The following is a 57,671-nucleotide window of genomic DNA, read 5'->3' as shown; positions in this document are numbered from 1 at the left end:
TTTAATTCAACTTCATACAAGTTAAAGTCTGTCAGCCCTTTATCCACTGAGAAACCATTCCCTGATGTAAACATCATATCAATATTTACGTGGTCTAAAATATCTAACCCCAATGTCCCCTCGATCGATGAGGAGCGGTTCGTTACAACTCCGCCGATCATAATGACTGTTAGATCCGGATTTTCTTTTAATTCTAATGCCGTTAGGACACCACTCGTTACAATTGTGAGTCGCATCGGTTGGGTTTTTAAGTAACGAGCCAATTCTAACGCAGTTGAACTTGCATCTAACAAAATACATTGCTTTTCTTCAATTAATTCAAAGGCCTTTTCAGCAATGACTGTTTTTTGTTCTTTGTTTTTCTTTTCACGAGCGGTAAAGCTCGTTTCATTATCTGACTCCTCTTTTAGTGTAGCTCCCCCGTGGGTTCTAGTCAGAAGACCATCCGCCTCCATCTTATTGAGATCTGCACGAAGAGTTGCTTCTGATACCCCTATATATGAGGACAGTTCCTTAACAGTAACTCGTTTTTTTTCATTTAAAAGCTGCATAATTTTATTTCTTCTTTCACTTACAAACATTTTCATTACATTTCATCCTCTTGGTCTATTATAGTTTTATATTATGTGATTTCTCATGATTTATCAACAGTTTCACCGACTTCCCTTTTCGATATACGGTTTCGGGACTCAATAAAAGTCAGTAAACGAAAATATTCGAAAAATAATTTGACAAAACAAAAAATAATGATAAACTTGACTCAATTAATGAAACCGATTACAAAAGGTTTGTTTGAGGATCGGTTGCATGATTTTCAATAACTATTTAGGAGAGGGAGAGATAAGATGAACGAGACAGTGACTGGTAAACAGGAAGTAGTTAAAAAGATTCCGGAAACCATGAAGGCAATTGTTGCATACGGTCCGAAAGATTATCGATATGAGGAAGTAGAAACTCCTAAATTAGAAAATGAAGAAGAAATTATTGTAAAAGTAGAAGCTTGCGGTATTTGTGCCGGTGATATTAAGGCGTATGATGGGGCCCCGAGTTTCTGGGGAGATGAACAACAGCCCTCTTATATTAAGGCCCCAATGATTCCTGGGCATGAATTCATCGCTAGAGTCGTTCAAAAAGGAGAAGACGTGAAAGATTTTGAAATTGGAGACCGGGTTATTTCTGAGCAGATCGTTCCATGCTGGGAATGCCGATTCTGCAATAGAGGTCAGTATTGGATGTGTGAAAAGCATGATTTATATGGGTTTCAAAATAACGTAAACGGCGGGATGGCTGAATATATGAAATTTACGAAAGAAGCCATTAACTATAAAGTTCCCGAGGACTTACCAATTGAGGAAGCGATTTTAATAGAGCCTTATGCTTGTAGTCTTCACGCTGTTCAAAGGGCTCAGGTTCAACTGGGGGATGTAGTCGTGTTGTCTGGGGCTGGAACTCTTGGACTCGGAATGGTTGGTGCCCTTAAAAAATCAGGAGCTGAAAAATTAGTTGTGCTGGACTTAAAAGAAGATCGCTTGGAATTAGCCAAGCAGTTTGGCGCGGACGTTGTTTTAAACCCGAGTGAAGTTGACGTCGTTCAAGAAATTAAAGATATGACCGAGGGCTACGGTTGCGATGTGTATATTGAAGCGACCGGCCATCCGAAATCAGTAGAACAAGGGCTTCATATGATCAGGAAGTTAGGTCGATTTGTAGAGTTTAGTGTGTTTGGAGAGCCTGTGACGGTTGACTGGAGTATTATCAGCGACAGAAAAGAACTTGATGTACTCGGTTCTCATTTAGGTCCTTATTGTTACCCGCTCGTAATAGATGGGATATCCAATGGAGACTTCCCTACAGACAATGTCGTCACCCATCAACTTGATTTAAAGGATTTCGAAGAAGGGTTTGAATTAATGAAGAAGGGTGAAAGGTCTCTGAAAATAATTTTACAGCCGTAACATTTGAATAAGTATAAGGGAGGGATTGGATGGAAAATGTAGCTGGGAAAGATACGTTTCTAGATAAAATTGGTCTCCCATCTCATTTAATCTGGGGATATCTTGGAGTTTTAATCTTTATGATGGGAGATGGTTTGGAACTTGCCTGGATTAGTCCTTACTTAGTCGATGAAGGTTTATCTGTACAGCAGGCTGCCTTTCTAACAACAGCCTATGGTGTAACGATTGCTATCGGCGCATGGTTCTCCGGAGTATTGGTGGAAGCGATAGGACCGAGAAGAACAATGCTTTTGGGAGTATTTATGTATGTGCTCGGACATAGTTTGTTTGTCGGGCTTGCCATACCAGCGTTCAATTATACATTAATGATTCCTACTTATGCGATTAGAGGGTTTGGTTATCCCTTATTTGCGTATGCATTTCTAGTTTGGATTACTTATCGAACTCCTCAACATCAACTTGGTAAGGCTGTAGGATGGTTCTGGTTTGTGTTTACTGGAGGATTAAGCGTATTAGGCGCTTATTATTCCAGCTGGTCGATTCAAATGTTTGGGCATATCCCGACACTTTGGAGCGCATTGATTTGGGTATTTATTGGTGCATTTCTGGCTATTGTGGTTAATCGTGATCAATTCGAACTGGAAAAGAAACCTGGTCAATCATCAGGGATGAAGGAATTGATGAATGGGATTACGATTGTGAAAAGGGAACCTAAAGTTGGAATGGCTGGTATTGTAAGGGTTGTTAACCAAGCAGCTCAGTATGCGTTTCCTCTGTTTCTGCCAATTTATTTAGCTAGCCAAGGTGTCAGTACAACTGTATGGTTAAATATATGGGGAACGATTTTCATTTCCAATATTGCTTTCAATTTAATATTTGGTTTCGTAGGGGATAAATTTGGCTGGAGGAATACGATAACTTGGTTTGGCGCAGTTGGTTGTGGAGTTTTTACGATCATGTTGTTTTATTTGCCGCAAGTATTTACAGGCAACGTGTTTGTGGTCGGATTAATCGGAATGCTATGGGGAGCGTGTTTAGCAGGATTCGTCCCTCTATCCGCTTTGACTCCTTCGCTCGTTGGTGATGGAGATAAAGGAGCGGCTATGTCTATTTTAAATCTTGGAGCCGGTTTATGTGTGTTCGTTGGTCCGGCGTTAGTAGCTTTATTCTATGGTTTAGTAGATACACAGGGGATGATGTGGATATTAGGAGGACTTTACTTCGGAGCAGCCATATTAACGAGGTTCTTAAAAGTACCTGCTGCTGAAGAAAAGGAATCGATCGAAGAGGGCAGTCATTCAGTTGTTTAGTAGGGAAGCCCTCCTGTTAAAGGTGGGCTTCATAAAAAACTCTACTTATTTTCTATAGGAATTTTATTAATTTTGAAGAAGTAATAGGAGTGAGTAACGGTGAAAAAACTTGTTAATAATCCAGTTAACGTTGTAGAGGAAATGGTCGAGGGATATGTTCGTGCTCATCCTGACTACATAAGGCAGCTGCCAAGTAACGATCGTGCATTAGTAACGGCCCGTGAAACAAAAGAAGGTAAAGTTGGAATCCTCATCGGAGGAGGATCAGGTCATGAGCCGGCATTTATGGGGTATGTTGGCGAAGGATTGGCAGACGGCGTAGCCGTAGGGAATATTTTCGCGTCCCCATCACCAGATCCTATTTTAGAAGTAACAAAAGCCATTGATAAAGGGGCTGGTGTAGTTTATTTATACGGTAATTATGCCGGAGACGTCATGAATTTTGGGATGGCGGCTGAGATGGCAGATTTAGAAGAAGATATTGAAGTAGGTATGGCTCTAGCAACAGACGATGTTGCTTCGGCACCAAAAGCGGAAAAGGATAAACGCCGCGGCATAGCTGGAGAGCTTTTTATTTATAAAGCCGCGGGAGCAGCTGCTGACTTTGGGTATAATTTAGAAGATGTAGTTCGAGTTGCTAATAAAGCTAATGATCATATACGTTCAATGGGAGTGGGAACTAGTCCTTGCTACCTTCCTCAGACAGGAGAACCTAGCTTTGAAATTGGTGAAGACGAGATGGAGATTGGGTTAGGCCATCACGGAGAACCTGGTCTTGAGAAAGGTCCATTAGAAACGGCGGATAGAATAGCTGACCGACTTGTTCATGATATTTTAGCAGATATTGAAATTGTGAAAGGCGATGAAGTTGCTGTGCTGGTCAATGGACTTGGTTCTACGCCTAAAATGGATTTATACATTGTTTATCGACGGGTCGAGCAAATTTTAAGTGAACGGGGAGTTAAGATTTACCGCTCTTATGTTGGAGATTATATTACTTCTTTAGAAATGGGAGGGTGCTCTGTGACTCTCATGAAGTTAGACGAAGAGTTGACCGACATGATTGATCATCCAGTAGATTGCCCTATGTTTGTTCAAAAATAAGGGAAAGGTAGTGTTCAGCATGGAACTTACATCTAAAGGTTTAAAAGATTTCTTTAGGGAAGTTGTAGAAATGATCGAAAAAGAGAAGGACTATCTTTGTGACCTGGATCGTAAATTAGGAGACGGAGACCATGGAGTAACCATGTCTATCGGATGGCAAGCTGTTGAGGAAAAATTAAACAATGAACTAATCGAGATAGAAGACTGTGGAAAGTTAAGTGTTGCCGTAGGGAAAACGTTTCTAAATGCGGTGGGGTCTTCTGTAGGTCCTCTATATGCCACAGGCTTTATGAGGGGAGCGAAAACTTCAAAAAATAAAGCGGTTTTGAATGATTGTGACTTAACAGAGTATTGGATTGCTTTCGCAAAAGGAGTAAAGGACAGAGGTCAAGCTGAGGTTGGTGATAAAACAATGGTTGATACACTTGAACCATTTGCCCGTAAGCTGGAAACTAGTTTCACTAACTCCCAGGATTTTGAATTGGCATTTTCCGAAGCTGTAAACGCTGCAGAAGAAGGAATGAACTCAACGAAAGACATTATCTCCAAGAAAGGCCGCTCCAGTCGTTTAGGGGAAAGGTCTATTGGTGCTCAAGATCCAGGGGCGACCTCTGCTTATTTCATTCTATCTACGTTTTTGCAATTTATTAAAAACAATTCTGCAAAAACAGTGTGACCTAAGGAGACGGCTTAAGCGTAGTGAAAAACAGAATAAATGATAGAATCAGGGCTGTATCGATAGTTTCTGATTCTTTTTTTACCTTTTTCCCCGTTTAATCGTAAGTGAAAGAGTAAAATGAAACTAAACGAAAATAACGACCGAAAATAATTGAAATAATTTATAAAATGAACTAAAATGAAAGTAAATAAAATAAAACGAAAGAGGGGAAGGGCCATGAAATTAGGCATTGGCAGTGATCACAATGGTTTCGAATTTAAAGAGGTCATTAAAAAGTTTGTAGAAGAAACAACAAACCATGAAGTAGTGGATTATGGATGCCATTCCTGCTCAGCAGTGGATTACCCTGATGTAGCATTTGAGGTATCCAAAGATATCCATGACGGTAAGTTAGATCGTGCAGTCTTAATATGCGGAACAGGTATTGGAGTGTCAATTGCAGCCAATAAATACCCTGGCATTCGTGCAGCGTTAGCACACGATACGTATGCTGCTGAAAGAGCTCAATTAAGTAATAATGCGCAAATTATTACGATGGGCGCGCAAATCATTGGTATAGAGGTCGGAAAAAAAGTAGTAGAAGCTTACCTGAAGTCTGAATGGGCGGACGGTTCGAAAAGAAAAGTAGAAAAAATTAATGAAAAAGAAAAGCAATTAAAAAAAGACCATGCTCCTCAACCTGTTTCTGGAAACCAATGCGGTTAGACATCCCTAGGAGGAAACATTTCATGAAATCACTTATGCTGGATTTTTTAAAAGTCACTGAATCGGCTGCTATGGCTGCGATTCCCTGGATAGGAAGTGGAGACAAAATAAAAGCTGATGGAGCAGCGACACATGCTATGCGAGAGAAATTAAATGAGATGTGTATGGACGGAAGAATTGTTATTGGAGAAGGAGAAATAGATGAAGCACCGATGTTATTTATTGGTGAGAAACTAGGGACGGGTGACTTCCCGGAAATCGATATTGCTGTAGACCCCATAGAGGGAACTACTCCAACAGTAAATGGTCAAAGTAATGCTATTACAGTTATTGCAGCTGCACCAAAAGGGGCACTTCTTCATGCACCTGATATGTATATGATGAAGCTAGCCGTAGGACCGGCAGCGAAAGGTCACATCGATATTGATGCTCCTTTATCCGAGAATATAAAAAAAGTGGCTGGCGCGAAAGGTAAAGAAATGAACGAATTACATGTACTTATCCAAGATAGACCCAGACATCAAAGATATGTTGATGAGATCAGACAAATGGGAGCCAAAGTACATTTGTTTAAAGATGGAGATGTTATTTACGAAACAGCTACTTGTTTAGACCACTTAGAAGTTGATCTGTTTTTAGGAATTGGCGGAGCACCTGAAGGAGTTCTAGGAGCCGTGGCGATCAAAGGATTGGGAGGGGAAATGCAAGGAAAGTTATTGCCAAGAAGTGATGCAGAATATGCGCGCTGTATAGAAATGGGACTTCATCATCCAGAAGCTAAGCTAACTCATCATCAACTTGTCAGTACAGATAAATGCATTTTCGCTGCTACAGGTATTACAGAAAATATGTTTTTAAAAGGCATCCAGTCTTACTCGGACTGTCATGTAACGCATTCTATTTTAATTGACGGGACAGAACGTCAGTTCAGGTTAATAGAAAGCAAACACAGGAAACATGAGCGTGAAGGAAGTCGGGTTTAAGGTTGGGAATGGTGTAAAGAAGCAAGAGAATTATTGAGATAATACTCCATCGTTCTTATAAACCATTTCATACCTCTATAAAATAAGCAGCTACTTCCCTAGAGAAGTACTGCTTATTTTTATTTAAATAGGATTTTCCACAATACCAGCTAATAGAAGTTCCCTGCTTTTTAAAAAAAGTGAGGGCAAAACCGGAAGATCGTTAATAGAATTATCTTTGTTATAAAGTTTTTAAGGAAGGGTTTATAGATTATGTGATGTCTTCCCCTCAGTCTCCCCTGAATGGGGGAGAAAGCCTTGACCACACCTTCTATCCATCTTTATTCTTCAGCTGGCTGCCTCATTTTTCTCATCAATTACTTCTTTCCTTCCTTGTTCCAATTTTCATAGGGATTCTGCCGCTTCTCTGATTTTATTTGCTATCAAGTTCCAAGCCTCCTCGGCTTCTTCTTTCGGGCCAAGATGGGTAAAAGCATGTAAACAGTCTTTGAATAGCTTTTCTTGAACCTTTACCCCTGCTTTCTTTAATTTCTCAGCATAAAATTCGGCTTCTGGTCTAAAAGCGTCATACTCGGCGGTTACAATAAGAGCAGGAGCTAGACGGTCACTTACATCAGCACGTACAGGGGAAGCAAGAGGATGTTCTGCCTGTTCTTTTTCAGGTACATAGCACGTGTTTAAAAAACTTGCGACCTGAGGGTATCTAGAACGCCACTGATCTGGTTCTGGTTTATCTGCATGCGAGGTTACAAAGTCCAGCATAGGGCAAGATAATACTTGGAGGAGTGGCTGGTTTCCCCCTTTCTCTTCTAGGTAAAGACAGAGAGCTGCTGCGATATTTGCACCGGAACTTTGACCGCCTACCATGACTTTTTCCGGATTGATATTCAAACCATCCGCTTTTCTCTTCATCCATTGGATAATTTCATAGCACTGTTCAATTGGTTTAGGAAAAGGGTACTCCGGCGCTTTCGCATAATCGACATTTAGAATGACACACCCAGTCTGGTTGGCCAGAAATCGGCAATAAGGATCATCCATCTCCTTTTCATTCATTATGAATGCTCCGCCATGGAAGTTGATGTAGACAGGGAGCTTCTTCTTTTCGGCTCCTAAAGGATAGTAAAAAGATATATGGGTAAGCTGAACGGATGTTTCAACTATAACTTCTGTTTTCATTTTTACTTGTTGTAAGGGGATCATAGGGTTCTTTTTTGCTTGATTAGGAACAAGTCGCAGTAATTTTGCAATAGGAGTAGTGAACATAGGTGACCTCACTTTTTTTAACCATTGTACCCTCAGGAAGCGGTGGATAATCTACTTTTAAGTATATAGAAACTGGTCTTAATTTGAAAAATGGATAACAGCAGCAAAATACGAGAGGAATTGAAAGATAAATGAATTTCTTTAGGCCACGGTATTAAGGGTTTTATCTCAAAGAGCACTATTTGTCAAACTCTACTGTTATTTAGGCGCAACAAAACCACGGCTTGTATGGATTAAGGTATTCTGTAGATTCTTGTACCCGGACCATACATACCATTATTCAAAAAGGGCCAGCTATTCTCGCCCATACCAAGTACAGCCTTGTCCCTCTCCACGTTTAGGTAGAATAAATGATGGTTATATAGTAATGAATAAATTGAAAGTTATACGAGGAGAGGTAAAGGGAGATGAGCCAATCAATCAAAACACTTGGATTAATTACAGCCCCGGGGTATCCGAATTCATTAGTAAAAAGTTTGAAAAATGAACTCCCCGATTTACTTAAATACTATGTAAATGAAAAATACGAGTGGAATCTGGAGTATATAGAGGACGCTCTTACTGGAGGAACGGGAAATTCATCGGAAGTAATAGGAGCCACCCTAGATAAAAAGAACAATAAGGAATGGGACTTTGCGATCAGCCTAACCGATTTACCGTTATTCAAAGGAAAGAAACCGATTGTCGCTGAAGCGTTTGAAGAGGAGAATGTCGCCTTAATCAGTCTTCCGGGTCTTGGATCTGCTGCCATGTACAAGCGAATACGAGAATCGATCTTACAATTAGTGAATGAGATGTACTATGGAGTTTCAGATGAGGATCGAGAGCAGGCAGAAGAGCGGATCCAGTCTAAAGACGATGACGCACACGAAGAGTTGAAAAATAAAGAATCCACGAGGTTAGTCGGAAAACGCGCATTTGAAATGTTGTCTCCTATTCAACGGGAAACCCCGGAAGAAAATGAATCGAAGATCGATGTGCGATTCACTATAAAGTCACGTATAAGCGGTGCTTTACGAGTCTTGTCGGGAATGGTGCGTGCCAACCGCCCGTGGTCTATGTTTCCAGCTTTTATGAAGGTCATCATTTTTGCCTTTACGACTGGTTCATACGCTCTTGTTTTTCCGACATTATGGAAGCTCAGTAATAATTACAGCACATGGCGCATGTTCATACTTTCGATCATTTGCATATTGGCCATGGTCATTTGGATCATTCTGGCACACCAGTTATGGGAAAAAAAGAGCGATGGAGGAAACGATTATATAAGAAAATTATATAATGCTGCTACTTTTTTCACGCTATTATTCACGGTAATCATGTATTACTTTATATTATTCATTCTGTTTTCTGCTGCCGTCATCATACTGATTCCAATGGGGATGCTGGAGTCTCAGTTATCCGGAAGTATAGGATACATCAACTATTTCTACATTGCTTGGACTGCAACAAGTGTCTCCACCATCATTGGTGCACTGGGGTCTGCTCTTGAAAATGAAGAGGTTGTTCTAGCTTCCACTTATGGCTACCGTCAGCGCCAGCGTTATGAAAAGATTAAGAAATCTGAAGAAGAGAAGAAGGAGGCCAAGGAAGAGAAACAAGAGGCAGCTGAAGAGAAGCTGGAAGCAGAACAAGAGAAACGGAAAGCTGAAGAAAAGCAAACATAAGGTTGTGTTCAACTCTTTTTATAAAAAAATAAGTTTTATTCATGTCAAAATTATTAGGTTAGATGCTGGTAATTAATTTAGGATTTAATCTTTATTTTGCATGAAAAAGCAGGGGATCCTACATGTGAGTCCTGATTAACATGTAGGATCCCTTATTCTATCAACAAAAGTGCATAGTTCGTAACAATCTTTAAATCAAAATACGTTCTTTTTTATAAGCTAAGCCTCATGTGTCCGTTTTATCATAAAAATACGCTGCATGGGGACACTTTTTAAAGAGGAGGTGGTTTCAATGGATATTGTGCTTATTTTTCTGTTATTGGCAACAGTGGCTCCTTTCATGTTTATGAACCTGAAGAGAATGACACTTGCTGTTGCTCAAACCATTCTGCTTGTGGGCATGTGGGTTTACTATTTTCAGGCGTTATTCGTTGAGGCACCTGCAGTACTCTCGATCCCATGGTTAACGTTCTACCTGGGGCTTATCCTTTCAGAAGTGGCCTGGGTTATGATGATCATTCATATAGTCCACTCAACTGCAGAATATCATAAAAATTATCAATGAATACAGAAGCCTCTTCTTTTTAACTTTGAGAGAGGAGGCTTTCTATCATCCCTATAATGAAAAAACTGAAAAAGGTTAGGTGGAATTATGGATATACACGAAACGTTTAACGCTGGAGAAATTGTTTATGTGATTATTCGAAATCCTCATGCCCAAGACGTGGCGAATGTACAAGAGGCAGCAGTTGTTCAGAACCCAGAAAACCCTGGGGAGCTATCCTTATTTGTATACGAAACATATTATCCTTTAACAGATGAAGTGGCCGTTTATAAGACGGAAGATCATGCTGAGCAAGCCTATAGGGAAGCTTTTGGAGCTAATGGGGAGGGCTTTTATGGTTAAGCCTTTTGTACCTCAGCTTGTTTACGTAGAGCCTCGAGCACTAGAGTATGCAAAGGGCAGGGAACTTATCAAGAAGTTTGAAGATATGGGCATCGAAATTAGACGTACTACTTCCCACAATCAGATTAGGAATTTACCTGGGGAGAACGATTTTCAAAAATATCGTGTTGCCAAGTCTACCCTCGTCGTCGGTGTCCGCAAAACGTTAAAATTTGATACCTCGAAGCCTTCTGCAGAATATGCGATCCCTTTTGCAACAGGGTGTATGGGCCACTGTCATTATTGTTATTTACAAACGACGATGGGGAGCAAGCCGTATATACGAACATATGTAAATACGGATGAGATTTTTGCTGCAGCAGAGGAATATATGAAAGAACGGGCGCCGGAGCCCACGCGTTTTGAAGCTTCATGTACATCAGATATTGTAGGAGTAGATCATCTAACCCATACATTGAAAGATGCGATCGAGTATTTCGGAAAGTCTGAATATGGAAAGCTTCGTTTCGTGACCAAATTCGAACATGTCGACCATTTACTTGATGCGAAGCACAATGGTCGAACACGGTTTCGTTTTAGTATTAATGATGATTATGTTATCAAGTATTTTGAACCTGGAACGTCAAAGCTCAAGGACAGAATAAAAGCTGCTGTAAAGATAGCTGAAGCAGGTTATCCTTTGGGATTTATCGTTGCGCCCATTTATCTGCATGAAGGGTGGAAGGATGGATATGAGGAAATGTTTAAACATTTAAAAAAGGCACTCCCTTCTCACGCCGTAAGGGATTTAACTTTTGAGCTCATTCAGCATCGATTTACTAAACCAGCTAAGCGTGTAATTGAAAAAAACTATCCTATGAGTAAGCTCGAACTTGAGGAGTCTAAAAGAAAGTGGAAGTGGGGCCGATATGGGATTGGAAAATACGTGTATCAGAACGAGGAGCAGGAAGATATGAAAGATACACTCGGTGGATATATTGATAAGTATTTTCCTTATGCAAGGTTAGAGTATTTCACGTAAAGACTCCTGGGTGTCTTCAAATGCGCGAGCATCTCTAAAGGTCAGAATAAATGCTTTTTTCCATTATATCTCAGTCTGTACTATAATTGAATTGAATGTGCGTTACAAGAAGTCAACCTGATCAGCAATCCAACATCGCGTATCGCAAACGATGTTGGATTGTTTTTGTTAAAGGTTTACTGTTTTTGTCGTATTTCGATTCAGGTTTATCCCTTTTTCTTTAAGGTTTGAAAGGCATTCGTCCAGGTAGGTTTGGTCATGCTCCGGATAAATAGTAACTTCGGAAACAGGTGCAGATGAATTAACATCATCAAGTTGGTCATTGCTATAGGGGGTACATTGCTTGCCACGGTAAAACATGTCATACCAAAGGGGGTCACAGTTGTACCCTCTGTTACTCATTTCTTCCATGACTTTCATATGATACAAATACAGGTAATAGGGACTGTATTTGAAAACGTAATTCACCGTTGAATGTTCTTTGCCCCATCCTTTTCCTCTGAGCGCACAACATTCGCGGTGTTGCCCGAGAAGCTGTTGTCTAGGTAAGTAGGGGATGAGATTCTCATGCCATAATCGCATACGTTACCCTCCTTTTAATGATTTATAAACTTTTCCTTGAAAGTAAGCCGTGCCAAGCAATGAGCTTATTAGAATTAGTTCAAAGAAGTTTGTAATAGCACCACTATTTACTGGCAGCTGGATAGCACTTCCTACGATCATTAAAAGGGAACCAACGAAAAACCATATCCATTTTTGACGGCGCCAAATGATCAAGGAAGAGGCTAGCAGCACCACTGAAACAACCAGTACCATGATGGGCGGACCACTTGAAGGTTCGGTACTACTGTAACTTAAAACTCCGTATTCCAACCTTGCTTCTATGTTGAGGCCAATTACTACAGTAAATAACTCCACTAATATAAGCACAGCTGTTAAAAGAAAAGCAGAGATCCTTACCCAGTTTTTACTCGCCCACTGAACATTTGCCTGTTCAAGCGTTTTCCAAGCATACAGGACTAGGAGTGGTGTGAAAAAGGCATGTATCCAAAACCTAGCGAGGTTTAGACCTTCTAAGAGAGGACCTTCTCCTATAAAGCGGCCGGCTGAAATAATCCCGTTGTCATAGATAAGACCGACGATAACAGGCAGTAATAGCAATGTACTGAGAACTTTATAATTTCTAACAACTCTTATTGCTAGCACTGAAAGGGTCGTATAAGCAATTGTAAGAAAGGTGAAAAGAAAAGTGTCCATATTGCTTCCCTCCTAACCGAATACCACGTCCTTTTAGACATTTATTTTGCGATCCTTCCATTTTACAGAATGTAGGATGTTTACTCGGAATAAGGAATATAAAAAAATTCCTGTGAAAAATAAAAACAAAACCGGGTGGAAAGGGAAAATAAACCATTTGAAATCACCGCACCTACGAGCAAACCATGCAGTTTGAAAAGTATAAAGAATATACAATATAGCACTGAAAATTATGGCGGCAGGATTCAGGGCAGTAATGGAAGAGAACAGTGCTCCTGTAATGATAAAACTGCCGGAAATCCAAATGATGGTCATCAACATAACGACTGGATTTGTAGACTTTGAACCTACAGCAAAGCTTTTACACCAGCCCTCGATAAGGCTTTTTAATCCTTCCGGGTACATGCGGAAAGATATGACTCCTTTACCGCCTAAGCAATAAACCGGAAGATTTTTGTCCAGAAACGCCTGTCCCAATGCCAGGTCATCCATAATTGCTCCTTGGATCTTTTTATGGCCACCCGACAAAAAGTAATCGTCTCTGTTACATAAAATGCACGGGCCGAATGAGCCAGCGGTTTTAAAACGGTATCTCCAAAATGTAAATATATTCATTCCCACAACAACAATAATATTAAAGATTGCGGAGAAATTTTCATACAGGCGGTGAACTGTATGAAATGGCTGTAATGATACAATGCCCTTGGCTCCTTTTTGCTGGTAGTAAAGCAGTAAATGTTTCATGCTGTCCGCATTGGTGAAATAAGTGTCTGCATCTAAAAACAAGAGCCATTTCCCTTTTGCGTATTTAGCCCCATACCAGCATGCCAATGACTTTCCGGCTCCCGATTCCAAATCATTTGTTTTATTCTGTATAACCTTTGTACCATAAGCTTTCGCGACAGCGGCTGTATTGTCAGAGGAATTGTCATCCACAACCAAAACCTCAAATGATTGGAATTTTTGTTCCTGCAATGATTGCAATAATGGTGCGATCCGGCTGCTTTCGTTTCTGGCAGGAATAATGATGGATAGAAACGGAAGACTGGTATGATCACTGGAGGAGAAACCTGGAACTGGCAAAGACCAGAACATCAGAATGGCAATCAAAACGGCAAGCAAACCGATAACAAGATTAACTACCTCTACAGCTGTCATTTAATATACCTCCTTCATCATAGCCGCGATACGCTGAATAATAATTTCCCTTCCTTGTTGGCATTCCTTTAGCCAAATAAAATACCTTGGTCGTCTTTTATAAGTTCCTGTGTGGTGATCTTGGCGGACAATAGCACAATGGGAACACCAGCACCCGGATGTGTGCTGCTCCCGGTGAAATACAGGTTGTCACAATGCGTCGCCTTACTTTGCGGGCGCATGTGGTTACTTTGAGAAAGAGTTGGCTGTAAACCAAAAGTGGCACCATTATAAGCATTGAATTTTGATTCAAAGTCCAGTGGTGTTATACAAGTTTCAGTTACAATCTCATGATCAATATTTTCAAAACCTTTTAATTTCTTAAGTTCATTTAAAATGTAGCTGCGGTAATATTGAATCGTTTCCTCGTTCCATTCATAATTCGCAGAAGCTACATTGGAGACAGGCATAAGGATATACAACCCGTCTTTTCCCTCGGGTGCGAGGGAGGGATCCATTTTCGATGCTATATACACATAAAAAGAGGCATTCGTCAGTTTCTTTCCATCAAAAATATCTTGCAAATTTTGATCCAGCTTTTCATTGAAGATAAAATTGTGAACATGCTCAACTTCTTCATATTTCCTATCCATGCCCAGATATAATAGAAAACAAGAACAGGAGTATTTCATGCGGTCAATCTTTCGGTCGGTATATTTCCCTTTGGCCGACGGGTCCTTGACGAGATTTTTCATGGCATATGGGAAATCTGCATTGCAGACTACTAAATCTGCAGGAGCTTTCTGATCATCTACCATAATGCCGGTCGCTTTATGATTTTCAACACATATTTCCTGAACATTCTTGTTATAGTAAACCGTTCCCCCAAGTTCTTTAAAAAGTCTTTCCATAGCCAGTGCCATTGTGTACATACCGCCTTTAATAAACCATACCCCATATAAAAATTGAATCATGGGAATCATCGTATAAAAAGATGGGCTTTTTATCGGAGAGATTCCTATGTACAACGTTTGAAAACTAATTAACTGCTTCAGCCGCTCGTTCTTTATATATTTACCGATAAATTGATCCGCAGTGTCGAATGTTTTCAGCTTCATGGCCTTCTTCAACATGGGCAGGTTGTAAAAGTCAGTTTGTTTTCGAAACGGTCTTTGGAGGATATCATGCTTTGCAACGATAAAGCGTTTGTAAATTTCATGAAGATATTTAAAAAATCCCTCGGTATCTTCTTCACTGATGGATTCAATCGTCTTCGTTAATTCGGTAAGGTCTGAAGAGATATCAAAAGGGTTGTCGGGCATATCACTGAAGTAAGCCCGGTAGATCGGGTCCAATTTTTCCATGGGAATATAATCGTCAGGATTGCGGCCGCACAGTTCAAATATTTCCCGATACAATTCTGGCATCATGACGATACTTGGTCCCAAATCAAATTTGTAGCCATCTATTTCAATTTGATTCATTTTTCCTCCAGGCTTTGACTCTTTTTCATATAGTTCTACCTGGTAGCCGGCATGCTGCAGTCTAATTGCACTGGCAAGACCTGCAACACCCGCACCAACAACTATGACCTTCTTTCTCATCTAACTTCCCTCATTTCCAATCCTTATTTGTTCATTTGCGGTGAATTTGGTTACGGACAAAAATACTGCTCTATACCCCAAGATAATGCCGTTGTTCATAAGAATTCATGCTGTGATTGCAGCAATACGTCCGCGATTGTAGCGCTGAACAACAATAATGGGAAGGTTGAATACAAAGGCATACAAAATCATTACCCAGCCCGCCCATAACGGGTTCCATAAGAAAAACAACGGAGCGGGCAGAATGGAGAGCCAATGTGTCAACTCCGCGCGTTTTGTTTCCGCAGCAAAAATTTTTAAGTCACTTAATCTGTTGCTATGCAATCCCTTTTTACTGTACCCTTTTTTAAGAAAAATCGTGCCATCTATAAGAAAACCTTTCCATGTTTTCACCCGAAATAATCGTTGCCACAACTCTCCTGACTTTTCCCAAGAGAAAATTTGAAACAAGAGGCGATCTTTCAGAAAAAATGCTAAAGGCAGTCGCATACAAATCGCAGAAATGAACAGATGAAAAAATGTCCATGCAATAACATTAATGAAAATGACCCACATGACGGGTAATGAAACAATCGGCATGGCAATTCTCCTAAAATAATTCTTTATTTCCTATCCATGTCACAACGAGTGCAGTGTTTACAACAGCCACTTTCTAAACTTCTTTACTATATTCATATTTCTATCCGTGTACGGCGGAAATTTGTCTTGAACATGCAAGTAATGATGTGCTTTATAATTTGTCTTGTCATAGCTGAAGGCTAAAAAACCCGCTTTGCCATGATAGGAGCCGTATCCGCTTCGCCCAACACCGCCAAAAGCGACGTGAGGATTTGCGGCGTGATGAATCACTTGATTGACACTGGTCGTTGGTGATTGCATGTATTGCTTGAATAAACGAATATGATGCTTGTTTTTACTAAAGATATACCCTGTCAGAGCATCACGTTGAATAATCTGCTTCGATAATAATGTAGTAAAGTCTGTATATGGGATGACAGGAAGGACCGGCCCAAAAATCTCTTCTTGCAGGATGGAACTTCCTTGCCTCATGTCTGTAACCACTGTTGGTTCAATGAACAAATCATCTTCATCATATGCACCACCATGCCATACATCGCCTTGTTCGATGAAATGAACCACTTTTTGAAAATGGGCATCGTTACAAATTCTCCCATAATCATTGCTGTCCTCAGTTTGATCTCCATAGAAAGTTGAAAGCGTCGATGAAATTTCAGATAATGTTTGTTCATAAATAGATTCATGGACAAAAAGTGTGTCCGGCGCAATACAGGTCTGTCCCGCGTTAAGAAATTTACCCCAGACAATTTCCTGGATTGCCGCTTTTGAAAAGCCTGTCTCATCTATGACACAGGGATTTTTTCCGCCGAGTTCCAGTATTACCGGTGTGAGCTGGTGGGCGGCCTGCTGTGCTACGGCTTTTCCTGTCTGCTGGCTGCCTGTAAAAAAAATCAGATCAAAAGGTGAGGAAGTCAAGAACTTGGCGGTATGTGCATCCCCAGTAACTACGACCAGCTGTTTGGGAGAAAACACTTGATTGATCGTCTTTTCCAGCAGTTCGCTTGTTGCCGGTGCATGTTCCGATGGTTTGATCACACAGCTGTTTCCGCCCGCTATCGCACTAATAGCAGGCATGAGTGCGAGCTGGAGCGGATAATTCCACGAGCTGATGATCAATACACTGCCGTATGGGTTCCTCATCTTTTGGATCGCTTCCACGTATCCGAATTTTATATGACGGGAGCGGACAGGTCGGGCCCATTTTTCTAAATGCTTGCATACATAATCAATTTCATTCAATAAGACTGCGATTTCAAAAGAAAAAGCTTCGAATGCCGGCCTTCCCATATCTGAATAGAGAGCTTGAATAAATGCTGCTTCATGTTCTATAAGAATGGTTTTTAGTTGCAAAAGCTTTTTCTTTCGAATGTCTACCGAAGGAATGGCGCTGGTGCGTAAGTCCTCTCGCTGCCTTTCTAGTAATCCCTTTAAACTTGAACCGTCATTGTCTGCCATGGTGCGTATCCCTCTGAGCAATTTTATCTCCTACCTGCTGACCGCTTAATGTAACCATTGGCATTCCTCCTCCCGGGTTTACAGTTCCACCGACAAAATACAGATTGTTATAGCGTTCACTCTGCTTCGGATGCTTAAAGCCTTTATTTTTCTTGCGATCTGATAGTGTCCCGTAAATGGAACCGTGGTCAGAACCATAGACACGTTTAATATCTTCTGGTGTCCATATATCCTTTGTCACAATGTTATCCCGTAAATCATCCAGCCCCATTTTTTCCAATTTGATGAGTACGCTCTCTGCGAATTGATCATAGTCTTGCTGGGTTAAAGGTTTATCCTTGATATAGGGAATGTGGGGTAGTACTTTTAAATTTTCGTATCCTGCAGGTGCCTGTGCCGGATCTGTTTTATTGACATTCACCAAATAAATAACAGGGTCATCCGGCAGTTGATGACGATGGAATATTTTATCCATTTGCTTCTTCATATTTTTTGCGAAGAAGAAATTGTGATGATGGAGCTGTGGATAGCTTTTTTTAACTCCCAAATGCATAACAAGGCCGGAACTGGAGGGCTCGAATTTCTTTTTTAATTTTTTTACATAACGCTTATTTTCCTGGAGTAATTGCTCGTAAGCTGGTATGACTTCCATATTAGCAATATAATAATCTGCGGTTCGTATTGTCCCATCTTCCAAAAGAGCGCCGGCTATTTCGCCTTTCTTTTTTTCAAGTCTGACAATTTTCTTTCCTGTATGAAATGTAACACCGATTTCTTCAGCCAGCTGTACCAGGCCTTTGGCGAGTAGATGCATCCCCCCGGGCACATACCATACGCCCTGGGCATGCTGCATGTAAATCATCATATTCAATACGGCTGGTGCATCGTAAGGGGAAGAACCAACGTATTTAATAAAATAGGAGAGCATGTCTCTTAATTGCTTATTACTTATTCGTTTATCTATGGCCTGATGCACTGTGGAAAATAAATCAAAGTTCCTCAAAGCACTTAGCGCGCCTGAATATTGGATGATTCCTTTCGTGTTATCAACGCCATGCTGAAAGTAAGTTTTCTCAGTCATATCATAAAGCTTTTTTGAATATGTAAGTAGCTTTTGATACTGACGCATATCCTTTTTTTTCAGGGTTGAGTTCTTCGCTTGCATCTCTTCTAAATCTTGATATAAATCAATTACATTGCCATTAGGGAAAAAAGAGCGCCATTGATGATCCAGCTTTTCAAGCGGGACATAGTCCTCCATTTTTTTTCCGCTGGCGGTAAAGAATTTTTCAAAGACCTTCGGCATCGTAAGAATGGATGGACCAAGGTCAAAACCAAAACCATCCTGCTCAAGCCGGTTTAATTTCCCCCCTATGTGATCGTTTTTTTCATATAGAGAGACATCATACCCTCTTTGCGCAAGTGAAATGGCAGCGGATAGGCCACCGAGTCCGCCTCCGATGATCAGTACGTTTTTATTTTTCAACATGTAACACACTACCTTTCTGTAAATCTAAGGCAGCAGCTGATAGAAGCTTTAATTCTGCCATTTTTCCTTGGGTAACATAGTTCCGTTTGGATAAACACTGGTATTCATTGTTTCGCACAACGTCTAGTATTCCCCTGTACACTTGGGCAGACAGGTAGACGGGTAAACGGCTGTCATCGTCAAAGTGGTTAATGTTGAATAAGAAATGACTATATAATGATTCAGCACGCGTGGCCATCTTTTCCCATAGGTTAATGAAGTTTACATTGATGGTACCCTTATGTAAATCATTCTGAGTATATTGAAAATGACTTAATTCATCTTTTGGAAGGTAGATGCGGTTTTTCTCATGAAAATCTTCTCCAATATCACGCAGGATATTCGTGATTTGCATGGCGATGCCAAGATCTATTGCTGATGAATGCAGATCAGCAGAAGATTCTGAAGCAATGACAGGCAGAAGCATCAAACCGACAGAACCAGCTACGTAATAACTGTATTTTTCCAGTTCTTGCATTGTTTTCGGGATATTAAAATCCACATCCATGGATTGTCCTGTTAACTGGTCGTAAAAAGGCTCGATATCCATATCATACTTAGTAAATACATATCTGAGCGCACGCCATAGTGGTTTATCCAATTCCGCATGATCCTTGAATAAATCCAACTCTTTTTCTAATTGTTTGAGTGCCTGACGCTTTTCCACGGGTGAATAATTTCCATCTACACAATCGTCTGCGGTCCTGCAAAAAGCATAGATTGCATACACGGCATTTGCTTTTTCAGAGGGGAGTTTTGAAAAAGCGTAATAAAAGCTTTTGGAATGCTTTTTTATTATCTTTTCACAATAATAAAAATCCGCTTGCCGTTGCTTTGTGTCCATAACAATTTCCTCCTGAACTATTCATACATAGTCGAATGGCTTGGCATGCTTTTATTTTTTTCCGATCTATTAAGGTTGTTTAATACCTATTTTATCCCAGGATATTGAGCAATAAACCTTAGAACGTTTGGCTGCTATTGATATAATGAATTCAACCAACATCGTTGTGGTAATATTACCCCTTGTTGGTAATAATTTTGTTATTGAAAAACATTATACAGCATATTTTATACTTGTACAATGTTATACTATAGTTAGAATATATCTTTAGAGGGCGGATATGATGGAGGAATTACAAGGTCGATATTATTATATTAAAGAAGTTGCTGGATTGACGGGTCTTTCTGAGCAGCTTATTCGTAAGTGGGAAAACCGATATCACGTTATACAACCGCAAAGGTTAGACAACGGGTATCGTCTGTATACATTTGATGATCTTTCAACTTTAAAAGAATTAAAAGCGTTGAGGGACCAGGGGAAATCCATGAAGCAAGCTATTCATAGTGTCGTAGCTGAAAAAAGCTCAACCTATACACTGAGATCAGTGGAGAAGAGCCCCAATGTTGAGAAGATGATTGAGAAAGGAACCATATACGATGAAAAAGGGTTAGAGTTTCTGTTGCAGCAATCCCATCATCAATATGGTCTTGATTTATTTTTACAAAACACTGTACAGCCTTTTCTGGAAGAGATTGGTGGTCTGTGGGAAAACGGCGAGTGGGATGAAAGCCAGGAAACAGTATCGAGCCTGGTCGTAAAAGATTTTCTAACGCAGATAGGCCGAAACTTCAATCATAACTTGGAAGCTCCACATGCTGTTGGTTTTTGCCTGCCTGGAGAATTACATGAAATCCCCTTGCAAATATTATTACTTCAATTGCAGGTGAAGGGATGGAGAACTACAAGAGTTGGAGCCTCCCCTAAATTCTCATCAATTGAAAGACTTATTGAACATATGCGGCCGCAGAAGGTCTTGTTTTCTGCATCAACCGGGATTCCTTTTCAACAGGATGAAAATCTGTTGGAAAAGCTTGATCAACTGGCCGAAAGGTATATGTACACTTCTTTTTATATTGGAGGAAGGGGTGTTTATAATTACAAGTCAATAGTGAACCTAAAACACATGGATATTTCCTTTACAATTGAGGATATTATTTCATAGTCTGTTAGCCATTTAAAAAAATGTCCAGGCTGTGGAAATGCTTTTTCTATTAAAAATTCAAAGGGGAAGCTCCTAATTAACAAGATTGCTTAGCGCTTCCCCGAATTATTCCAAAATACGAACGGGCGCAATTCTAAAGTAATGATTGTGCTCGTTATTTATGTATAGGGCCGATACCCTGGAACAATGAGGAAGTTATAAGGTAGTTCTTGAATTTTAAGTTAAGCCATAAAAAGGTGGATAATATAAAAAGATAATATATTTAATGATGAGTTAGTATTATTAAATTGTAAGGGAAGGGAGGAATTTCTATGGACTTGTATTATGAAGTTAATGGTAATGGTCATCCTGTGATTCTTCTGACAGGTGGTGCTGATGTACGGAACTGGACATTTGTTGCATCTCTTTTAGCAAAACACTACAAGGTCGTTGCTTTTGACGGACGTGGGACTGGAAAATCACCGTCCCCTTCAGAAGATATCAACCATGTTGAAGATTTGATTTCGCTGCTAAATCACCTGGGAATCGATCGAGCAACACTCATCGGTCACTCAATGGGTGGCCAAATTGCCACTGAATTTGCTCTAAATTATCCTGAAAGGGTTTCAAAACTTGTTTTGCTTGCGCCCGGATTATCCGGGTTTAGCTATTCAAAGGAATTTGAAGAGAATATGAAGACGATTCATGAGGCGGCTCCTGATATAGATAAGATGGTTGAGCTTTTGCTCAATGATTCATCGTATCGTGTTGTAACGAAGAGCCCTCACCGCAATTTGATGGTTCAAATGCTCCGACACCATATGAATCGAATGTTTGAATGGCCGGCTGTAAAATTGATTTGGCCACAACCACCGGCCATTGAAAGATTAGGAGATTTGAAGGCCAAAACATTATTGATCATTGGTAAGGAGGATTCACACGATAACCTTCGAGTTGCCAATTACTTTCGAAAGAACTCAGACGCCCGAGTCATAGAAATTCCGGGTGCTGACCACATGATTAATCTCACCCATCCGGAGAAGCTGTATCGTCAAATCACTGATTTTATGTGAGATGAGTAAGTTTAATTAATCAATATGGCGATATTCTGGAGTTATAAGTTTGGGGGAAGAAGTTACGATAAACTTTGATAAAACAGAAGGAGATATCGTGACAAAGTATTTTCGTCAGTGGCTGAAGTATTGAATAATTGTTTGTTTTATCTATAAGAGGTGGTGATGGTTTCTGATACAAAGCGGAAAGTAAATGGAAGTGGGCTGGCAATTGGCATTGGTTTAGGTGTGACTTTAGTGTTGTGTTGGATCATCTTGCCATCGGTATTTCGTTGGGGGCTTTGATAGGATTGCTTCTAGAGTATAGCTTTAAGCGGAAGGCAAATAAGGAATGACTAAAAACTTCAACTAAAGGGTGCTGATCCGGGATAAGGGCGGCACTTTTTTGCTGTATGAATGTGGACCAATTATTCGGATAGGAGTTTTAAATCTGTTCCGAAACCAGCATTGAAGTAGTTTTAAAGTGTCTGAGTTGACTTAATTATTCTGGATTGATAATATAAAAACCAATTATAGATAATAAGAGTCTTTAATATCTCCGATAAAAACAGGAGGGAATTATGAAGTATTCCAAAGCTACGAACTATGCATTACACACGATGGTGTACTTACTTACCTTACCCAGAGGAAATACGATAGGTGTTCAAAACTTGGCGGAAACACAAAACCTTTCACCAACCTATCTGTCAAAGATATTAACGAAACTTGCTAAAGGCGGATTGATTGAGTCAACACCTGGGGTTAAGGGAGGGTATAAGGTTTCTAAGCCCAGAAGTGAAATTTCATTTCTAGACGTCATAAAAGCAGTTGAGGGGGATTCCAATTTATTTAATTGCTCTATGGATCATAACGAAGGCTGCATGATTGAAAGTGTGATGACAGAGGCTGAAGAAAACATGAAAGACACCCTTGATCATAAATTTCTCATCGACATTGCCAATGAAATGGGTTAAATTTGAGATTTTAATTACGGTTAATTTCGCTAAAACAATATCTAGCTAAAAATTTTATTCCAATTATAGATATTATATATCTAACATATCGGAATTGAACAAGAAGATAAAGTTCGCGTTACAACATATAAAAAGGAGTATGAATATGGAAGATAACGTTTTTGAACAGTTGGCAAAAAAATATGATACAGAAGAACGAATGGAATTAGCTAAGATTATAGTTGACGAAGTAAAGCCAGAGTTGCGAAATAGTCAATCAAAATCTTTACTAGACTATGGGAGCGGAACAGGTCTAATTAGTTTAGAATTATCGGACTTAGTAGATTCTATTGTGTTGGTAGATTCATCAGAGCAAATGTTGGAGGTAGCAAAGGCTAAAATTTCTCAAAAGGGTATTACCAATTCAAAGGTACTTAAATCAGATTTCACTCAAGAGATTCCTGAACTTAAGGCAGACATCATTTTAATGTCTTTGGTCCTTCTTCATATTCCGGATACTAAGGTAATCTTGCAAATGTTGTTCAACGTTTTAAATCATGGCGGCAAGTTACTTATTGTTGATTTTGACAAAAACGATAAAATCAATCATCCAAAAGTTCATAATGGTTTTTCACATGAAGGCTTGGAAAAAATATTGTCCGAGGTTGGATTTAAATCCAATGAAATCAAAACATTCTATCATGGGAATCGAATTTTTATGAATCAAGATGCTTCCATGTTTATATCTAGTAGTGAAAAGTGATTTCTAAAGGATTTATATTCGAAAATGACATTGAGCCTCTTCATAACTGAACATCCAGAGAAGGAACTGTATTTCATGATACAATTGGAAAATAAGTTATCGAAAATACATGGAAGGGAAGGTATATCATGCCCAAACATAAGATCTATACAATGAGTGTTGCAAAAGTCTATCCCCATTATATTACGAAGGCGGAGAAAAAAGGACGTACGAAAGCAGAAGTCGATGAAATCATCCGTTGGCTGACAGGGTATAGCCAGGAAGAGTTGGAGGCGCAATTGGAAAAACAGACAGATTTTGAAACCTTCTTTGCGGAAGCTCCCCAACTGAATTCTTCACGGACTTTAATTAAAGGCGTGATCTGCGGTGTTCGAGTGGAAGACATCGAAGAACCAACCATGCAGGAAATTCGCTATATGGATAAGCTGATCGATGAGTTAGCAAAGGGAAAAGCGATGGAGAAGATTTTGAGGAAATAAGATGATAAACGTACCAATTAGACTAATCATGAAGTTATCAAAACATATATGAAACAAGTAAGCCTTGTACCAATCTGATTGATACAAGGTTTACTTGTGTGTAACTAATTCACCGAAACGATTGATTATAATGTCTGTAGCAAAATAAAATACACTGGTTATTACGAGGCCGTATTTGAGACAATTTGCTTAGAGGTGATCCCATGTTGAAAACTTTTGAAACAGATAGATTAATTTTACGTGAACGAATACTTGAGGATTTTAATGATTGTATTGAAATGGATCGTGAACCAGAAGTTGTGACTTATATTCCAGAACTTAAAAAAGTTGTGAATGGTACATCATCTAGTGAAAAAAAGCATCAGGAATTTGTTAAAAAAAGATTTGAGGTAGAATATCCAGAAGGAATGGGATACTGGACTATAGAGACAAAAGAGGTGCATAAACCATTTGTGGGGTGGGTGTTGTTAATTCCTCTTGATACATTTGGGCCGGAAGTCGAAATCGGGTGGAGGTTAAGACCAAGATATTGGGGAAAGGGTTATGCTACAGAAGCAGCAAATATGATTCTACAATATGCTGTTGAAAGTCTTAAATTAGAAGAGGTAATTGCTGAAATTCATAAAATGAATAAAGGGTCCATTAGAGTTGCTAAAAAGATCGGGATGGAGTACAAAAGGACAGAAGAGGTTAGTGACTACATTAGGTACACTTTTTTAGAACAAAGAAGATGAGAAACCTGATCAAGTGCCTGCAACTATGCTAATAATCAATATATTACATACTAGTGATTTTGGGTAAATAAAACAAAAGTTAACAAGATAAAGATGGCTTTTTATATGTTCATAATATCTTCATATTCCACATTAGAACGCAATTCTGAGGTAATGAATTGCGTTCTTTCCTTATGTTTAGGGGCATTTGATGGAGAAAAGTGAGTTTTGTGAAAAAACCAAAAAGCAGACATTTTGAAACTTGAATATCTTTAAATCGTATCCTATATAAACAGGTCATTTAATAGAGCAACTTCTGCGACAATAACAAAAATTTAAAATGATTGCTAAGAATCCGGATTGGTAATAAAGGTCATAATAGGGAGCATGTTTATGATAAAAAACCTAGGGGATTGGAAACATCCTGCAATATTGCTGTCTTCAATTGGGATTTCAAATATCGGTGATTTTATTTACTTAGTAGCTGTAAATATCATTGTCTTTCAGATTACTGGTTCAGCAGCTGCTGTTGCCGGACTTTGGATTATCGGACCATTAACGAACATTGTAACGAAGCTTTGGACTGGGAGTTTTATCGATTATCGAAGCAAGCGAAAAGTAATGATGGTAACGTACATAATTAGAGCGGTGTTCATTGGTATGATTCCGTTTGCGCCAAATATGGTGGTGATCTATGGGATTCTTGTTGTCTTAAAGATGGCGGATGCCTTTTTTAATCCATCATCAATGACATACGTTGCAATTCTTGTTCCAAAAGAAAAAAGAAAACGCTTCAACTCAATTCGTTCATTTATGACTTCTGGAGCGTTTATTATTGGGCCTGCAATTGGTGGTTCACTTATATTATTAACATCTATCGAAACGACATTATGGCTTAACGCAATATTCTTTGTGATCTCGGCTATTTTATTATTATTTCTTCCGGAAAAAGAAAATATTGATAAAAAAACTATTCCGAAATTGACAGTTTCGCAAGTACTTTATGACTTTACAATCGTTCGTGAGTTTATATCCAACAATAAATATGTATCTTTTATTTACCTTGGTTTTATTATGATTATGATTTTCTCCTTCGCCATGGATACACAAGAAGTTGTCTTTACACAACAAGTGATCGGACTTTCTGAATTTGATTACAGCTTATTAATTAGTATAACTGGAATCGGCTCTGTTGTTGGTGCCATTTTATTATCGGTGTTTTCGAATAAATTCTCACTTAGGTATATGATTACCATTGGTCTGATCATGATGACGATTGGTTATGTGATTTATGCATTTTCTTGGTCTTTTTCATCAATTGTGGTTGGGTTTGTAATCTTGGGCTTCTTTAACGTGTTTTTAAATGCGGGAATCATGACTTTCTATCAAAATAACGTCTCTGTTGAAATAATGGGGAGAGTCACAAGTATTTTTCAGTTAGTCCAAAGTTCTATCCAAATAATCTTTATTCTTGCTATTGGGGTCCTAGCAGATCTTGTTTCGTTACGACTTACAATCGCTACTTTGGCACTTGTGATGTTGCTTTCATCCTTTATCTTTTCAATTTTAGTCTTAAAGCCAAGTAAAAAATGTTTTTATCAAGAAGAAAACAACGAAAAAGGACATAATCTTAAACATCTATAAACATCAGACCTTCAATTTTCTCCATTTAATTAATGAAAGGATACGAAAGATTTTTGCATATATAATTAAGACAGGGCAGAGACTTAAATGCCCTGTCTTAATTATATAATCGGGTACAAAACAAAGGAAACTATGGGAAAACATCTCCCGAGTCGACAAGTTTGAAGATGGACTGGATAAAATCGAAAATTATGTGGAGCAGGCTCTTTACTGTTCCCGAATTGATTCATTTTCCAAAGACTATTTCATTACAGAGGTACAGTTGTGACTGCTAAACTAAAGTAGACAGTTTCCGCTAGATTAGAAGAAACACTTATTTACCCAAATATACCAGTAAAATATATAGTTCTCCCATTGTATGATATGTAAGATTATTATACAGACATCAATGGAGGGCGCAGAAAAGGTGGATAAGTGGGAAATGTATATGGAGATTCAACAGTTAATTAAGCAAGGGTTTAGTAAATCGAAGGTGGCGGAAAAGTTGGGGGTATCAAGATCAACGGTGTACCGCAACCTTCAGAAGTCTCCTTCGGAGATGGCCGAATGGGTAGAAAGTATAAAAACGAGAGAGAAAAAGTTAGATCCTTACAAAGCGTTAATTTTATCCTGGCTGAGAGAACATCCTGATATGTCGGCAGCACAAGTGCAAGATTGGTTACAGGAAAGGTATGAATCACTGGAGATTGGCGAGAGCACTGTTCGTGCTTACGTTAGAGAATTACGTACTGAATATAGAATAGAGAAAGAGACTCTACCACGGAATTATGAAGCTATTCCTGACCAGCCAATGGGAGAACAAATGCAGGTTGATTTTGGTCATACAAAACAAAGAACACCTGACAATCAAGGGGTGAAGCTAAGCTTTATCGCATTTGTTTTGTCTAACTCGAGATACAAATATAAAAAATGGTTAGACCGACCTTTCACTACCCAGGATGTGATGGAAGCACATGAAGATGCATTTCGGTGGTATGGCGGAATCCCAAGAGAAATCGTTTATGATCAGGATAATTTAATCGTGGTCAGTGAAAATGGCGGGGATCTTATCTTAACGAAAGAGTTTCAACATTATAAGGAAACCAGGCGTTTAAACCTTCGGGTTTGTAGAAAAGCTGACCCAGAAAGTAAAGGGAAAATTGAAAATGTGGTTGGCTTTATCAAGCATAACTTTGCGAGACATAGAGTGTTTCACAACATTGATTCCTGGAATGAGCAGGGTTGGCAGTGGCTAAACCGAACAGGGAACTATAAAATCCATAACACAACAAAAAAAAGACCGGTCGAAGTGTTCTCCTTGGAAAAGCAACACTTGAGACCAGTCACAGAAAAATTAACTATCAAAAGCAATTATGAAAATAGTATAACAAGAAGCGTCCATAAGGACAATACAATTCGTTATTTGTCGAATCGGTATTCTCTTCCACTTGGAACATTCCATAAATATGATACCGTCGGTATCAAGGAAACGGAAGATAAACAACTATTTATCTATATTACCGATACAGGAGAATTGATTGCAAAACACACTATCCCTGAAGGAAAAGGCCAATTAGTGAAGGATAGAAGCCATTCGCGCGATCGGACAAAAGGCATCAATGCATTTATGGATACGGTTGCGAAACGGTTTGAAGAGGTAGATTCCGCATACGACTATCTCAATATCATCCGGCAAAACTACCCTCGGTATATTAGAGATCAGCTGCAAATTATTTTAAAGCAGACAAAGGAGAACAATGGGGCAATCTTATCAGCAGCACTGAAAGAATGTGTGAAAAGAAATCTTTATAGTGCGACAGATTTTAGCGATATCGTTTCATACATCAAACGACAACGCCAAGCTGATGATACAGTAAACGATAACGCCCGGGCTGTATCATCAATAAATAAGATTTCAGGCTGGCTCATGGATACGGAAGCCCAAAAGAGAACAGTAAATGCCTATACTGAAATATTGGAGGGTGAGTCTAATTGAGTCAGCTGAATCAATTACAAGATTTGATGAAAACCCTCCGCCTGACCGAAACAGCTAACCATCTTCCTACACTCATAAGAGAAGCTGAGCAAAAGGACGCATCCTTTACTCAGTTTCTCCTGGATGTGGCAACCTATGAACAAAAGCGCAGAGAAGAAAAGCTATTAGAGAAACGGTTTAAATGGGCAACGTTCCCGTTTTTCAGCACTCTGGAAGAATACGATTTAAAAGAACAGAAAGCATTAAGTTCAAAGAAACTAAATCAGTTAAAGGACTTAACGTGGATGGAGCAGCTATATAATATTATTTTCCTTGGACCGCCAGGTGTCGGCAAAACCCACCTATCGATTGGGCTAGGCATTGAGGCTCTCAATCAAGGATATAAAGTGATTTTTACTACGATGGGTGACCTCATTCATGTATTAAAGACAGAAGAAATCACAAGGAAATCGAAAACGAGAATGAAGAGAATACGAGAAGCAGATCTAGTTATCATTGACGATTTAATGTTTATGGCAATGGACAAACAGGAATCCAATATGTTTTTTCATTTGATCAATGATCTGTACAATCAAACATCGATTATATTAACGTCCAATAAAGGCCCTAAAGAATGGGGTGAATTATTAGGAGATCAGGCAATTACAACCGCGATTCTAGATCGTATATTACATCGAGTGGAAATCATTCATTTAAATGAAGACAGTTGGCGAATGAAGCACCGAAAAACCATATTTGGGCAGCAAAGTGTTTCAAATTAACAAGCAGAAATTGTGTCATTTTACTTGACGGTCACAACAGTTAGGTAAAGCTATTAATAATGTGTGAAAAAATATGCTAAACCCTTTATTAATTAGCAAATTCGGTTTGAGATGGATAAGATTCAGCATACAGGTGAAGAAGGGGAAACTTCCGTGCAATTTCAGGAAGACCGCAAAGAAAAGCGGCTTTTAATTTAGGATACGGTAATCGGAATTAAGCCGGAAGATATTAGCCGAGTATTCGAAAAAGACATTACAGGACCCTACGAAAGAAGCAACAGTTTGTAGAAAACCAAAGGTAAGTTTTTAGGAGAAAACCTTTGCAAAGCAGATCATTTTATTTTCCTGAAAAATTTTCAGTTATGGAGACAGATAGATTGTTTCTAAAACAAGTACAATCAGCGGACGTTATACATACCTACCGGACCCTGAGGTAGTAAAATACATGGGTTTGGCCCCTTTCATATCCAAGAAAGAGACCCATGAAGAATTACAATGGTATGAGAGAATCTTGAGGGGAAATACAGGAATAAGAGGGGGAATAACCTTAAAGGGGTCAGAAAATGTTATGTGGATTTATAAATATAAGTAAGCAAAATTATCGCGCTGAGATTGGTTATGAGTTACATCGGGGTTTCTGGAACAAAGGAATTGCCACTCTAAAACTATTGGAAAAACATAATTTTGTTCGTGAAGGTCTACTAAGAAAATAGGAGCGAACAGCAGGCAAATTTGATGACTTATACATGTACTCATTACTACAAGAAGATTTTTTAGAAAAGAATAAATGAAGGTAACGAAGAAAAATGCTTTTTGTTTTCAGTCATTTATTACAACCACAGTCCATTTTTTGTCTTAATCCAGCTAAAGGGTAATATTGCGAAACAGTTATAAATTAGGCAAACTGCGAAAGTATTAAAAAGTAATCGGACGTGCGCTGTACGAAAAGTACTTCCTTCTAAATTGAGTCAGATTATTGAAGAAGGAGGGGGGGAATAAATATTTTATATAGTACCTTGCAATGGACAGTAGTGTGTGGTACATTTTCTTTGCAAGGTACTTTTATATTACAGTACTGTTTAATGAACAGTAGTTAAATGAGGTGAACATCCAATGAACATACAGTTTAAAAAAGGAGCATTAGAACTATGCGTACTGGCACTGCTATATAAGCAGGATCGTTATGGATATGAGATCGTTCAAAAAATTTCGGATCAGATAGTTATTTCTGAAGGCTCCGTATATCCATTGCTGAGGAGACTAAAAAAAGAGGGTTACTTGACGACTTATTTACAGGAGTCAAAAGAGGGTCCCTCTCGAAAATATTACAAGCTCACCGATCAAGGCAGAGACCATCTTCAAGTTCTTAACGAAGAGTGGAAGCAGTTTTCAGAAGGAGTAAATCAACTAATAAAGGAAGGAGATTTAAATGAATAAAAAACAATTCCTGACGAGTCTTGAAAAAGGACTGAAAAAGCTCTCTCACGAAGAGCGTGAGGATATTATGCACGATTTTGAAGAGCATTTTTCCATTGGCTTAACAGATGGCAAAACAGAAGAGCAAATTTCTGAATCTCTTGGATCACCAAAGCAGATATCCAAAGAACTGGTTGCAACTTCCCGTATCGAAAAAGTGGAGGCCACAGCAACTACGACTAATATTTTCCGTGCCGTATGGGCCGTTATAGGGTTAGGATTTTTTAATTTTGTAATCGTGTTTGGACCGTTTGTTGCATTACTGGCATTGGTATTTGCAGGATGGTGGACAGGGGTTGCATTTATTTCCTCCCCATTATTGCTCGTGTTTTCTGTAATCATTAATCCAGGAACGTTCGAATTTTTTGACCTGTTCTTCTCATTAATGCTTTGTGGAATTGGCTTGTTCATTGCAATGGGCATGTTATACGTGACAAAGGTACTGAAAAATCTATTTGTACGTTATTTAAAATACAACGTTTCACTTGTGAAGGGAGGTTTAGAGCATGACTAATACTAAAAAAATATCGATAATCGCTTTAGTTCTATTGGTGGTTGGTGCACTTGGGAGTTTAATTTCATTTCAATCATTAAATGATTCTGCTTCAGTTAGTGAAGAGAAAACATTTTCGGATAATAACATTACAGACATTGAAATCAGTGCAAATAACGACGAGGTGGAAATCATTTCTACTGAGGATTCAACGACAAAAGTGGAGCTGACTGGAACCAGTTCTGAGGAGATTGAAAATTATTTATCCGCCAATGTGGCAGGCAGCACATTATCGATCAAACTAAGGGATGAAAGAATGTTTGATATCTTTAATTTTGTTGGAACATCTTTAACGTTGAAAGTATATTTGCCTGAAAAAGTATATGATTCATTGCAGGTTGACATTGACAATGGAAGTTTTCAGGCTGAGCAGTTAAGCATAAACAATGTCAAAGCCGAAGCGGATAATGGCCATATTGAAATGAACAATATCGCAGCGACTATGTTAAATGTTGAGGCAGATAACGGAGTGATTTCTCTTGAAAATATCGAAGGCAAAATTAACGGCGAAGTAAACAACGGCGAAATTTATCTTAAAACAAATCACTTGGATCGTCCAATCACATTGGAGTCTGATAACGGAAATATTGAAATTGAAACGGATAAAGAGCCGACAAATGCAGTTTTGGATATCAAAACTGATAATGGCGAAGCGACTGTTTTCGGTAGTTCTAACTGGAACACCGTCACTGGTGATGGGGATAATCTAATAAAATTAACAACGAACAATGGGAATATTAACGTGGCAAAATAATTGATTATGAAAGGGGAAGAAGGTCTTGGAAATAACAGGAAAGGTGCGTTTGTGGAGGAAAACATTCTTTTTTCTGGCAGTGATTTTTGTATTAACTGTTGCTATACAAGTTTTTCTAGCCGGATTTGCTATTTTTGTGGATCCAGCTAAGTGGACTAAGCATACGAATTTTGTGAAAATCTTTGAATATGTACCAATTCTTATGCTGATTTTCAGCTTTCCGGGAAAGCTGACACCAAGCATGAAGTGGCAGAGTTTCGGGTTATTTACGCTAATTATTCTAATGTATGCTACTGCCAATATACCTCATGCGGGGGCATTTCATCCTGTAATCGCTCTGTTAATATTCTGGATGTCAATTGTAGTTAGTCAAAAGGCTTGGCGATCTGCATATAAAATGGAAGACGGACTTACTTCTCAGTAATAGGAGTTTAATAGACAGAACTGTTGTCATACTTCTTTCTTTATTATTATATGGCTCGATACCAATTAGTTAAATTAGAAAAAGACCAATCCTTCATTCAGGGTTTGGTCTTTTTCTGTGTTCTTTAATGGGAAAGGTTTTCGGTACTCCTATGCAGAACCGGAGATTGAGTTTTATTTCCGTCTTTCCACAAGTAACCTATGACGGCACCGATGAGCGACGGCAGAATCCAGCCAAGCCCGATATCGTACAGGGGCAGGTAGGAATAATAGAAATGGCTGATGGCTTCAAAGAATGAATTGGCAACGCCTGGGAGCGTCTTCACCAATGCATTATAGCCATCTATCATGCTTACTAAAAACGTCAAAATCATAGCGCCGGCATAGACCATGCGCTTATGTTTAAACAAACTTGAGCTGAGACCTAGTAAGATTAGAACGATAGCCAGTGGGTACAAGAACATAAGCACGGGTACGGCGTATTGAATAATATTCGTTAGTCCAAAGTTGGCGATCATAAACGACATCAACGATAGAATCAGTACGAATGTTTTGTAGCTGATTTTGGGATAGATCGTATGGAAAAATTCGCTGCAGGCGATGATTAATCCAATGCTCGTTTTTAAACATGCCAGTATAATAATAACTGCCAATAAGATCGAACCGGACACACCGAAATAATTTTGGGAAACAGCCGCAAAGATGAGTCCTCCATTTTCAAGTTTACCAACGCTTGAGACACTGGAGGCACCCATGTACGTAATTAATCCATAAATCAGCATCATTAGTCCCATTGCAAATAAGCCTGATTTCCAAGTCGTTTTTGCAATCGCCTTCGTATCGGTAATCCCCATTTTTTTAATGGCATGGATGACGACAATTCCGAATGCGAGCGCACCGAGGGCATCCATCGTGTTATATCCCTCTGTAAACCCTGTCATAAATGGCAGGGTTCCATAGTCGCCTGTCGGTTCTCCGAAACTGCCCATCGGTTTAGCTAAGGCTGTAATAATTAAAATAGATAAGAACAGTAAAAAAGAAGGGGTTAAGTATTTTCCGACGATATCCATAACTTTTGCAGAGTTCAGTGAGAGATAATAGACAATGGAAAAGAACAGGAAACTGAACAGGGCAAGCCACAGACTGCTCTGTTCGGGCTGAATAAACGGTTCAAAGCCGACTACAAAAGGGACAGTCGCTGTTCTTGGAATGGCGAAGAACGGCCCGATGGTTAAATAAAGAATGATAGAGAATATTATTCCAAATAAAGGGTGGACTCGGCTCGCTAAATCGTGTAATCCCTGGCTGCCCGACAATCCAATTGCCAGAATCCCCATAAATGGAAGACCGACGGCTGTCACAAGAAATCCAATTAACGCAGGCCAAAAGGAAGTTCCGGCGAGCTGTCCCAGATGAATAGGAAAGATCAAATTTCCTGCTCCGAAAAACAGCCCGAAGAGCATAGTCCCGATAGAGGCGTAGGTAAAGAATGATGTTTTCTGTTTCATATGCATGTCCCTCTCTTGCTGTATTTTTGTGCTCTCTGAAGGAATAAACGTTAATTCTATCAAGAATCTATGAAAGGGACAATATGTAAGTGGATTTATCGCACTGTTAATTTCATTATCACATGGATATCAATTCCATTAGGATTACAAGCAGGATTTAACCTGACTAACATAACTTTGCATCAGCTACATCTTCGCCTTAGATTAGCCTATAGGAACTGATTCCTTTACAACACTCGTAAATTATAAAAGGAGCCGAGATTGTCTGCGTCAATATTATATATGTGCTACAATTCATTTTTGGAATTGTGGCTTTTTCCAGTTTAGAAAAGTTGATGCTTTTACAGGAGTGGATAATATTGTTTGTTGGTAGAATTTTATTTTTATTAGGAATGGCTTTTGTTTTCTTTAGTACACTTGTATTCTTTATGATTCCTTTTGCAAATAGTTATGGGGATTTAACTCTTCCATTATTCGGTTTACTAAATGGATTTATGGCAATGGGTATTGGAGATATTGTGATAGATTTAAATCATAGGCGGAGAGTTGAAAGGATGGATAAAGGATAAATACTATCAATTTCAATAACGGGCGAGCTAATCGAATAATTGTGTACAATTAGAGGAGGATGATTATTGTTTTTATTTGTGGCAGGTCAAAGCAGCTTTAATACAGGAGATGCTATCGTTCAATTAATTTTATTTTTAGTGCTATTATCTGTTCCTGTATCTATAGTTTTCCTATTCGTAAGCTTCAGGAAACAGAGTAAGAAATCAAGGCAGTTGGAAGAAAGAGTTGATAAGCTGCTAGACAAAAACGACGAAAGTTCTTAAGGGCATATTCAAGGTACAAAAGAATTTCTGAAATCGGGATTGAAGGGGAGTACATATTGAAAAAACTGATTTTTTTATTGCTAATTCTCTTTTTAACTGCTTGTCAATCCGGTGATTCCAAGGCTTCAAATAATTCCAACGCCAATGGGGAGAAAGGAAATGATGAGAAAAAACCTACCATCACCTTAAGTCAAGGAAATAAAGAAATTACCGCCAAATTGGTAAAAGAATGTTGGGCAGAAAATTGTACAGAGCAATCGGCAATGTTTGAGGGGATTGATTTACTTGAAATAACAGATAATATTCACCCCGCAAATGTTGAAGCAGGTAAAGATATCTCAATAAAAGTAGATGGTCCAAAGCCGACAAAAATGGGTTATTTTGTTCAAGAAGTTGAACTTAACGGTACAGGAGCAAGCTTAGAAGATCATAGCCTTGAAGATAGTAAAATTCCACTTCACGAAGAAGGCGCAAAAAAACATTATTTACTGATAGCTAGTTGGTACAAAGGGGATGAGTTTATCGGATCCATTTCAAAGGCTTTTGTATTGAAAATAAATGAAAACCAATGATAAGTGGGTTAATTTATGGAACTCAATAAGCCAAGTGCCAACAATAAAAAGGTTGTTTTGATAATTGCTGGGACGATAATTACAACTTTTTTATTGGTTGATCTATCAGTTGTTCTATTGAACAAAGAATCGTTTGTTGCAAAATCACTTGCCTTGGCCTCTTTTGTGGGATTTATGTCTTATTATTCGGGGAAGAATAGTTTCCTATCCGGAAGTTATAAAAGGCTCATAATTTGAATAAGGTCCTCAAACTAAAACAGCTCTAACACAGAGCTGTTTTTAGTTCATTTTCTCTCCAGCATTCATTTCACAAATTTTAAATATCTCTTCTTTTCAATCACCTGCACATTCAATCTATGTTATTGCAGCTCAAACGGTTTTATTAACTTGAATTCAAATAATGAAGAAAAGGCCAGGGTCATTTCATAGATTCTGGATTACACTTTTTTGGAAGAAGGGAGACTTCTCCATTATAGGTATGGAATCTGAAAAAAGTCCGCATTTCCATAATCAGAGTACTTTAACATTTAATGTCCGCACTTCTGGAGTAGGATTGTGCCCTTTAATGATCTATAGGGCTCTTTTAAAAAGGTAAGGAATTTAGTAATGAAACTTAACAGGATAATATACGTCTTACTTATAAGAGGGGAGAGTATTATTATGAAGGTTAAGCATTTAATTTCTTTTGCAATAGTATTTTCTTTAGTGTTTCCCGATCCATCTTTCGCCACATCTTGGGCTTATCCTTTTGTGGTATGGGATGGATACATTTATGTAGTAAGTGATGAATACGTAACAGAAATAGATAGCGAAATTGGGCAAGTCACTAAGTATTCAGAAATGGAACAGTACTCCGGAAATTTCTCTAACGTGTATGAAAAAGGTACTAAATATTATTCTATCGAGAATACCAGCACAGAAGATACCGGCGACACCCAGATAAATGACCAAGAATCCACTTCTGAACATACAAATTCAAATGATGAAAAGTCATCGACATCCAATAAAGGTAACAGTGAAGCTGCTGAACTTAGTAAAGGAGAATATCTCGAGAAACTTAATAAAATGGAGGAGGCAGATAGATATGCAGAAGTTGTAGAAACAATGCCAGAAATGGTGGCACAAGAAAAGGAAAGGTATAAAAAATGGGATGAGGAATTGAACAAAATTTATGGTGTGTTGGAAGAACAGCTTCCTCCAGACCAGATGGATAAATTAAGAGAAAAGCAACGGGATTGGGTAGAACATAGAGATAAAGCCGCTAAAGAGGCATCACTGAAATATGAAGGTGGATCAACGGAAGAATTAGAATATGTGGCTACGCAAGCAAGTCTTACGAGAGAAAGATGTTATGAGTTAGTTGCAAGATATATGAAGTAATTTGAGATGCTTTTTTAGACGGAAGCACAATTGGTACTCCCCGTTAAATCAGGATATGCGCTATTAATTTTATGATAGTATTTAGGAAGCACTAGTGATCATATGTCAGTGTTGAGTGGAATGATATACTTAGACCATTATAAGTAAACATAGTAAGGAGGAAGTAACATGACAAAAGAGTTGTCACTGGAACAACGAGAAGAGTTACTTAGAGCATTGAAAGACCGTTTTGAGAAAAACATGCACCGCCATAAAGATCTTAAATGGGGTGAAGTTGAAGCAAAGCTCGAGGTTAATACTGAAAAGCTATGGTCGCTCAATGAAATGGAAACAACCAGCGGTGAACCGGATGTTGTGGGTTTTGATAAAAAGACGGACGAATACATTTTTTATGATTGTTCAGCGGAGAGTCCTAAAGGGCGCAGAAGTGTTTGTTACGACCGTGAAGCCCTGGAGTCTAGGAAAAAACACAAACCAGAGAATAACGCTATAGATATGGCAGCTGGAATGGGCATTGAACTTTTAACGGAGGAACAGTATCGGGAGCTGCAGGAAATGGATCATGTCGATAAGAAAACGTCGAGCTGGGTGCAAACACCTGCTGCTATTCGAAAACTTGGTGGAGCGATCTTTTGTGATCGTCGCTATGACACTGTCTTTGTGTACCACAATGGAGCAGAGTCTTACTATGCTGCAAGGGGTTTCCGTGGCTCACTAAGGGTTTAAATGCTTCAAATTCCTTCACTAACGGGCGCTCATCTCTAGTAAGATAAGCGCCTCGATCTATTCCTCTATTTCTTCAGTGTTCTTGCTTAGAGTGTCTGGCGGATCAAGGCTTACAACTGTATCTCCTTGTTTCCCTATGACCTGTCCTTCGTGTGTTGAAAACTCGATTTTTCCAGATGATTTTAAAACAAATAGGATTAAGCTTTGTTCACTGCGTTCTTCTACGCATTGGGAAAAGCTTTTTTTAGTTAATTCTGTTGTGTTAAATTGGAAACCACGTTCAATACGGTCGTTCAGATCGCCCCACGAAATATTTTCCTTTGTTAAGATTCGTTTGTCATATTTGTCAACGAGGTCCGTCAGTCCTTCTCCGTTCTCATTGTGCAGACTAAAGATGTTATTTCGGCCCATTTCCTGAACAAAGGATCTACAAACTAAAGCGTTATAAGAGTTCAGATTAGATGCTGCAACCATGTATTCATATGGTGTGATGTCTAACTCATGATCGTATAGTTCAGACAATATTTCGCCATGAAAAGTGTCAATACCTGTTCCTTGAGCAGCCTTTAGCCGCTGCTTTGATGAATCCGCCAATAATATTGGAATATCTAACTCCCGCATCACTTTTGCCATACTGACACTAAATGGATTACTGCCGACAATTAGGACACCAGGCTGACTGTTGACAGCGAGACCAAGTTTTTCCGATACCCATCGGATTGAAAATCCATGTGCCACCACCGTTGAAAAAACGAGACCGAGCGTCATGGGAATGACAAGGTTTGCATCAGCATACCCAGCATCTAACAGCACATGAGCAAAATAACTGGAAACGGCTAACGCGACAATTCCTCGGGGGGCGATCCACCCGACTAGTGCTTTCTCCTGATTGGTAATATCTGTATTAATGGTTGAAAGCCAAATGGATAAGGGACGAACAAGGAAGATCATTAACAGGATATAGCCGATGATATTCCAACTTAATATATCCAGCAATGTCTCTCTTGTTACCCCTGCTGTAATCATGACATAGACCACTGACATAAGCAGTACAGACATATTTTCCTTAAAGTGACGCATATCACTAAACGATGATATATTCATATTAGCCAATTTGATTCCCATCGCAGTGACCGCGAGTAAGCCTGTTTCATGTTTAATCTCATCGGTCACCATAAAGCAAGCTGTCACCATGGATAGGACAACGGGGGAGCGCAAAAACTCAGGAACATAACCTTTTTCGAAGATCCACCCTACGATAACTCCTGTCAACCAACCTATCAAGGCGGCCAATAGAGACGATAGGAAAAAAAAGAGCAGTATGGCTGCTGAAACTTCCTCAGATGTAAGAAAAACAATGATTTCAAATGCAAAAACAGCAAGTAATGCTCCAATTGGGTCAACAATAATGCCTTCCCATTTTAAAATCGATGCAGGTCGTTGTTTCAATTTTGCCTGCCGTAAAAGAGGTAAAATAACCGTAGGGCCAGTGACGATGAACAGACCACCAATGACAAAAGCAACAGCCCAAGACAGCCCAGCTACATAATGTGCAGCAAATGAACCCAAGATCCATGCAATAAAGGCACCTACTGTTATGATTCGCACTATGGGACGCCCAATCCCGCGAATTTCCTTGAAATTGAGGTTTAAGCTCCCTTCAAACAGAATGATCGCTACCGCAATGGAAATAAATATCTGAAAGGTATCCCCAAATGCATCTTTAGGGGTCAAAATGCCGAAAAGCGGTCCAGCAAGTAAGCCGGCAAGGGACATCGCTACAATGGCTGGAAAACGAAAATGCCAGGCTAGCCATTGGGCGCCGATCCCGAGGACCCCGATCATGACTACTTGAAATAATAAAGAATCAACCACTTGTTAACCTCCTCACTCATCTATGTATATTTGTTAGTATGTCCCATAGAAGGTTGAGCAATTTATACATTTAATAAATACGTGTTTTTCTTGTTTTAGTGGACATGAGTGCGAATAGCCGTATTCCAACAAATTTGCATAATGAAGGGTTTACCTCATTCTATTGCCTCATTTTTGCGATTTTCAACTTTTCTATGAAACCTTCTTGTCCTTCACTCGTACCTTTAGAAAGTAATAAAATCGCTGGAAGGATGAGTCGATGAAGGGGAAAAGTATTGGTTTATTGTTCGCGATCATGCTTTTGTTAGTAGGCTGCAGCAGCAAATCCGATCAAAACCAAACGGAGCAGGCTAAATCAGAAGATGGAGAAGCGTCCACAGAAGGTATAGCAGGCAGTTGGAATGGAAGTATTAATGTGCCCAACCAGCCATTACCGATCATGACTACTTTTGAAAAAGGCGACGGATGGAGTGGAGCCCTCAGTATTCCGGTTCAAGGTGTAGAGGACTACCCTTTTGCGGAAGTAAAGGTTGATGGATCAGCGGTCTCTTTTCACATGGAGTTAGCAGGTCAGAAGATCAGCTTTGAGGGAGAAAAAGAGGGAGATACTATAGCTGGAACCTTTACTCAGCAAGGTCAATCGTTTCCTTTTGAACTGAAAAAGGGAAAAGCTGAAACGGGTGATGTTGCCAAAGAGGAAAAGGGACAATTTCTCAGTGTCGACACGAACGAAGGCAAACTGCTTGGAGAGCTAGAGACGCCTGATGAAGAGGGGCCGCACCCAGTTGTGTTGATTATTCCAGGTTCCGGTCCGACTGACCGTAACGGTAATTCTGCCACCGTTCAAGGGAAAAACATCAGTTTGAAGCTTTTGGCGGAGGCGTTAGCTGAAGAAGGTATAGCTAGTGTGAGGTACGATAAACGTGGTGTAGGGAAAAATCAACAAGCGACGATTCCGGAAAAAGAACTTCGCTTTGACCAATTTGCTCAGGATGCTCAGGCGTGGGTAAACATGTTAAATGGGGAGGACCAATTTTCAAAAGTAGGCGTGATTGGGCACAGCCAAGGATCTCTCGTTGGTATGCTGGCAGCTGCCGAAGCGGACGTTGATGCCTTTGTATCGTTAGCAGGGGCTGGCCGGCCGATCAATGAAGTCCTTTATGATCAGTTAAAAGTTAACCTTCCTGAGGATCTGAAAAAGCAAAGTAAGCAAATTTTAGAACAGCTAAAGGCAGGCGAACAAGTGGACAATGTACCAAAGGAATTACAAAGCGTATTTCGTCCATCTGTTCAACCATTTCTGTCTTCGTGGATGCAGTATGATCCTGCTAAGGTAATCCAGAAGTTAACTATTCCTGTCCTGCTTGTCAACGGAAAACGAGATCTTCAAGTACCAGTTCAAGAGGCCGAAATGCTTCAAGAAGCGAAACCGGAAGCTGAATTGTTAGTGATTGACAAGATGAATCATGTCCTAAAAGAGGCTCCTGAGGACAGAGCCGGAAATTTACAGACGTACTCTGATCCGGACTTGCCGTTAGCAGATGGGCTGGTCAAAGGGATCGTAAGCTTTTTCAAAAATGCTGGATTTATAAAATAGATGAACGAAGAAGGAGGAGCGCCATTCAAGGTAGTGAATGGCGCTCTTTTTGTGTGGCTGTTTTCTTATATCCATTCCATTACCACTTGATTGGAGTTGCTATTGCTGTATAATGGTAAGCTGTCGACTAAATTGGGCTTGTATCTATGCTACACGACCAGGAGTGAAGGAAAGGAATATCCGAGATTGATCGGGAGTCGAAGTTCTTTTTCAGAGGCAATGAAAACTTGATGGTCAGGGACGAAACCTGAACATCAGGGTATTATTTATAGGGGTGAATGGATGTCAAAGAGTGATCAGATTTCGTTAAAGGAGAAAGTGAATTGGCCCGTTTTTATACTAAGCGGCGGCCTGCTTCTTCTATTTGTTTTACTTTCGATTGTTAAAGTAGATATGGTTAAACATTACGTAGACATAGGTTTTGCCTTATCGATTCGTTATTTTGGAGCGTATTGGCAGTTGCTTTTGTTAGCCACTTTTATTGTAGGAGCTGCGATTGCTTTTTCCAAATATGGAAGAGTGCGGCTTGGCAATCCAGGTCAACAGCCGGATATGAGCTTGTTCAAATTTATTGCGATTGTCGTGACTTCCGGGCTCGGAGCTGGCGGGGTGTTCTGGGCAGCCGCTGAGCCGATGTATTATTTTATGGAAGTCCCACCGATGCACACGGGGATTATTGCGGGGACGAAAGAAGCGGTGGCGCCCGCGCTTGCTCAAAGTTATATGTCATGGGGATTCACGGCCTGGTCGGTATATGGTGCGATCAGTACAATCGTGATTATGTATGCCCATCATCATAAGGGCATGCCGCTAAAGCCGAGAACACTTTTGTACCCTATCTTTGGTGAAAAAATTCGTGACAGCATTTGGGGAACACTGGCCGATGTTTTTTGTATCATTGGGGCAGCGGCTGGAACCATCGGGCCGATTGGGTTTCTTGGGTTGCAAGTAAGTTATGGTGTCAACTCGGTGTTTGGATGGCCTGATACCTTTACAACACAAGTGTTCATTATAGTAGCTCTCATTACAATTGTTTTATTCTCTACATTAACAGGTATTGAAAAAGGAATTCAGTGGTTAAGTAAGGCAAACGTTGTGATGGCGGTGGCCATAGCCTTCTTCTTATTGTTGTTTGGACCTGGCGGGTTTATTATAGATTCCTTTATTTCATCCTTTGGAATGTACACGAGCGAATTTATTTCGATTAGTACGTTTCGGGCTGATCAAGAATGGCTGGGCAGCTGGATGCTTTTCTTCTTTGGCTGGTTTATCGGCTTTGGCCCATTAGTTTCGCTGCTTGTCGCGAGAATCGCCGGAGGGCGCAAGATTAGAGAAGTATTTCTCGTGGTCGCTATTATCGCACCACTAGCCGCCAACTTTTGGTTTACCATTTTAGGCGGGACAGGCATTCTTCAGGAGTTGAAGAATGCGGGATCGATCAGTGGACCTCTAATGGAAGGCGGACTGCCAGCGGCGATTATCGCCATTGCAGAAGAAATGCCATTAGGATTTATGATGCCATTCGTCTTTCTCATTTTAACGATGCTCTTTGTCGTCACGACCGTTGACTCAATGGCCTACTCGATTTCGATGAGTGTAACAGGGGCCGGGAATCCACCGAAAATGGTTCGTGTGTTCTGGGCAGTGATCATGGCAGTAATTGCCACGATTTTAATAAAAATTGGCGGGGGAGGAATCGGGGCCTTACAGTCATTTGTTGTGATTGCCGCTGTTCCTGTCTCGATTTTAATGCTTTCGTTATTGTGGCACGCACCGCGGATTGCGAAAGAGATGGCGAAAGCCCAAGGAATCATTGAAGAAAACGTGGAAAAATAATTCATAGTATTGTTTAAGCACTCCGGCACCTTTTGAAAAGGTTGTCGGAGTTTTTTTGTATGTAATTTGTAGGGCTTCCTTGAAGCTTATAAATCAGATTTAGTTTAATTTAACTTAAACGGGTATAGTACTTAAGAATGGAAATTGTAGCTTAGAGATTCTTGGACACAATACGTAATGAATTTGATAGGAGAGTGTGTATATGATTACTTATGACGCAATAATAATTGGTTTTGGCAAAGCAGGGAAAACATTAGCTGGGAGGCTCGCCAATAACAATTGGAACGTAGCAATGATTGAGAAAGATCCAGACATGTATGGCGGAACTTGTATTAACATCGCATGCATCCCGACAAAATCACTTGTCCAAGATGGCTTGAAAGGTGTCCCTTATCGAGACGCCATTGAAAGAAAAGATAAGGTGGTGGAAAAGTTACGAGAAAAAAATTATAAAAACTTAGCTGAACATGAGAATGTTACGATTTACGAATCGGAAGCAAGTTTTCGTTCAGATAAAGAAGTGGAATTAGAATTAGATGGTAAAACTGAAGTCTTAACTGCTGAACATATTTTTATCAATACAGGTGCCACCAGCAATATTCCACCGTTGAAAGGTGACCTGAATTCGGATAAAGTCTACACAAGTACGTCTCTGATAGATCGTAAACAGCTGCCGCGACAATTGGCAATTATAGGTGGCGGATATATAGGGCTGGAATATGCTTCTATGTATAAAACCTTTGGAGCGGAAGTAACGGTGATAACACCGGAAGAAGAGCTGTTGACTCGAGAAGATCGTGAAATCGCAGCAGAAGTTCAGAAAGTAATGGAAGAAAAGGGCATCCATATTATATTTGGGGCAAAAGCACAGGAAATTACAGAGGAAAGTAAAGATAAGGTGTCGTTGTCATTATCCAATGGTGAAACGGTAAGTGCAAATGCAGTGCTGCTTGCTACTGGCCGAAAACCGAATGTGGAACACCTCGGTCTTGAAAATACATCCATTGAACTTACGGAAAATGGCGCAATTAAGGTCAATGATCATCTTGAAACAACGGTGGGTAATGTATGGGCTCTAGGTGATGTAAAAGGCGGTATGCAATTTACGTATATATCCCTGGATGATTACCGTATTGTTGAGAACTACTTGTTTGGTGACAAAAAATATTCTCTCGAGAGTCGTAAACATGTTCCCAATTCCATGTTTATTGATCCTCCTTTATCCAGGGTAGGGATAACAGCCAAAGAAGCAGAAGAAAAGGGTTATGAAATCGCTGAAGGAAAATTGTTGGTTGCGTCACATCCGCGAGCACATGTCATCAACGACCTTCGAGGCTTATTTAAAGTTGTCATCGATAAAAAAACAGATAAAATTCTAGGTGCCAGCTTGTTTGGACCTGAGTCCCCAGAATTGATTAATCTTGTAAAGCTAGCAATGGATTTGGAAGCTCCTTATACGTATTTAAGAGATCAAATATATAATCACCCGGTCATGAGCGAATCATTCAATGCTCTATTTGCGATCGATTGATAATTGTACAAAAGGAATATCTCAATAGACTTTATGTAGGATCACAGATGATGAAATTTGTGTGATTCTGAAGAAATGAATGATAGGGAGAGAACTATATGGAAGTGGTATATTTAGCAGGTGGGTGTTTATGGGGAGTACAAGCTTTTATAAAAACTTTACCTGGAGTTAAGTCTACACAAGCGGGAAGAGCTAATGGAACAAGTCACACACTTGAGGGTGATTATGATGGGTACGCAGAATGTGTGAAAACAGGATTTGATCCGACGGTTGTAACAATCAGGGACTTAATGGGATATTTATTTGAAATCATTGATCCATACAGTTTGAATAAACAAGGGCAGGATGTTGGCGAGAAATATAGAACAGGGGTGTATAGTGAAAAGCCGGAACACTTAAAAGAGGCGAAGGCATTTCTTGGGGCGAGAAATGATGACGACCTTATAGTTGTTGAAGTATTACCTCTAACAAACTATGTGAGAAGTGCAGAAGAACATCAAGATAGGTTAGCTAGATGTCCTAATGATTATTGTCATATTCCAGAAGAAATTTTAAGTAGATATAAGTAAGGAGGAAAGATGGTTTATGAACTCTATAGTTTTCAGAAGGGGGAGTAAAACTGGATAATTTAAAGATCACTAATAGGATGTTAAGAATAATGAGGAATGCGGAAAGCGAGGTTGAAGTTTCAAAAAGTAATGTATTAGAACCGATACATTTACTGATCGCTTGTATTAGTGAAAAAAAAGGTGCGCTCGGGGAGGTTTCTTTGAAATGTACCTTGGATGCTGCTTTTTTAAGGGCCCAGATTGAAGATGTAGAAAATACCGCAAACCAAAACAGGACTAAAAGCCCCCTGTTTAACGTTAATGTAACAGAGGAGATAAAACAGGTTTTTGAGGTTGCCATTAGTATAATGAAAAAATATAACCAAGTTTATCTAAATGAAGGTCATGTCCTCAAAGCATTAATTAACACTGATCTTATCGATAAATATTTAAATGATTATAACAAAGAAATCATACTAACTCTCGGTACAACATCCCGTGATATGATTACGCATCTTGGTAATTACACTTTTCCAAACATAAATTCTCATTTTGTTCGAAAAGTGAAGCAGACCGATTCTGATAAACTAGTAAAGTATGTAGAACAAAATTTCTCATACGAATGGTCACAAACTTTAAAAGGTGGTTTTAAATCAAGAAATCCATCAATATACATAGCGTTGAATAATGAGGAAGAAATAGTCGGGTTCGCCGCTTTTGACGTCTATAAAAATAAAAAAAGCTATTTTGGTCCTATGGGTGTTTCTGAATCTAATAGAATGAATGGGATTGGTTATTCGTTACTCCATCATTGTCTAAAAGATATGAAAGATATTGGTTACGAGTACGCAATTATTGGTGGCGCCGGCCCCATTGAGTTTTACGAAAGAGCGTGTAATGCAGTTGTAATTCCTTCAGCATAAGAGAAAATCATTTTTTAAGTATGAGTTATTAAAGAGAATGATAATCCTCAGCAATACGATTGGGCGCACTTCCGGAATAAAGGATATGCGTCTTTTTGCATGAAAAATGGCCAAGTATAGATGAATCTCTTTATTTATTTTCTGTTAAAGGGTACTGGCCATTATTGTATTTGATTAATTGGTTGACGGTAAGATTGAGTGGCTGATATTCTAATATTAGAAAGGTCATTCTATCTAATGGAAGGAGAAGTGCATGACATGGGTCGATCTGTAAAAAAAGATACACTACTCAGCGTAGCTGAACGGTTATTTTATGAGCACGGATTTCATGGAGTAGGATTAAAGCAAATTATCAGTGAAGCGAATGTAGCAACGATGACGCTTTATAATCATTTTTCTTCCAAGGACAATTTAGTTGAAGAAGTACTTAAACAGCGGGAAGAACGCTATTGGTCTTATTTGGATTCACAAGTCGAAATGGATTCAGATTCGCCTTTTATTCTTGCTGTTGAAGCTCACGGTCGTTGGTTAAACGAACAATCTTACAGAGGATGCATGTTCTTAAGAGCAATAGAAGATTATGCAGGAACAGATAATGAAATTGAAAGTATTGCAAGAGGTCACAAATCCAAATTGCTTAAATACTTTCAGCAATTGGCTCAAAGGAAAGGGAAAGATAACGAACGAGATTTAGCTCACCGATTTACATTGCTGCTTGAAGGAACCACTTCTATGACGACATTGATTGGTGCAGAGAAAGCAACGGAACACTCTATTGCGATGGCGAGGACACTTGTCCTACATACATCGTAATTTTTTTACCTGAAAATTAGAAAGGTCGTTCTATATAATTTAAGTTAGGATGAATACCATGAAATTTTCAAAATTAGTTTTACCTGGTGCTACCATGATTGCTGCTACTTATGGATTGGCGAGGTTTAGTTTTGGGTTGCTTCTGCCTGCAATCAATGAATCACTTGAAATGTCCGAGTTTGTATCGGGGATGATTTCTTCGCTGTTTTATTTAGCCTATTGCCTCACAATCATCCTATCCACTGTCATTACGACAAAAGAAGGGCCGAGAAGAATGATTATCTCAGCTGGGCTGTCAGCTTTTGCTGGATTGCTGCTGATAGGTGTCACTCCTAATGTATGGTTGCTTGCGCTAGGGGTGTTATTGGCTGGAGGAAGTACAGGTTTGGTATCTCCCCCTTATGGCGCCGCGATATCGCTATGGATTAAAGAGAGTAATCAAGGAAAAGCAAATACATGGGTCAATTCAGGAACCAGTTTTGGCATAGCCCTTTCTGGAGCAGGAGCGATTTTATTAGCACCGAATTGGAGACTGACATATTTGATCTATGCTATCCTGACATTCATGATATTGATATGGAACTTCCAAGCGATTCCGAAAAATGGTATGAGTTCGGGGGTGAGGTTTAAAAAAGGAAACCTCTCTATACGAGGAGTAAAAGGAGCGATGCCTTTAATTTTGGCATCTCTTACCTTGGGAATTTCCACAGCAGCCTTTTGGACGTTTTCCAGATCTTTTATTGAAGTGGCTGGTAATTATAATGATTGGCAGCTTTCAGGATTTTGGGTCATTATAGGGCTATTCGGTGTGCTAGGAGGATTTTCTGGTTCTCTAGTTGAAAAGTGGGGACTGTCTTTAGCTTATAAGGTAGGGAGTTTGTTGATTGCTTCATCATCGATTATTCTTTCTATTGCACCTGAAAATTTGTTGATGTCGTACTTATCAGCTGGAATTTTCGGCTGCTCCTATATATTTTTAACCGGAGTCCTTCTTGTCTGGGGAATCCGTGTATTTATTACAAATGCATCATTAGGGATCGGCGTACCCTTTTTAACTTTGGCAATGGGCCAGGTAATCGGTTCAGTACTCGCGGGCTGGTTTATTGGGACATGGGGCTATGTTATTTCCTTTATACTTTATGGATTAGTAGGTATTGTGGCTGCCCTTATAGCCCCAAAAAAGAGTTAAAATCTTAATTATCGAGTCTTCATGATAAGAGCGCAAATCTGGAAAAGACTTGCGCTCTTTTTGTGTGAAAGGACATTTATCCTTCCTCCGCTAAAGGGAGAAAATTAAGATAGTCACGTATAATCCATCTTAAAACGAAACTGGCTAGAATCGTATAGGCGATAAGGTTAGGAAAAGTCAGAGGTATATCCGTGTTTAGTATAAGTACACTGCCTATGAGTAAGAGAAAAATCATTGCCCAACAGGTTATATATCCGGCAAAGTGAGCATTAGAACGAGTGCGTTGATCATGCTCAAGGTTAACTTTGGTCCAATTTCCCTTTTTATGAATATCAATTCCATATGCCCCGTAGTGAATTGTAGCTATAATCGCAGCAACTAAGGTCGCTGTAGAGCTAGAATGGAAAAAATAAAGATAAAATAAAATTAATGGAATCCCCATTTTCAATAGGAAGTTTGTTCTGTAGGTCAGATTCATTTCATTCCTCTCCTTCAATCCAAAATAAACTGTCTAATGAGCAATCTAATACAGTAGCTAATTTAATAGCTGTGCCAATGGATGGTTCATAACGTTGTTTTTCTATGGCAATAATCGTTTGTCTAGTGACCAGGATCTTTTCAGCTAATTGGTCCTGGGTGAACCCCTTCTCTTTTCTCATCTCTTTTATGGAATTACGTACTCCATGTTTCATCGTTTACGACCTTTCTGAAATGTAATGTGCACCTTACATAACTTGATTATATTCTAAAATAAATGTAATGTAAACATTACATTTTAAATTTCTCCATATTTTAAGAAACAAAATCATCTATGGTACTTTATACGGGTTGGGTTCCTCTAAATCAATTAAATCTTACCAGCTGATGAACGGAGCCATCACATTAATGAGATTAGGGACATCTATTGGAATTAACGGAGGAAGATAATCAACTAGTAAAACAAACTGTGGAATCGTTTAGTTCGCCTGAAAATCTAAGCAAGGAGATCCTTTAAGAGGCACAAGAAAGCAGACGAAAGAATTTGAAACTGCTGATTATTGGTTTGGTGTCACACTCGTATCTGTGATTGCTCCTAAACCGTATATAATGGTAGGGTTGGGTGCTATAGAGGGTGAACTGTTTGTGAAAAGTTTGGATGGAAATAGCTTTGAAGAAACAACTAGGTAGAGAAAATGTGGTGGATAGAGTTGGTTTTCTTATAATCACAAAAATGAGAAGTCATGTCTTGATTCGAATCTCCCAAATAAAGTGGCAGATGCGGAAGGTCGGTATGATGTTCTTTTAAGTTTATCTTGAAAACAAGTCTTCTGTTAATACGAAGGGCCATTTAACGCAATAACGTTTCAAGATAAATGAAAGGTTTAGAAGGATAATTTTTAGATGAGGTTGCAATTTTAAGGTACATCATTTATGTTTAATAAAACGATCGGTCAGTTTATTCATTATAAAATCAAGAATGATGGGGTAATCATTATGGCGAGACCTGTTGGTCAAGGCGAAAAAACGAAAAAACACATTGCAGAAAAAGCCAAAGTTCTTTTTGAACAAAAGGGTTATGCTGCCACTTCCATGGAAGAAATCCGTGAATTCACAGAAATTAGCAAAGGTAGCATTTATTATCACTTTAAAAGCAAAGAAGAATTATTTTTGTACACTGTTGAAACAGCCAATAAATTCTGGAGGCAAGAATGGGAGGCTCAAGCCAATCAAGTTACGACGGCTACAGAGAAATTATACTTGCTGGCCCAATACTATGCTTCGGATATGCAAAATCCACTGTCTAAAACCGTTCCAGAGTATATGGGCACGGAGAACATCGAAGATATGGTGAAAGAAAAGATTATCCATCTTTTTCAGCCTGAATATGATATATTTTATCAGATCATCGAGGAAGGTATACGTGATAAAGAGTTTGTAAGTAATAAAACAGTTGATGATTTAGCCTATATACTTTATAGTACACTCACTGGTATGAGTGTTACACAATTTCTCGGTTACGATGAGGAAAAGTTTTATCTCCTTTACGAAAATGCGATCGACGTTTTTTTGAATGGAATATCTAAAAAGTAAACCCCTACTCAAGGGGTTTTTAAACACATGTTAATAAACCGTACGGTCAGTTAAATATCAAGGAGGGAGTTAAATGGAAAGCTATGAAATTAGAGTAATGCCAATGAGAGAGTGTAACAGAGATGTATCTCGTGAGGTAGCAGCTGTTTTCGTTGATGGTTACGAGAAAGACTTAGCGTTTCTCTCAAACAATCGGGGAAAGTTAATTGAAGCGTTTCAGAAAATGATCTGTCCAGAAGTTTTTTACTTTGCCACTTTAGAAGGTGAAGTTGTTGGAATTCTTGCTTGTTCCAATAACCAGAATCGAGCATTGACAATTGATAAAACAATTTTGAGAGATTCATTTGGCTACGTGAAAGGGAGTATGGCTTATCATTTTATGAAAGATGAGTTTAATAAAAAATTGTCTTACCAAGATGACACAGGTTATATTGAATGTGTTGCTACCACAGTTAAAGCGAGAGGTAAAGGTGTTTCAACTGCACTGATGAGTTACGTATTAGAGAATGAGGGTTATCATCGTTACATCCTAGAAGTTGTGGATACAAATGAGGTTGCTCATCGATTATATAAAAAGTTCGGTTTTACAGAGTTTGAGCGAAAAAAGGAGAGTTTTTCAAAGATGAAAGGCTTTAAACATAGCATTTATATGGAATTGTATGTCGCCAATAAGAATTAAAATATGGCATCTAACAAAAATGCTTGTTTAATTAACGGGGCGCGAGAAACGGATTAAGAGTTACACTTGACTGCGGTTATCAGGGAGGGGAATATCGTGATTAACGTATACAATTACGTGTTAGACACATTATCAGATTGGGAACTTGGGTATGTGACGGCAGAACTTCATTCCAGACGATACTTTAAAAAGCAGAGTCCCAATGTTTCTATGAAAACCGTGGGGCCTACAAGGGAATCCATAACAACAATGGGCGGTTTAACGGTTACGCCTGACATAACTGTTGATGAAGTTATTTCTCAGCCTTCAGCAGTTTTATTATTACCAGGGGCTGATACTTGGAATGATCCAAAGCATACTCCGATTATTGAAAAGGCTACCGAATTTATACAATGTGGGGCAACAGTTGCTGCAATTTGTGGAGCAACAACTACACTTGCTGAGACTGGAGTTTTAGACGCACGTATTCATACCAGCAATAGTCTTGAATTTCTTAAGATGGTATGTCCAAATTATAAAGGTGAGCAATATTATAAAAATGTGAAGGCAATGGCGGATGGAGGTTTGATTACAGGTAGTTCAGCAGGTGGTTTGCTTTTCGCTAGAATTGTATTAGAGAAGTTAGATGTATTTGCTGAAGATACTCTTGAGGCATGGTATAACTACTTTAATACTGGTGATGCAAAATATTTCTACACCTTAATGCAGACTTTAGAATAAGTTTCCTTGATTTGTTTGGCCAGATTGTGGAGTAACAAAAGCCCATTTAAATAATATTTAAGTAAAAAACGCAAGTCACCTGTATCTGGTTTGCAATAATGGAATGAAAGGTCGGGTTTTTATGAGTAGTTATTTTCCCAGAACGGGGAAGATAATTGGCGTTATAAGTATGCTTGTCATTTTACTATCATCACTTTGGCTAATATGGATTGGGGAAACAAATATACGTTATAGTGGGGATCATAAGGGAACAATGCCCGTTTGGAACAAGTGGATACCTTTAATTGTCGGTATACTCCTCATCCGATTCTTACCGTTTCAACGTAATAAATACAATCCCCTTCAACATTTTGATCCAAAGAGTATCATAATCCAAAACGTTGTCTTATTCTTGTGTGGAGCTCTTTTCACGATTTGCCTTCTCATTGTGAACTTTCAAGGTATGGCGTTCCAATTGTGGTTTATGATATGTAAAATAATTTTATTATTGTTCACTCCACTAATGCTTTTTTTGTTTTATAGAAGTAACCCCAAACAACAGCGATCAAAACCTATAAAATCAACAGTTAGTATTAAATGGTATTGGCTTATACCGCTTATAGTCATTATAATATGGGTTTACCTTAACTTCTTTTCTGTATTTTCTACACCCTTTGTTTCATTGGGTATAACTGATCCAACGATGTTAATCGTCACTTTACTCGTAGGTTTTCTTATTAATAGTCTACTCGAAGAGCTCTTTTATAGAGTTTGGTTGCAAACACGTCTGGAATTAATACTAGGTACTTGGCCGGCAATTCTTCTTACATCACTCTTATGGGCGAGCTGGCATTTTGCGGTACATGGATCTGGTCAATGGAATGTTGATATGGCGACGGTTATTACAAACCATGGAATCGTAGGACTATTTTTGGGGTATTTGTGGGCACGTTATCGCAGTGTGTGGGTGATTATTATTGTCCATGGATTATTAAATGCACATCCACAGCAACTATTTGAGATTTTATTCAATTAAATGTGCTTAGTTCAAAAAGGTTAGTAACCGTTTATTTTGGGATATTTAAAAATGATGAAAAAGAATTAGTAGGCACAATTAATCTCTTTCATATTCTTCGAAGGTCATCTCAAAGTGCTTTTATCGGATACTTCTTGGACAAAAAACATAATGGTAAAGGATACACTACTGAGGCTACAAAATTGATTGTAAAATATGCATTTAATGAATTGAAATTGCATCGTATCGAAGCTGGGGTGCAGCCTCATAACATTGGCTCTATAAGGGTATTAGAAAAATCAGGATTTCATCGAGAGAAGGTATTGCTAAAAAAAACACTAAAATAAATGGATAGTGGGAAGACCATCAGGTTTTAGCCATCATTAACCCTAAAGATTGATACAGGTCAATTAGCTATTTCATCTGCAATGATAAGTGACAAATGACGAGCAGAAAATAAGAAACATCATTTTCCATGTTTATAAAACGCTAAAGTGTCTTCGGCCATTTTAAGAATCTTATCGTGTATTTCTTTAGGTTCAATCAATTTTATTCGATTGGCAAAACCTAGTATATATCCCTTAGCCTCATCTTCGGTATCAAAAGAAAGCTTCACAGGTATCCAGTCATTCTGAGCACAATTGTCGACTTCAACAATTTGAACAAATCGACTTGAGAATTTTAGCCATGTCAAAATAGACGGCGCTACCTTTACCGACACTTCGTAACGAGGCAATTTTTTGTAAAAGTTTTTGTAGAGGACTCCCAATACAGAGCGAGATTAAAATCCTCCGGTCTTTTAAATGTTTCTTCCATGGGCATTGAAGAACGAATACGTGATGCTCTGTAATTTCGGATCTCATCATTTTCCTTGGAAGCAATGAAATACCAGCGGCTTCCCTTAGCTACCAGTCCCAATGGCTTTACAATACGTTCATTTGTAAAATATCACCAGCGCTCAAACGAAATCCATTTTTTCTCATCCAATTTTAATCTTCTTCACATTGGGATTTAACTTGGCGGCTTTAAGATAAAAGTAATTAAAATAAAGGAGAGAAAAAACATGAAAACATTCGTACTTACAACAGCAAGCGCACTACTTCTAACAAGCGGAGGTATTGTCTGCGCGGCTCACGCAAATTCAGACACAACACCTGTATCAGAGAAAAACATTTCAATGAACTACCAAGAATATCAAACCGATGCAGAAAACATTGACGGTCTCCTTGAATACGACACACTCGATGAGGTGGTTGACGCTGATGACTTCAGTGCTCAAATTATGGAAAACAATAATCACAAACGTGTTATTCTATTAACAGGTGATAACGGTCAGCCACAGTTCAAAAGTATCTATGTTAAAGATACAAACAGGTTAAAAGTTATCGACTTCAAAGATGGATTGGTGTTCAATAAAATTCTCAGTGATAAAGAAGAAGATGTTGAAGAAAGCGATCAGGACACCGAAGCTACAGAACAAGAAACTGAACTTGAAGGGTTAGTTGAATATTCTACACTTGCAAATCACGTTGATGTAAATGGATATAATGCAGAAGTTGTACAGAACAACCCGCACAAACGTGTCATAGTTTTAAAAGGCGACCATGGACAGCAACAATTCAAAAGCATCTACGTTAAGGATACAAGTAGGCTGAAAATCATTAACTTCCACGAAGGCCTTGTATATAACGGAATCCTCGAATAAATAACTTCCCCCTGAAAACGAACTATCATTGTCGTTTCCAGGGTGTTTTAATTAATGTAGTTTATCCAATTTTTAGAAAAAAGAGCCCCTAACCCAATTAGGGAACTCAACGCGTCGTCGCAACCCCCATAAAATTGAAGAAAAGGAATACACTGATTGGTGAGTTTAGTTCAAAAAAATTTTTTGATAGAAAAAACAGCTTATAAACCTTGATGTATCAACAATTCCGGAGAGAGTCTACGTATATTTTCTCCGCTTCAACTGCATATCATTCGTCTTTTTACTTAAAAAAATTAGTCATGTCCCAGTCCCTAAGGTTTTTCTCTTAACGTTGTAAATTGTCAAAATCTTGACGCTGCCCCTCCTAGACATTTGATAATCAGTTTAGCTCATTTGAAACAGACTATGCCCCTAAATCTAATCAAAAAAGATCATATATGATTTTGTGTTTTGATTATGGTGTTTCTTAACAAAGAATTCTGCCTCATCGTTAGACCCATCCACAAAACCACCGATATTTCGAAAGATTGCACTTTCGCCATGAGATAAATATTTCTTCCCCACATAATCGTTTACAGCAGGATCATCTTCCCAAAGATGGTACCAGCCACTTGGTCCAGCATTTAATACGAACATGAAATCCCCCCCTGTAGACTCCGCCACTCCAGTATATTCACGAAATGTGGAATGCCCTACATAATCCCATCCCCCGCTTGCAAATGCAGATGAAAAGGGTATAAACAAAGTAACTGTTAAAGTTAATGCTAATAATGCAGCACTAATTTTACGCACAATAAAAACCTCCCTTCATAGAAAAACTTAAAAGCAAATTACTTAGCTACAATATTAGTTATTGAGTAAAGGGGTGAGGGCGGGTAATTGCCTAGGTCCTTTTTTAAAAAACTGTCCATTGTATGGGGGACACTTCAAACCTGTCTATCCCCACTTTTTTGTATAGAATTTTAGATACCGAGCGTAACTGTGAATACTAATCCTTATACAACGACCTTCCATAATACCCGGCTAATAGAAGCTTAATGTTCATACAATAGGTCCATATTCTGAAATAACGTATTGTTCCAATGAGAGAAATTTGAAATAATTGTTAATAGGTTAAAGAGTGGATAAGGAATTATAGAATTATTGTAATACTAGGCAGGAATAGTTAGGGTGATTTCTTATGGAAATGATTATTAATGTACTGATTAATGTTGGTGTTGTTTTATTCGTACTTTTTTCCTTTTATGTATTTGTTACTTTCAAAGATAGAAAATAAATCGTTGTGATTTTTACACTATTTAATTCATCGTTTTGGTTTTGGGCTGTTTTGTACACTTTGCTTTCGCGTGAATTGGGAAAGGAACCGGTGACTGCAAATTTGATTGGAAGAGGATTATTTGATAAATAGGCTGTCTTGATATTACCCCAATAAGAACGGGTGCTTATCAGAGATAAAAAACGGTTGATATTGGCTTATAGGCCCTATTAAGATTGTGCTCTTTATATATGAAACGGGGCATATTCTTGAAGACAAGCATAAGGTAATCTACTACCTCGTTTAATTATTTGGATACTAATGATAATTAGCGAAAAGGATGTGAATTTATATGCTTGAAAGCGAATGGGTTTAATATTCCGGCTAACAACTGAATAACAAGTGCAACTAAAGCATTTACAGGATCATTTAGTTGATGGAGATGAGCTCTTACTTATTTCTGTTAACCTAATTAAAGAATAGAAAAGAGTGATATCTGTGTACTATAATCATCCATCGGTTAAGAAAGAGGCTAAGAAACATAAAAAACTTTTAGAGTCATTTATCATTGATCCGTGCTCCTTTCGAATAAACAATTGTGATTATTTTTTGGTGAATTATCAGAGAGGAAAAACAATAACTGGTTGTGCTGTAGTTTCACCGAATTCTAATGCTGGAAAAAAGGAGTATTTGGAAGCGTTTGATGCATTATTGGAATTCTCCGTACTAACCTCGCTATTTATAGATCATGCTGAAAAAAGGGTAAATGCATATATGTATCCACATACTCTGATGCAGAAATTTTTGATGGATGTTTTAGGAGAAGGTTGTTTAACTTCAGAGGAAAAGAACGTCTTTGATTATTGTCTTGAAAGAATTAATTTAATGTTAGAACTTCAAGGTCGTTTACAGGAAATGTATGGTGAATTTGAACAAAAAGCTAAAAGGTATCGTGATGGAGTTGAAGAAGAGCTTACAAAACAAGACATAGAAGAAGCTGCAAATAATCTTGGTGAAGTTGGTTTTATTCAATATAGACAGGTGGTTGCAGTTTACGAATATATACCCAAGTTTAGGTACATAAAAGAAATGAATAATCCGGAAGTGAAAAAGTATATAACTGCAACTATTGATGGTTATTTGGGTGAATTTTCGGTAAATGAAGAAGAGCATCGAAAAAATGTCGAAAGAATTTCTTTGCAGCCTAATATGGGTGATTTAACCAAAGAAGAACACATAGAATTAGAAAAAAGTATGATTTATAAAAATATAGCAAAAATAAATGCATCTTCAAGAAAGGAATTAAGATTCTAATTATACTTTTGACTAGAACATGACAGGAAGAACTTTATGGAAAAACATCGAGTAACTTTTGGAGATTATGTTAATTGAGATGATTAACAACTGTTACCACTAAAATGAAAATCCTAGTAAAATATGCTTCATCTTCCATAAGTGATCAGGATCAAGTTATTAAAGAGTCACTTTTGAAAGAATGTATATTTTCTGAGATAGATAGCGCTGCTAAAACGATCTCCGAACATAACCCTGATGTAGTGATTAACTTCGCAGTTAAGCAGACTTGGCATGTTAATCTTAAATTGCCAGAAAAAGCAATATGAAAGATTAAGTTCTGCTACTCTAGGAGCATGGCTTCCATGGCAGTTGGCTCTTTCTTACAAATTAATGACCGTCCGTTAAACTTGATGGAATGGAGAGAGTAGAGTCTGATGGTACGGTAGTCTTTGCAGATTACGCACATGAGATTTTGAAGGATATGATTGGATTTGATCGAAAATCTTTCGAACCAGAAGATAGTTATGAAATTGCCCTTGAGATGATGGCGAAGTATAAAGAGTTTGCAGCGAAAATTGTTTCTTAAACAACTTGATATGATTTCCTAAAGAACGAGCGCTTTTCTGTATTTAAGATTAGCGCTCATTTTTTATTTGAGGGTCATTTTGTTTTACAGAAAAGTGGTAAACCCTTTTCCAATTTGTGTTAAAATAAGGTGGATTTTCATATTCTTCAAACGAGGAGGGGATGACAAATGATTGAAGGGCCGTTTCTCGTAGCCATTGTACCAGGGGCACTCGTTATCTTGCTTACCTGGTGGTTTAGAAGATTAAACTTTCCCTTATTTGTACGAATAATCCCAACTATTCTAACCGTCATTGCCGCAATCATCTTGTTTTACATCGGTTTCGTAAACATCAGGGGGTTTGAAGG

The 57,671-nt window shown here is 38.8% G+C and carries 60 protein-coding genes and 2 pseudogenes (2 of these 62 only partly in view); 45 read left to right on the top strand and 17 right to left on the bottom strand.

From position 1 onward, the window contains the following. Positions 1–587, bottom strand: partial view of a DeoR/GlpR family DNA-binding transcription regulator gene (locus tag B5354_RS09030; protein WP_079527995.1) — the 5' portion only. 202 nt of this gene lie to the left of the window's left edge; the window shows 587 of its 789 coding nt (coding positions 1–587); the start codon lies at positions 585–587; its stop codon lies beyond the left edge, outside the window. 258 nt (positions 588–845) lie between these two features. On the opposite strand from B5354_RS09030, the gene B5354_RS09025 reads away from it, so the two are divergent. The 6 genes from B5354_RS09025 to glpX all read left to right on the top strand — a co-directional run bounded on the left by B5354_RS09025 (position 846) and on the right by glpX (position 6,736). Further along, positions 846–1,955: an MDR/zinc-dependent alcohol dehydrogenase-like family protein gene (locus B5354_RS09025; RefSeq protein ID WP_079527993.1), complete on the top strand. Its 1,110-nt coding sequence runs from the start codon at positions 846–848 to the stop codon at positions 1,953–1,955. A 29-nt stretch (positions 1,956–1,984) separates the two neighbouring features. Then, positions 1,985–3,265 (top strand): MFS transporter, encoded by a 1,281-nt coding sequence (locus tag B5354_RS09020; RefSeq protein ID WP_079527991.1) that lies wholly within the window; start codon positions 1,985–1,987, stop codon positions 3,263–3,265. 99 nt (positions 3,266–3,364) lie between these two features. After that, complete coding sequence (locus B5354_RS09015; protein WP_079527989.1) at positions 3,365–4,369, top strand: dihydroxyacetone kinase subunit DhaK; 1,005 nt, start codon at positions 3,365–3,367, stop codon at positions 4,367–4,369. Positions 4,370–4,388: 19 nt separating this feature from the next. Beyond that, a complete protein-coding gene (gene dhaL, locus B5354_RS09010; protein ID WP_079527987.1) occupies positions 4,389–5,045 on the top strand; it encodes a dihydroxyacetone kinase subunit DhaL in 657 nt (218 codons plus the stop codon). Positions 5,046–5,264: 219 nt separating this feature from the next. Next, positions 5,265–5,753: a ribose 5-phosphate isomerase B gene (gene rpiB, locus B5354_RS09005; RefSeq protein WP_079527986.1), complete on the top strand. Its 489-nt coding sequence runs from the start codon at positions 5,265–5,267 to the stop codon at positions 5,751–5,753. Between the two features lie 23 nt (positions 5,754–5,776). After that, the gene (gene glpX, locus B5354_RS09000) at positions 5,777–6,736 is read left to right on the top strand and encodes a class II fructose-bisphosphatase (RefSeq protein ID WP_079527984.1); all 960 of its coding nucleotides are present in this window, start codon (positions 5,777–5,779) and stop codon (positions 6,734–6,736) included. A gap of 384 nt (positions 6,737–7,120) precedes the next feature. Here the strand turns inward: glpX and B5354_RS08995 are convergent, their stop codons facing one another. Further along, the gene (locus B5354_RS08995) at positions 7,121–8,002 is read right to left on the bottom strand and encodes an alpha/beta hydrolase (protein ID WP_079527982.1); all 882 of its coding nucleotides are present in this window, start codon (positions 8,000–8,002) and stop codon (positions 7,121–7,123) included. Between the two features lie 407 nt (positions 8,003–8,409). Here B5354_RS08995 and B5354_RS08990 point away from each other — a divergent pair, with 407 nt between their 5' ends. From B5354_RS08990 to splB, 4 genes are all read left to right on the top strand, one after another. Continuing rightward, positions 8,410–9,669, top strand: a complete 1,260-nt coding sequence (locus tag B5354_RS08990) for an MFS transporter (protein ID WP_079527980.1) — start codon at positions 8,410–8,412, stop codon at positions 9,667–9,669. A gap of 292 nt (positions 9,670–9,961) precedes the next feature. Continuing rightward, the gene (locus B5354_RS08985) at positions 9,962–10,234 is read left to right on the top strand and encodes a hypothetical protein (protein WP_079527979.1); all 273 of its coding nucleotides are present in this window, start codon (positions 9,962–9,964) and stop codon (positions 10,232–10,234) included. Positions 10,235–10,321: 87 nt separating this feature from the next. After that, entirely contained in the window at positions 10,322–10,576 is a 255-nt protein-coding gene (locus B5354_RS08980) for a transcriptional regulator SplA domain-containing protein (RefSeq protein ID WP_079527977.1), read from the top strand. Continuing rightward, positions 10,569–11,597: a spore photoproduct lyase gene (splB, locus tag B5354_RS08975; protein ID WP_079527975.1), complete on the top strand. Its 1,029-nt coding sequence runs from the start codon at positions 10,569–10,571 to the stop codon at positions 11,595–11,597. The genes B5354_RS08980 and splB overlap by 8 nt, the downstream gene beginning before the upstream one ends. Positions 11,598–11,765: 168 nt before the next feature. Here splB and B5354_RS08970 read toward each other — a convergent pair whose 3' ends face one another. The 8 genes from B5354_RS08970 to B5354_RS08935 form a co-directional block, all read right to left on the bottom strand. After that, entirely contained in the window at positions 11,766–12,179 is a 414-nt protein-coding gene (locus B5354_RS08970) for a TIGR02328 family protein (protein WP_079527973.1), read from the bottom strand. Positions 12,180–12,182: 3 nt separating this feature from the next. Beyond that, the gene (locus B5354_RS08965; RefSeq protein WP_079527971.1) at positions 12,183–12,854 is read right to left on the bottom strand and encodes a hypothetical protein; all 672 of its coding nucleotides are present in this window, start codon (positions 12,852–12,854) and stop codon (positions 12,183–12,185) included. A gap of 33 nt (positions 12,855–12,887) precedes the next feature. Further along, positions 12,888–14,012, bottom strand: a complete 1,125-nt coding sequence (locus B5354_RS08960) for a glycosyltransferase family 2 protein (protein WP_079527969.1) — start codon at positions 14,010–14,012, stop codon at positions 12,888–12,890. A gap of 68 nt (positions 14,013–14,080) precedes the next feature. Then, complete coding sequence (locus B5354_RS08955) at positions 14,081–15,595, bottom strand: phytoene desaturase family protein (RefSeq protein WP_079527967.1); 1,515 nt, start codon at positions 15,593–15,595, stop codon at positions 14,081–14,083. A 105-nt stretch (positions 15,596–15,700) separates the two neighbouring features. Then, positions 15,701–16,174 (bottom strand): glycosyl-4,4'-diaponeurosporenoate acyltransferase CrtO family protein, encoded by a 474-nt coding sequence (locus B5354_RS08950; RefSeq protein WP_079527965.1) that lies wholly within the window; start codon positions 16,172–16,174, stop codon positions 15,701–15,703. A 57-nt stretch (positions 16,175–16,231) separates the two neighbouring features. Beyond that, positions 16,232–17,629 (bottom strand): aldehyde dehydrogenase family protein, encoded by a 1,398-nt coding sequence (locus B5354_RS08945; protein WP_079527963.1) that lies wholly within the window; start codon positions 17,627–17,629, stop codon positions 16,232–16,234. Further along, positions 17,616–19,118, bottom strand: coding sequence for a phytoene desaturase family protein (locus tag B5354_RS08940; RefSeq protein ID WP_079527961.1), 1,503 nt, complete (start codon positions 19,116–19,118; stop codon positions 17,616–17,618). Before B5354_RS08940 ends, B5354_RS08945 begins: the two co-directional genes overlap by 14 nt. After that, complete coding sequence (locus B5354_RS08935) at positions 19,105–20,001, bottom strand: phytoene/squalene synthase family protein (RefSeq protein ID WP_176142449.1); 897 nt, start codon at positions 19,999–20,001, stop codon at positions 19,105–19,107. Before B5354_RS08935 ends, B5354_RS08940 begins: the two co-directional genes overlap by 14 nt. A 283-nt stretch (positions 20,002–20,284) precedes the next feature. Between B5354_RS08935 and B5354_RS08930 the strand changes: the two genes are divergently transcribed. The 14 genes and pseudogenes from B5354_RS08930 (at position 20,285) to B5354_RS08865 (ending at position 32,689) form a co-directional block, all read left to right on the top strand. After that, positions 20,285–21,163, top strand: coding sequence for a MerR family transcriptional regulator (locus B5354_RS08930; protein ID WP_176142448.1), 879 nt, complete (start codon positions 20,285–20,287; stop codon positions 21,161–21,163). A gap of 311 nt (positions 21,164–21,474) precedes the next feature. Continuing rightward, positions 21,475–22,215 carry an alpha/beta fold hydrolase gene (locus B5354_RS08925; protein WP_079527955.1) on the top strand — a complete coding sequence of 247 codons (741 nt, stop codon included), beginning with the start codon at positions 21,475–21,477 and terminating at the stop codon, positions 22,213–22,215. A 560-nt stretch (positions 22,216–22,775) separates the two neighbouring features. Beyond that, on the top strand, positions 22,776–23,168 hold the full coding sequence (locus B5354_RS08920; RefSeq protein WP_079527953.1) for an Rrf2 family transcriptional regulator: 393 nt from the start codon (positions 22,776–22,778) through the stop codon (positions 23,166–23,168). A 145-nt stretch (positions 23,169–23,313) separates the two neighbouring features. Then, positions 23,314–23,910, top strand: a complete 597-nt coding sequence (locus B5354_RS08915; RefSeq protein WP_079527951.1) for a class I SAM-dependent methyltransferase — start codon at positions 23,314–23,316, stop codon at positions 23,908–23,910. 128 nt (positions 23,911–24,038) lie between these two features. Continuing rightward, a complete protein-coding gene (locus B5354_RS08910) occupies positions 24,039–24,389 on the top strand; it encodes a DUF2200 domain-containing protein (RefSeq protein WP_079527949.1) in 351 nt (116 codons plus the stop codon). Between the two features lie 203 nt (positions 24,390–24,592). Then, positions 24,593–25,123, top strand: a complete 531-nt coding sequence (locus B5354_RS08905) for a GNAT family N-acetyltransferase (protein ID WP_079527947.1) — start codon at positions 24,593–24,595, stop codon at positions 25,121–25,123. Between the two features lie 372 nt (positions 25,124–25,495). After that, complete coding sequence (locus tag B5354_RS08900; RefSeq protein ID WP_079527945.1) at positions 25,496–26,746, top strand: MFS transporter; 1,251 nt, start codon at positions 25,496–25,498, stop codon at positions 26,744–26,746. 145 nt (positions 26,747–26,891) lie between these two features. Beyond that, positions 26,892–27,011 (top strand): annotated as a pseudogene (locus tag B5354_RS20715) (sensor histidine kinase); the annotation flags it as partial. A 141-nt stretch (positions 27,012–27,152) separates the two neighbouring features. Beyond that, positions 27,153–28,721, top strand: coding sequence for an IS21 family transposase (gene istA / locus B5354_RS08895; RefSeq protein WP_079527943.1), 1,569 nt, complete (start codon positions 27,153–27,155; stop codon positions 28,719–28,721). A 26-nt stretch (positions 28,722–28,747) separates the two neighbouring features. Beyond that, complete coding sequence (gene istB, locus B5354_RS08890; RefSeq protein ID WP_425432124.1) at positions 28,748–29,482, top strand: IS21-like element helper ATPase IstB; 735 nt, start codon at positions 28,748–28,750, stop codon at positions 29,480–29,482. A 1,113-nt stretch (positions 29,483–30,595) separates the two neighbouring features. Continuing rightward, positions 30,596–30,919 (top strand): PadR family transcriptional regulator, encoded by a 324-nt coding sequence (locus tag B5354_RS08880; protein ID WP_079527939.1) that lies wholly within the window; start codon positions 30,596–30,598, stop codon positions 30,917–30,919. Further along, positions 30,912–31,472, top strand: a complete 561-nt coding sequence (locus B5354_RS08875; RefSeq protein WP_079527937.1) for an HAAS signaling domain-containing protein — start codon at positions 30,912–30,914, stop codon at positions 31,470–31,472. Before B5354_RS08880 ends, B5354_RS08875 begins: the two co-directional genes overlap by 8 nt. Continuing rightward, positions 31,465–32,265: a DUF4097 family beta strand repeat-containing protein gene (locus tag B5354_RS08870; protein WP_079527935.1), complete on the top strand. Its 801-nt coding sequence runs from the start codon at positions 31,465–31,467 to the stop codon at positions 32,263–32,265. The genes B5354_RS08875 and B5354_RS08870 overlap by 8 nt, the downstream gene beginning before the upstream one ends. A gap of 25 nt (positions 32,266–32,290) precedes the next feature. Next, the gene (locus B5354_RS08865; RefSeq protein WP_176142447.1) at positions 32,291–32,689 is read left to right on the top strand and encodes a DUF6220 domain-containing protein; all 399 of its coding nucleotides are present in this window, start codon (positions 32,291–32,293) and stop codon (positions 32,687–32,689) included. A gap of 124 nt (positions 32,690–32,813) precedes the next feature. Here the strand turns inward: B5354_RS08865 and brnQ are convergent, their stop codons facing one another. Next, positions 32,814–34,196 (bottom strand): branched-chain amino acid transport system II carrier protein, encoded by a 1,383-nt coding sequence (gene brnQ / locus B5354_RS08860; protein ID WP_079527933.1) that lies wholly within the window; start codon positions 34,194–34,196, stop codon positions 32,814–32,816. 359 nt (positions 34,197–34,555) lie between these two features. Here brnQ and B5354_RS08855 point away from each other — a divergent pair, with 359 nt between their 5' ends. The 5 genes from B5354_RS08855 (at position 34,556) to B5354_RS08830 (ending at position 37,707) form a co-directional block, all read left to right on the top strand. After that, positions 34,556–34,765 (top strand): hypothetical protein, encoded by a 210-nt coding sequence (locus tag B5354_RS08855; protein WP_079527931.1) that lies wholly within the window; start codon positions 34,556–34,558, stop codon positions 34,763–34,765. A gap of 66 nt (positions 34,766–34,831) precedes the next feature. Continuing rightward, positions 34,832–35,029: a histidine kinase gene (locus B5354_RS08850; protein WP_079527929.1), complete on the top strand. Its 198-nt coding sequence runs from the start codon at positions 34,832–34,834 to the stop codon at positions 35,027–35,029. Positions 35,030–35,085: 56 nt separating this feature from the next. Continuing rightward, entirely contained in the window at positions 35,086–35,601 is a 516-nt protein-coding gene (locus B5354_RS08845; RefSeq protein ID WP_079527927.1) for a hypothetical protein, read from the top strand. Positions 35,602–36,261: 660 nt separating this feature from the next. Continuing rightward, positions 36,262–36,981, top strand: a complete 720-nt coding sequence (locus B5354_RS08835; RefSeq protein WP_245804744.1) for a lysozyme inhibitor LprI family protein — start codon at positions 36,262–36,264, stop codon at positions 36,979–36,981. Positions 36,982–37,149: 168 nt separating this feature from the next. Next, entirely contained in the window at positions 37,150–37,707 is a 558-nt protein-coding gene (locus B5354_RS08830; protein WP_079527921.1) for a DUF4256 domain-containing protein, read from the top strand. Between the two features lie 57 nt (positions 37,708–37,764). Here the strand turns inward: B5354_RS08830 and B5354_RS08825 are convergent, their stop codons facing one another. Further along, positions 37,765–39,582: a cation:proton antiporter gene (locus B5354_RS08825; RefSeq protein WP_342742979.1), complete on the bottom strand. Its 1,818-nt coding sequence runs from the start codon at positions 39,580–39,582 to the stop codon at positions 37,765–37,767. Between the two features lie 259 nt (positions 39,583–39,841). On the opposite strand from B5354_RS08825, the gene B5354_RS08820 reads away from it, so the two are divergent. The 7 genes from B5354_RS08820 to B5354_RS08790 all read left to right on the top strand — a co-directional run bounded on the left by B5354_RS08820 (position 39,842) and on the right by B5354_RS08790 (position 48,019). Next, on the top strand, positions 39,842–41,179 hold the full coding sequence (locus B5354_RS08820; RefSeq protein WP_079527919.1) for an alpha/beta hydrolase: 1,338 nt from the start codon (positions 39,842–39,844) through the stop codon (positions 41,177–41,179). A 282-nt stretch (positions 41,180–41,461) separates the two neighbouring features. Beyond that, entirely contained in the window at positions 41,462–43,015 is a 1,554-nt protein-coding gene (locus B5354_RS08815) for a BCCT family transporter (RefSeq protein ID WP_425432108.1), read from the top strand. 202 nt (positions 43,016–43,217) lie between these two features. Further along, positions 43,218–44,546, top strand: a complete 1,329-nt coding sequence (locus B5354_RS08810; RefSeq protein WP_079527917.1) for an FAD-containing oxidoreductase — start codon at positions 43,218–43,220, stop codon at positions 44,544–44,546. A gap of 98 nt (positions 44,547–44,644) precedes the next feature. After that, positions 44,645–45,115: a peptide-methionine (S)-S-oxide reductase gene (locus B5354_RS08805; RefSeq protein WP_079527915.1), complete on the top strand. Its 471-nt coding sequence runs from the start codon at positions 44,645–44,647 to the stop codon at positions 45,113–45,115. Between the two features lie 50 nt (positions 45,116–45,165). Then, positions 45,166–46,017 carry a GNAT family N-acetyltransferase gene (locus B5354_RS08800; RefSeq protein WP_483866676.1) on the top strand — a complete coding sequence of 284 codons (852 nt, stop codon included), beginning with the start codon at positions 45,166–45,168 and terminating at the stop codon, positions 46,015–46,017. 258 nt (positions 46,018–46,275) lie between these two features. Beyond that, entirely contained in the window at positions 46,276–46,830 is a 555-nt protein-coding gene (locus B5354_RS08795) for a TetR/AcrR family transcriptional regulator (RefSeq protein ID WP_079527912.1), read from the top strand. 58 nt (positions 46,831–46,888) lie between these two features. Next, entirely contained in the window at positions 46,889–48,019 is a 1,131-nt protein-coding gene (locus B5354_RS08790; RefSeq protein ID WP_079527910.1) for an MFS transporter, read from the top strand. Between the two features lie 76 nt (positions 48,020–48,095). Here the strand turns inward: B5354_RS08790 and B5354_RS08785 are convergent, their stop codons facing one another. Together B5354_RS08785 and B5354_RS08780 are read right to left on the bottom strand one after the other, a co-directional pair. Then, complete coding sequence (locus tag B5354_RS08785; RefSeq protein ID WP_079527908.1) at positions 48,096–48,497, bottom strand: hypothetical protein; 402 nt, start codon at positions 48,495–48,497, stop codon at positions 48,096–48,098. A gap of 1 nt (position 48,498) precedes the next feature. After that, complete coding sequence (locus B5354_RS08780; protein WP_079527906.1) at positions 48,499–48,711, bottom strand: helix-turn-helix transcriptional regulator; 213 nt, start codon at positions 48,709–48,711, stop codon at positions 48,499–48,501. 718 nt (positions 48,712–49,429) lie between these two features. Here B5354_RS08780 and B5354_RS08775 point away from each other — a divergent pair. The 5 genes and pseudogenes from B5354_RS08775 to B5354_RS08755 all read left to right on the top strand — a co-directional run. Beyond that, entirely contained in the window at positions 49,430–50,089 is a 660-nt protein-coding gene (locus tag B5354_RS08775; protein WP_079527904.1) for a TetR/AcrR family transcriptional regulator, read from the top strand. A gap of 73 nt (positions 50,090–50,162) precedes the next feature. Continuing rightward, on the top strand, positions 50,163–50,768 hold the full coding sequence (locus B5354_RS08770; RefSeq protein ID WP_079527902.1) for a GNAT family N-acetyltransferase: 606 nt from the start codon (positions 50,163–50,165) through the stop codon (positions 50,766–50,768). A gap of 96 nt (positions 50,769–50,864) precedes the next feature. Further along, positions 50,865–51,488, top strand: a complete 624-nt coding sequence (locus B5354_RS08765) for a DJ-1/PfpI family protein (protein WP_079527900.1) — start codon at positions 50,865–50,867, stop codon at positions 51,486–51,488. A 121-nt stretch (positions 51,489–51,609) separates the two neighbouring features. After that, complete coding sequence (locus B5354_RS08760; protein ID WP_079527898.1) at positions 51,610–52,503, top strand: CPBP family intramembrane glutamic endopeptidase; 894 nt, start codon at positions 51,610–51,612, stop codon at positions 52,501–52,503. Between the two features lie 32 nt (positions 52,504–52,535). Continuing rightward, positions 52,536–52,837 (top strand): annotated as a pseudogene (locus B5354_RS08755) (GNAT family N-acetyltransferase); the annotation flags it as partial. Positions 52,838–52,948: 111 nt separating this feature from the next. Here the strand turns inward: B5354_RS08755 and B5354_RS20705 are convergent. Then, complete coding sequence (locus B5354_RS20705) at positions 52,949–53,176, bottom strand: WCX domain-containing protein (RefSeq protein ID WP_425432107.1); 228 nt, start codon at positions 53,174–53,176, stop codon at positions 52,949–52,951. A gap of 17 nt (positions 53,177–53,193) precedes the next feature. Then, entirely contained in the window at positions 53,194–53,400 is a 207-nt protein-coding gene (locus tag B5354_RS21065) for a WYL domain-containing protein (protein WP_176142445.1), read from the bottom strand. 145 nt (positions 53,401–53,545) lie between these two features. Here B5354_RS21065 and B5354_RS08740 point away from each other — a divergent pair, with 145 nt between their 5' ends. Next, positions 53,546–54,187: a hypothetical protein gene (locus tag B5354_RS08740; protein WP_079527892.1), complete on the top strand. Its 642-nt coding sequence runs from the start codon at positions 53,546–53,548 to the stop codon at positions 54,185–54,187. 417 nt (positions 54,188–54,604) lie between these two features. Here the strand turns inward: B5354_RS08740 and B5354_RS08735 are convergent, their stop codons facing one another. Continuing rightward, complete coding sequence (locus B5354_RS08735; RefSeq protein WP_079527890.1) at positions 54,605–54,979, bottom strand: hypothetical protein; 375 nt, start codon at positions 54,977–54,979, stop codon at positions 54,605–54,607. Between the two features lie 961 nt (positions 54,980–55,940). Between B5354_RS08735 and B5354_RS08730 the strand changes: the two genes are divergently transcribed. The 3 genes from B5354_RS08730 to B5354_RS20700 form a co-directional block, all read left to right on the top strand. Then, positions 55,941–56,756 carry a hypothetical protein gene (locus B5354_RS08730; protein ID WP_079527888.1) on the top strand — a complete coding sequence of 272 codons (816 nt, stop codon included), beginning with the start codon at positions 55,941–55,943 and terminating at the stop codon, positions 56,754–56,756. A gap of 397 nt (positions 56,757–57,153) precedes the next feature. After that, positions 57,154–57,324 carry a hypothetical protein gene (locus B5354_RS20475; protein WP_176142444.1) on the top strand — a complete coding sequence of 57 codons (171 nt, stop codon included), beginning with the start codon at positions 57,154–57,156 and terminating at the stop codon, positions 57,322–57,324. 168 nt (positions 57,325–57,492) lie between these two features. Continuing rightward, positions 57,493–57,671 carry the 5' portion of a hypothetical protein gene (locus B5354_RS20700; protein WP_245804743.1) on the top strand. It continues 100 nt past the right edge of the window, so only the first 179 of its 279 coding nucleotides appear in the window; the start codon lies at positions 57,493–57,495; its stop codon lies off the right edge, out of view.

It is taken from the genome of Halobacillus hunanensis, assembly GCF_900166655.1.
In the GTDB taxonomy this organism is placed as follows: Bacteria; Bacillota; Bacilli; order Bacillales; family Halobacillaceae; genus Halobacillus_A; species Halobacillus_A hunanensis.
Note: the sequence above shows the minus strand (reverse complement) of the source record. Positions and strands in the feature narration are given on the sequence as shown.

What these genes read in the sequence shown, in the direction of transcription:
- B5354_RS09025 (WP_079527993.1), top strand. Translation starts at nt 846, where the DNA reads ATGAACGAGACAGTGACTGGTAAACAGGAAGTAGTTAAAAAGATTCCG.
- B5354_RS09020 (WP_079527991.1), top strand. Translation starts at nt 1,985, where the DNA reads ATGGAAAATGTAGCTGGGAAAGATACGTTTCTAGATAAAATTGGTCTC.
- dhaL (WP_079527987.1), top strand. Translation starts at nt 4,389, where the DNA reads ATGGAACTTACATCTAAAGGTTTAAAAGATTTCTTTAGGGAAGTTGTA.
- rpiB (WP_079527986.1), top strand. Translation starts at nt 5,265, where the DNA reads ATGAAATTAGGCATTGGCAGTGATCACAATGGTTTCGAATTTAAAGAG.
- glpX (WP_079527984.1), top strand. Translation starts at nt 5,777, where the DNA reads ATGAAATCACTTATGCTGGATTTTTTAAAAGTCACTGAATCGGCTGCT.
- B5354_RS08995 (WP_079527982.1), bottom strand. Translation starts at nt 8,002, where the DNA reads ATGTTCACTACTCCTATTGCAAAATTACTGCGACTTGTTCCTAATCAA.
- B5354_RS08990 (WP_079527980.1), top strand. Translation starts at nt 8,410, where the DNA reads ATGAGCCAATCAATCAAAACACTTGGATTAATTACAGCCCCGGGGTAT.
- B5354_RS08985 (WP_079527979.1), top strand. Translation starts at nt 9,962, where the DNA reads ATGGATATTGTGCTTATTTTTCTGTTATTGGCAACAGTGGCTCCTTTC.
- B5354_RS08980 (WP_079527977.1), top strand. Translation starts at nt 10,322, where the DNA reads ATGGATATACACGAAACGTTTAACGCTGGAGAAATTGTTTATGTGATT.
- splB (WP_079527975.1), top strand. Translation starts at nt 10,569, where the DNA reads ATGGTTAAGCCTTTTGTACCTCAGCTTGTTTACGTAGAGCCTCGAGCA.
- B5354_RS08970 (WP_079527973.1), bottom strand. Translation starts at nt 12,179, where the DNA reads ATGCGATTATGGCATGAGAATCTCATCCCCTACTTACCTAGACAACAG.
- B5354_RS08965 (WP_079527971.1), bottom strand. Translation starts at nt 12,854, where the DNA reads ATGGACACTTTTCTTTTCACCTTTCTTACAATTGCTTATACGACCCTT.
- B5354_RS08960 (WP_079527969.1), bottom strand. Translation starts at nt 14,012, where the DNA reads ATGACAGCTGTAGAGGTAGTTAATCTTGTTATCGGTTTGCTTGCCGTT.
- B5354_RS08955 (WP_079527967.1), bottom strand. Translation starts at nt 15,595, where the DNA reads ATGAGAAAGAAGGTCATAGTTGTTGGTGCGGGTGTTGCAGGTCTTGCC.
- B5354_RS08950 (WP_079527965.1), bottom strand. Translation starts at nt 16,174, where the DNA reads ATGCCGATTGTTTCATTACCCGTCATGTGGGTCATTTTCATTAATGTT.
- B5354_RS08945 (WP_079527963.1), bottom strand. Translation starts at nt 17,629, where the DNA reads ATGGCAGACAATGACGGTTCAAGTTTAAAGGGATTACTAGAAAGGCAG.
- B5354_RS08940 (WP_079527961.1), bottom strand. Translation starts at nt 19,118, where the DNA reads ATGTTGAAAAATAAAAACGTACTGATCATCGGAGGCGGACTCGGTGGC.
- B5354_RS08935 (WP_176142449.1), bottom strand. Translation starts at nt 20,001, where the DNA reads ATGGACACAAAGCAACGGCAAGCGGATTTTTATTATTGTGAAAAGATA.
- B5354_RS08930 (WP_176142448.1), top strand. Translation starts at nt 20,285, where the DNA reads ATGGAGGAATTACAAGGTCGATATTATTATATTAAAGAAGTTGCTGGA.
- B5354_RS08925 (WP_079527955.1), top strand. Translation starts at nt 21,475, where the DNA reads ATGGACTTGTATTATGAAGTTAATGGTAATGGTCATCCTGTGATTCTT.
- B5354_RS08920 (WP_079527953.1), top strand. Translation starts at nt 22,776, where the DNA reads ATGAAGTATTCCAAAGCTACGAACTATGCATTACACACGATGGTGTAC.
- B5354_RS08915 (WP_079527951.1), top strand. Translation starts at nt 23,314, where the DNA reads ATGGAAGATAACGTTTTTGAACAGTTGGCAAAAAAATATGATACAGAA.
- B5354_RS08910 (WP_079527949.1), top strand. Translation starts at nt 24,039, where the DNA reads ATGCCCAAACATAAGATCTATACAATGAGTGTTGCAAAAGTCTATCCC.
- B5354_RS08905 (WP_079527947.1), top strand. Translation starts at nt 24,593, where the DNA reads ATGTTGAAAACTTTTGAAACAGATAGATTAATTTTACGTGAACGAATA.
- B5354_RS08900 (WP_079527945.1), top strand. Translation starts at nt 25,496, where the DNA reads ATGATAAAAAACCTAGGGGATTGGAAACATCCTGCAATATTGCTGTCT.
- istB (WP_425432124.1), top strand. Translation starts at nt 28,748, where the DNA reads ATGAAAACCCTCCGCCTGACCGAAACAGCTAACCATCTTCCTACACTC.
- B5354_RS08880 (WP_079527939.1), top strand. Translation starts at nt 30,596, where the DNA reads ATGAACATACAGTTTAAAAAAGGAGCATTAGAACTATGCGTACTGGCA.
- B5354_RS08875 (WP_079527937.1), top strand. Translation starts at nt 30,912, where the DNA reads ATGAATAAAAAACAATTCCTGACGAGTCTTGAAAAAGGACTGAAAAAG.
- B5354_RS08870 (WP_079527935.1), top strand. Translation starts at nt 31,465, where the DNA reads ATGACTAATACTAAAAAAATATCGATAATCGCTTTAGTTCTATTGGTG.
- brnQ (WP_079527933.1), bottom strand. Translation starts at nt 34,196, where the DNA reads ATGAAACAGAAAACATCATTCTTTACCTACGCCTCTATCGGGACTATG.
- B5354_RS08835 (WP_245804744.1), top strand. Translation starts at nt 36,262, where the DNA reads ATGAAGGTTAAGCATTTAATTTCTTTTGCAATAGTATTTTCTTTAGTG.
- B5354_RS08830 (WP_079527921.1), top strand. Translation starts at nt 37,150, where the DNA reads ATGACAAAAGAGTTGTCACTGGAACAACGAGAAGAGTTACTTAGAGCA.
- B5354_RS08820 (WP_079527919.1), top strand. Translation starts at nt 39,842, where the DNA reads ATGAAGGGGAAAAGTATTGGTTTATTGTTCGCGATCATGCTTTTGTTA.
- B5354_RS08815 (WP_425432108.1), top strand. Translation starts at nt 41,462, where the DNA reads ATGTCAAAGAGTGATCAGATTTCGTTAAAGGAGAAAGTGAATTGGCCC.
- B5354_RS08810 (WP_079527917.1), top strand. Translation starts at nt 43,218, where the DNA reads ATGATTACTTATGACGCAATAATAATTGGTTTTGGCAAAGCAGGGAAA.
- B5354_RS08805 (WP_079527915.1), top strand. Translation starts at nt 44,645, where the DNA reads ATGGAAGTGGTATATTTAGCAGGTGGGTGTTTATGGGGAGTACAAGCT.
- B5354_RS08795 (WP_079527912.1), top strand. Translation starts at nt 46,276, where the DNA reads ATGGGTCGATCTGTAAAAAAAGATACACTACTCAGCGTAGCTGAACGG.
- B5354_RS08790 (WP_079527910.1), top strand. Translation starts at nt 46,889, where the DNA reads ATGAAATTTTCAAAATTAGTTTTACCTGGTGCTACCATGATTGCTGCT.
- B5354_RS08785 (WP_079527908.1), bottom strand. Translation starts at nt 48,497, where the DNA reads ATGAATCTGACCTACAGAACAAACTTCCTATTGAAAATGGGGATTCCA.
- B5354_RS08780 (WP_079527906.1), bottom strand. Translation starts at nt 48,711, where the DNA reads ATGAAACATGGAGTACGTAATTCCATAAAAGAGATGAGAAAAGAGAAG.
- B5354_RS08775 (WP_079527904.1), top strand. Translation starts at nt 49,430, where the DNA reads ATGTTTAATAAAACGATCGGTCAGTTTATTCATTATAAAATCAAGAAT.
- B5354_RS08770 (WP_079527902.1), top strand. Translation starts at nt 50,163, where the DNA reads ATGGAAAGCTATGAAATTAGAGTAATGCCAATGAGAGAGTGTAACAGA.
- B5354_RS08760 (WP_079527898.1), top strand. Translation starts at nt 51,610, where the DNA reads ATGAGTAGTTATTTTCCCAGAACGGGGAAGATAATTGGCGTTATAAGT.
- B5354_RS08740 (WP_079527892.1), top strand. Translation starts at nt 53,546, where the DNA reads ATGAAAACATTCGTACTTACAACAGCAAGCGCACTACTTCTAACAAGC.
- B5354_RS20475 (WP_176142444.1), top strand. Translation starts at nt 57,154, where the DNA reads ATGGAGAGAGTAGAGTCTGATGGTACGGTAGTCTTTGCAGATTACGCA.